Genomic DNA, 56839 nt, shown 5'->3' with positions numbered 1-56839 from the left:
TTCAGAAGTACATTGGAGAGGGAGCAAGGCTTGTCAGAGAGGTTTTCCAGTTAGCCAAGGAAAAAGCCCCATCGATAATATTCATCGACGAACTCGATGCCATAGCCGCAAGGAGAACTTCAAGTGACACAAGTGGAGATAGAGAAGTTCAGAGAACGCTCATGCAACTGCTTTCCGAGATGGATGGCTTTGACAACAGAGGAGATGTTAAGATCGTTGGCGCCACCAACAGAATCGATATCCTTGATCCAGCAATACTCAGACCCGGAAGGTTCGACAGGATCATTGAGGTTCCACTGCCAAACTACGAAGGAAGAGTTCAGATCTTCAAGATCCATACGAGGAAAATGAAGCTCGCAGACGATGTTGACTTCAGAGAGCTTGCAGAAATGACAGAAGGTGCAAGCGGTGCAGATATAAAGGCAATAGCTACTGAAGCTGGAATGTTCGCCATAAGAAACGAGAAAACCATTGTCTCGAGAGAGGACTTCATAAAGGCTATCGAGAAAATAATGAAAAAGGACAAAAAACTGCCAGAGATCAAGGGAGTCATGTTCATCTAAAGGCTGATTGAGAGCGAAGGGGCCTCCCATGCCAACACGATTTCTTGTTATCCCCGCTATTGACTTAAAGGATGGTAGGGTGACCAGGCTTGTCCAGGGAGATTTTAGCAGAATTACTGTTCAGATAGACAACCCTCTGGATGTTGCAAGAAACTGGATCATGCAGGGAGCAAAATGTCTGCATATCATAGATCTCGATGGAGCTTTTGAAGGGGCGCTCAGACACGAAAGAGAGATCAGGGAGATACTATCAGCCTTCGATGTGGAGGTTCAGGTTGGCGGTGGGATCAGGGATCCAGGGGTAATTGAGAGCTTGCTCGATGCAGATGTTGACAGAGTTATTCTGGGAACTCTCGCCCTGACAGAGCCAGATGCCGTGAAAGAGATCGCTGCTTCAAACCCGAGCAGGATAATGATCGCAGTGGACTCAAAAGAAGATAAGGTGGCTATAAAGGGCTGGACAGAGAAAACTTCACTCAGCGCTCTGGATGTCATAGGGATGTTCGAGGATGTGGATGTATCTTTCCTCTACACGAACATCGATGTTGAAGGACTGATTAAAGGAATCGATAGAAAGAAGCTAACCAATGTTCTCAAAGCCTCGGAAAAGTCAGTCTATGTTGCCGGGGGGATTTCAAGCATTGAAGATATTGCATTTATTAGAGATTCTGGCGCTGAAGGTGTGATAATAGGATCAGCTTTATATACTGGAAAACTGAATTACAGAGAGGCCGTAAAGCTCCAAGTATTCTGATGTGGTGAAACGATGAAGCTGGTAAGACAGGCAAAACTATCAAGGGAAACCAGAGAGACAAAAATCTCGGTCGAGATCGATTTAGATGATACCGGTTATGATATAAGAACGCCCATACCCTTTTTCACGCACATGCTCGAAACTTTTGCTAGGCATGCTGAGATTAAGCTTGTTCTAAGTGCAGAGGGGGATGTCGAGGTGGACGAGCATCATACAGTGGAAGATACAGCAATAGTGATTGGTTCAGCCATAGAGAAGGCTCTTGGAGATAAGAGGGGAATCGAGCGTTTTGGAGATGCAATAGTTCCAATGGACGAGAGTGTTACACTGTGTGGCATAGATATTAGCGGAAGGGGCGTGTTCAGGTTTGATGGAGAAATTGACGGAGAGATAAATAACTTCAAAGCCGAGAATTTTCTCCATTTCTTTGAAACACTGTCGAGAGAATCCGGAATAAACATCTACCTTAACACGAGAGGTAGAAACCTGCACCACATGATGGAGTCCGCATTCAAGGCTTTTGCGTTGTCGTTTAAAAGGGCAATAAAGATTAGAGGAGATGAACTCAGGAGCACGAAAGGTGTTTTAAATTAAATTCTAACTAAATTAAATTCTTTATCTCACTGGCTATTGGTTCTGAGACGCTAATTCTACTGACAATCCTCTCAATCGTGTCTGTTGCAATGACTTCCTTAACTCCAGCACTGTAAAGCTTATTCAAAGCGAAGTTGGACATCACCGCATGGACGCAAACTGCTGATACCGATTTTGCACCCATATTCCTGAGTATTCTTGTTGCCTCGACTATCGTTCCGCCTGTACTGATTATATCGTCAACTATGACTACATCTCTTCCCTCCACATCTATGTTCTTCGGGCTTATCTCAACCTCAGTAGCAGATATTCTTCTCTTCTCAAGGTAATCGTAGTCGCAGTTCGCAGCCTCTGCTGAAACCTTTACCCTCTCAAGCGATCCCTTGTCAGGGGAGATCATGACCACATCCTTATCTCTATACATCCCACCTATCATAGGCATCGCATCGATCTCAACCAGATTTTTGAAGTATCGCTTCGCTATCTCGCTGTGCAGGTTGACCGAGATTATCTTATCGGTATAGCTCTCAACTATTCTGGCGATCTCCCTTATGCTAACAGCCTCTCCATCCTGAAACTTTCTGTCCTGCCTTGCATATCCAAAATAGGGGATAACAGCAATTTTCTCGGAATTTTCTATTGCCGAAAGCATTAGTATGAGGTATACCAGATCATCGTTTGAGCATATGCTCTGAACCACCACATCGCTGCTCTCTGCCCTCACATAAAGCTCACCATCAGGAAATCTCTTGAATTCAGCCTGAGCTATTTCTGCTTTAAGCACATCAGCTATTTTCTTGCCAAGAAAAGGAGACGCCGGTCCAGACAGGATTTTCATGAAGTTCAATCTGTTTGAGGGGATAAAAAATTTACCTTTCAGTCAGAGCTTAACTCAAACCTCTCCGTTTCTGATGAGTTCAAGCGGTATTTTTCCGTTGTGGACTGCAGTAGCAACGAGCACACCATCCAGCCCGATATCTTTTGCCTTCATGACATCCTGCAGATCCCTTATCCCCCCTCCTGCAAAAACGGGATTGTCAGATATGCCCAAAATCTTGCCTATTAGATCCCAGTCGAGAGAGGAAGAGGTTCCAACCCTCCTTATGGTCAGGACGATCAGGCCTTTAAGCCTGAAAGAATTCAGGAATTTCACAGCCTCATCTATTTCTTCGAAGCTTCCAGACGCATCAACAAAACTATCCATTATGTCCAGACTTACTACAACCTCCCTCTCCTTGATCTCTTCAAGCCTCTTCAAATCGAATGTCTCACTTCCGAGGACAGGTGTAAATCCAGCACCATGCACCTCTTCAGGAGATTTAAAACCGCAGTCAGCTATAATCTCCGCCTTTTTTCCGAGTTCTTCAATGATTTTGAGATTGTCTCCCATTCCCATTATCCTGTTCAGATCCGCGATGTAAAGATGCTTTGGTTTTACAGCATCGAACACCTGTACCGGGATTGACGATTTCACAACCAAGCTTTCGAGATCTACCGGCTTATATGACTCCCTGTCCCCCTTAACACCCCTAACAACGATGCCATTTTTAATGTCCATCACAAAGTAAAGTTTCATAGCCCAACAAGCTCAACACACATTTAAAATTTTTAGTTTGAGTGTGATTTATAAAAATCATAAACCAACACATATAAATACCCATAAATTTTTGCATCAGTGATGATACGAGTCCTCGTTAGTCCAATGAGTATTGATGAAGCTTATGAATGCTTAAAGGGTGGAGCAGACATTATCGATGTCAAAAATCCCAAAGAAGGTTCACTCGGAGCCAATTTTCCATGGGTAATTAAGGAGATTGGAGAGATAGTGAAAAAGGAGGGAAAAGAGCTCAGTGCAACCACAGGCGACTTAGATTTTAAACCCGGTACAGCAAGCCTCGCCGCACTTGGGGCTGCTGTGGCTGGTGCGGACTACATAAAGGTTGGTCTGTATGGCGTTAAAAACAAAGAGCAGGCTTACGAGATTTTGAAGAATGTCACCAGGTCTGTAAAGGACTTTGATGCAGATAAGAAGGTTGTTGGAGCGGCCTATGCAGACTTCCACAGGATAAATGCGATATCTCCGTTTGATTTACCGGAAGCCGGACAGATGGCAGAAGTTGACGGGATAATGATCGATACAGCCATAAAGGATGGACTGACCCTCTTCGACCACCTCAAAGAACCTCAGCTGCAGGAGTTCGTTGAGACGGCAAGGGAGAACGGCATGTTCTGTGCATTGGCTGGATCGATAAACTGGGAGCATCTGCCAGTTCTCAAGAAAATTTCTCCAGACATCATTGGAGTAAGAACTATCGTCTGCGAGAGCGGGAGGCAATCCAAGATAAAGAGTGAACTGGTAGAGAGACTAATGAAAGAAATGAGTGGATGAAGCTTGAAAGAGTCACAGAAAATGTATATTACATACCAAACCCTGTAAACATTGGCGTCATAGTCGATTCAGGAAAAGCTTTCCTAATCGATACCGGCTTGGATGAAGAAGTCGGAAGAAGGATATTCAAACTCATGAGCAACCATAAACTAAAAATCTCAGGAATTTTTAACACTCATTCTCATGCAGATCACTTTGGAGGAAACAGCTACATCCTGAAAAAAGTTGATGCAAGAGTCTATGCTACAAGTATCGAATCAGGCATAATTCAGAGTCCCTACCTCGAGCCCCTTTACCTGTTCTCAGCCCATCCCGTGAGAGAGCTTACGGTTAAGTTCATCATGGCAAAGCCATCAAGGGTAGATCATATCGTCAGCCATGAAATCGAGTTCGAGAACCTAAAACTGGATGTCATATCGCTTAAAGGTCATTCCCCAAATCAGGCAGGGATTGGTGTAGATGGAGTTCTGTTCTGTGCTGATTCGGTGTTCTCTGAGAGGGTGATTAAAAAATACAAAATCCCTCTCTTCATGGACATAGAATCCCAGAAGGAGAGCTTAAAATTCCTTGAAAACAGCAACTTTGATTGCTATATTCCAGCTCATGCTGAAAAGACAGAAGACATTATCCAGCTTGTTGAAGCCAACAGAAAAGTTATCGAAGAGGTTGAATCGTTTATTATCTCGATCGCAAAAGGAAAGACGACTGAGGAGATATTAAGAGATGTCTGCAAAAACTTCAGGATAGGACTAAAAAGCTTTTCAGAGTACTATCTGATGCTATCCACGATAAAAGCCTATCTCAGCTACCTGCACAACAAAGGTTTAATAAAAGGAGAGTTTAAAGATTTGCTCTACTGGAGTTCCTCTGAGTGAGCTTTGTAACACACATCTTCCTCAGCAAGTCCATTCCCTCTCTAGTGCCTTTTGCGATTATCATATCTCCACTTTCAAGCTTTGTTCCGGCTTTAGGCCTTGATATCCACCTGTTCCGTCTCTTTATAGCCATTATATGCATTCCAGTCCTGGTCTCAACCCTCGCATCCCCGAGCGTTTTGCCGTCAAGCTCACAGTTGTCTCCAACCTCAAACATAACCAGAACCTCATCTGCTTCCTTCATAGCCTGGAAGAACACTGGATGTAGATCCATCTTATCCGAAACTATCTCTGCTATCTCTCTCGCAGAATCGGCTATGTATTCTGAAGCTGTTGCCAGCTCAAGAATTGCTATGAGATCCCTTAGCTTATCATCGCCTACTTTCTTCGAGCTTTTCAGAACCCAGTGCTTGAGTTCGAACTTGAGATTATCCACTTTTTCCTCCAGATAGAACACCTCATTTGCTATGTCCTCATTCTCGTATATTAGCGATGAATAGCTGAGATCTACTGCAAGTTCAGATAGATCTTTCATCTCTATCAGAATATCCACAGCTCTATCAATTTCCTCAAGCTCAAGCTCGGTATCCTCTACCGGAATCTCAATTCTCTCTCCGGTTACGAGTTCGTAGAAGTACGGCTTCCCGGATATATCCCCTCTCGCGAAGAGAACATCACCTTTGAGTATTTTTGTATCCCTATCAGGATTAAATATCCAGTCGAATTCTCTTTTTATTGCAATGACCCTCATTCCCGTTCTTGTGTGAAGCCTCACTTCACCAAGAGTCTTGTTCGCTATCTCGCTGTTTTCAGAGACCACGGCCTTTACAACTGTTTCCTCAGAATATCTCAGTATAAGGTTGATAACATCCTTCGGGAGCTTGAACCCCCTCAAAACCAGCAACGCTATATCTCCAGCAGCAGAGCCTATCTTCTGTGCCGCTCCAGCTATCTTCAGCAAGGTCGAAACCGATTCCGCCTCATCGACCCTCCTCGCTGAAAGAATCGTTACGATCCTTATCTGATTCAGCAGATCTGATAAAACATTTTCAAGATCGAGAACCTCTTCCGCTATGTCCTCGCTGTCGAAAAGAATTGCCGAATAGGCGAGATCGACTACTATCTCCGAGGTATCTTTTATATTTTTCAGAAGGTCTTTTACAGTTCGCATCTCCCCAAAGTTCTTTTCGGTGGAAAATTTATAAAGTTTTTCCAGTGAGGCTTTTGCCATCTCTCCATTATTTAATTTTTATCCGTTTTTTATACTTTTTGGCCTAATAAAAGATTACCACAGAGAACAGAAATTATTATAAGTTAAACCTGTGTTAGACCGACAGATGTTCAGATGCATCACATATAACTGGAACGACATATACAGATCGTGCATAGACCTCGGCGTAAAAATTGCTGAATCGTTTAGCCCTGATGTCATAGTCGCAATTGCAAGAGGTGGCTGGGTTCCAGCAAGAATTTTATGCGATGTTCTCGATGTTAGGGAGCTATACAGCATTAAGGCTGTCCACTGGGGCAGAGTTGCCACAAAAAATGAGGCAAGAATAGTGCAGAAGCTGAATGTAGATCTAACAGGAAAGAAAGTTCTGATCGTTGACGATGTAACAGACACTGGAGAGACCGTTCTTCTGGCAAAAGAGCACATCAAAGAACTGAACGCTGAAGAAGTAAGAATAGCCGTAGTGGATCACAAACGAACATCGAAATTCCAGCCAGACTTCTACGCAAATCTGAACGAGGAGTGGATGTGGATCGTGTATCCATGGAGCTGCTATGAGGATGCAAGAGACCTCATAGAGAAAAATGAACTGCAAAATGAGGATCCTGAAAGAATAAAAGAGATTTTGAAGGAAAGGCACGACTTCAATGTTGATCTGGACATAATCAAATACGTCCTCAAGAAATTTGAATAAATAAATAGCCAAAGTTCAAGATTCCCCATCACACCTCGCCATCATCCGGCACGAACTTCGTTCCGTAGTAGATTATCCCACTCTCTCCATCCTCGTAGTACTTCCTGAAGGCTTTTTTAACCCTCATTCCAATATGCACCTCTTGCGGATCGCAAACAACCTGCGATGTCAGAACCACGCCATCGTCGAGCTCTATCAGAGCAACGATATATGGCTTCGCCAGCTTGTATTCATCCGGAGCGTCATGAACAACGGTGTAGCTCAAAATCCTGCCCTTCGAACTGAAAGTTTGTTCCCTTATCTTCCCCTTCCTCCTGCAAATCGGACAGAAGTTCCTTGGTGGGTAGAACTTCGACCCGCAGTTCTCGCATACTGTGCCAACAATATCATACCTGTACTTTATCTTCCTCCAGAACCTCGGAAGCATTATACCACCTACCCCCTCTCATAGATTGTCACAACTGCTGTCGCTCCCGTCCCGCCTATGTTCAGTGATAACCCCCTCTCGCACTCAACCTGCCTCTTGCCAGCCTCTCCTCTCAGCTGAAGTGTTATCTCTATCGCCTGCCTTATCCCCGTAGCTCCAACCGCATGTCCGCATGCCTTCAATCCCCCTCCAGTGTTGACTGGCAGAGAGCCTTCAAGGGAGGTTACACCTTCCCTTATAAGCTCCGCTCCTTTACCCTTCTCAGCGAATCCGAGGTCTTCATAAGCCATTATCTCGGCAATCGTAAAGGAATCATGCACCTCGACAACATCGATGTCCCTTGGCTCGACCCTGGCCATCCTGTACGCCTTCTCTGAAGCTACTCTCACAGCCCTCATCTCGGTTATATCCCTCCTGTTCTGAATCGCCAGATAATCGCTCGCCTGAGCACTTGCAGATATAAAAACCGGGTTGTCGGTAATCTGCCTCGCAACCTTCTCACTGGCGAGAATTACCGCACAGGCTCCATCGCTCAGCGGCGCACAGTCGAGGAGCTTGAGAGGTTCAGCAACCTTGGGAGAGTTCAGCACATCCTCAACCTTAATCTCCCTCCTGTACTGAGCCTTTGGATTCAACGCTCCATTTCTGTGGTTTTTGACGCTGACCAGTGCTAAATCCTCCTCTGTGGTGCCATATTTTTCAAAGTGCTTTCTCGCCATGATCGCGTACAGTGCGGGAATTGTCGCCCCCACGAATCCCTCCCACTCCCTGTCTGCGGTAGATGACATTATGTCCGCCGTCATCTCAGAGCCGACATCCGTGACCTTCTCAGCTCCAGCAGCCATTACAACATCGTGAACTCCGGATGCTACTGCGAGAAAAGCCTGCCTCAAAGCCAGACCACCGCTCGCATCAGCAGCTTCAACCCTCGTAGCAGGAATTCCAAGCTCAGCCAATCCGGAGTAATCAGCTATCAATGCCGAAATGTGCTCCTGCTCAAGGTACCTCCCACCGCTCATATTGCCCACATATATTGCCTCTATCTCCTTTCCTTCAAGCCCGGCATCGTCCAAAGCCTCACTTCCAGCCTTCAGCACGATGTCCCTGAATCCCCTATCCCACAGCTCTCCGAACTCGCTCTGTCCAACCCCAACAATCGCCACTCTCTGCATGCAACCACCTCACTTCATCTTAATCTTTCTTCTCAGCTTCAGATACCTGCTGTAGTCCACATACACTCCGCTTTCAATCTTGTCCCAGACCTTTGGCTCTCTCGGAAAGCTCTCTATTGCATCGGTCACATTCACTATGAACGCATCGCTTCCCGCTCCAGAGCCAAAAGATACCAGCAATATCTTATCTCCAGCCTTAGCAACATCTAAAACTGCAGAGAATCCCAGAAGCGAGGAGCCTGAATATGTGTTTCCAACCCTCCTCACAACCAGTCCCTGTTCGGTCTGTTCCCTGCTGAAGCCAAGCATCCTCGAAGCCCTCACAGGGAACTTACCATTTGGCATGTGAAAAACAGCGTAGGCGAAGTCTGAGGGTCTGTATCCGTTCCTCTCCATAATCTCTTTCGCTGCTGACACCACATGTCTGAAATAAGCCGGCAATCCGGTAAACCTGCCTCCATGACTTGGATATGGCTGTCCCTCCCTTCTCCAGAAATCCGGTGTGTCGGAAGTGAACGACAGCGTGTCCTCAAACTCCGCTATCAGATTTTCTTTACCTATTATAAATGCCGATCCTCCTGCCGATGCAGAATACTCAAGCGGGTCTCCGGGTGCACTCTGGCTTGTGTCTGCACCTATAGCAAGTCCGTACTCGATCATCCCGGACTTCACCATGGCCATACATGTCTGGATGCCAGCCGTTCCCGCCTTGCATGCGAATTCAAAGTCTGCTGCGTGGAAGAAGTTGCCACAACCAATTGCAGAGCCAACAATCGTTGCTGTAGGCTTGACAACATACGGATGGCTCTCAGACCCCACAAATATGGCTCCAATTTTCTTGGGGTTTATTTTGCCTCTCTCCACCGCCTCTCTGGCACATTCTACGGAGATCGTTGCTGTATCCTCATCAATATCCGGAACACTTTTTTGCTGAACACCAAGCCCGGCTTTTATGTTCTCAGGCACTTCTCCCCAGATCCTTGCTATCTCTTCAACCTTGATCCTGAATTTTGGGATATAGGTTCCATATGATACTATACCGGTACTAACCATTTCCAATCCTCCTCAAACTCTTTATCATATCCTCAACCGATTTTTCTGAAACGATGAGTGGAATCTTTTCAACCTCAGATATTTTCAGGGCTATTTCATCAACATTCTCCGCTTTCAATCCGTGAAGGACGATCAGAGCTGGCTTAAAGGCAGAGACTCTAACGGCAACCATAGGAGACCTGCCAGAAGATACTTTCGTGAAGATCAACGCCCTTTCGGATGTGAACCCATACAGCTTGTAGAAATCATATGAGCTCAGCTTGAGGATTGCACTTATGCTGTCAACTATCGTGTAACCATTGACATTCTTTCTGTAGCTGTTAAGAGGTTGTCCATCTATCGCCTCCACAAAATCATCGAAGTTAATGGTCTGCACGTATTCCATCATATCTATAATCACATCCAGATCGAATCCGCTCAGAAAGTCCTTGTACTTCGAGAGAGTTTTGTATCCTCTCTCTTTGTCTATGCTTATGAGAGCCGAGATTATCTTCCTTATGAATGCTATTCCCGGAGATTTTCTTCTATCACTTTCATAATCACTAATAACAGATGGAGATACTCCAATTTTCTCAGAAATCTCTTTCTGAGAGACCTCAAAAATGTTTCTCCACTTCTTTATGGTTTTGCCGGGATTGCTGGAAAAGATTATATCTCCTGATATTTTGTCTATCAGCAGTCTCTCAGCATCCATAATCTGAAGTATGCAGGAATTTTAAAAACTTTTTGGTAATTATCGATCTGCTATACGACAATCAACAAAATTAACGCAAGATATTTATGCTGAATCGTTTTAGAATAAAAAGAAAGAGGGGTTTAGTAATTCTAAGCCAACAGCAATTTCAGGAGGTGCGATTATGAAGATATGGGTCATCGGTGCATATGGAATAGTATCTACCACGGCCATGGTAGGTGCTAAGAACATCGAGAAGGGCTTTCAAACCAGAGGACTTGTATCAGATCTACCTGTTTTCGATAAATTAATGGAGATAAATAAATTCGAATTTGGCGGTCATGAGATCAGGATCAAGAAAAATGCGTATGATGCTATCCTCGAGCACTGGAATCTCAACAGACATTTCGATTTCAGCCTCATTGAGAATGTAAAAGATGAGCTTGAGAAGATTGAGGCTAAAACAGGAACAGCCCTGAATTGTGGAAGTGGTTTAAAAGAGCTCGGAGAGATAAAGACCTTGGAGGACGAGGGTTACACGCTGAGAGAGATTGTTGATATGGTGACATCAGATATGAAGGAATTTGCAGATGATGAAACCGTTGTTATAAACATAGCTTCAACGGAGCCTTTGCAGAAGTACAGCGAAGAATATCACGGAACGCTTGATGGGTTCGAGAGGGCGATAGATGAGAACAGAACGGAGCATATATCCGCGAGCATGATCTATGCCTACTCGGCATTAAAGTTAGGGTTGCCCTATGCCAACTTTACTCCAAGCATCGGCTCAAACCTGCCAGCGTTGAAGGAGCTTGCAATGAAAACAAAAACACCACATGCTGGAAATGATGGAAAAACTGGTGAAACTCTCGTAAAAACAACGCTCGCACCAATGTTCGCCTACAGGAACCTGAGGGTGCTTGGATGGATGGGATACAACATACTAGGAGACTACGACGGAAAGGTGCTGAGCCACAAGGATAACAAGGAGAGCAAGGTCATAAGCAAGGATAGTGTCCTTGAGAAGATCCTTGGAGAGTCACCATACAGCATCACTGAAATAGAGTACTTCCCGAGCCTGGTTGACAACAAGACGGCATTTGACTTCATACACTTCGAGGGCTTTCTTGGAACCAAGATGAAGATGTACTTCATATGGGATGCGATAGATGCGATAGTTGCCGCTCCACTCATACTCGATCTGGCAAGATTTCTGCTCTTTGCAAAGAGAAAGGGTCAGCATGGAGTGATAAAAGAGCTGGGATTCTTCTTCAAGAGTCCGATGGAGATCGATGTCGTCAACACTCACAAGCAATTCGAGGAACTTGTTAGCTGGTATAAATCCCTTGAATGACTAACAGTTAATTTCTTTTTCTTATTCTTGAATCTTTATTGTTGAATCAATTTGTTGAATCTATCCAGCACTTCAATCTGGTTAAAAACTGTAGCTTAAATTGTAGCTTATTCCTGCTTATCTGCTTATACCTGCAACTACTGTAACTATCGCAATTACATTCCAGACACCGATTCCAGAACCAGAAGTTATTAATACATACAACTCCAACACCAGATCATGCTTCCTACGAATCCCAAACAGATGAAAAAGATGATGAAACAGATGGGTATAGACATGGAGGAAATTGAGGCCGAAGAAGTAATTATAAAAACCAGAGGGGAAGAGATGATTTTCAAAAATCCCTCTGTTATCAAGATTTCTGCAAAAGGGATTGAGACCTTCCAGATTTCCGGAAACTATGAAAGGATTGAGAGAAGGGCAGAGATTAGCGAAGATGATATTAAACTCATAATGGAGCAGGCCAATGTAAGCGAAGAGGATGCCAGAAAAGCCCTTGAAGAGTGTAATGGTGATCTAGCCGAGGCTCTGATGAGGTTGCAGGGATAAATATTATGACTGAAAAAACTGGAGAAGCTACCTCAAAAGTAAGCCTGCCTCTCGTAATCTTTTCAGGCAAAACTAGCTACATTATAAACTCTTTTGAAGGAGAATTCCACACTCATAAAGGAGTTATTGACCTATCCAAGCTGAAAGATTTGAATTATGGTGATGAGGTCGAGACACATCTAGGCTTCAAGTTCAAAGTTCGGCCATTCAGTCTTTCTGACTTTTTTAAGCACTTCAGAAAGGGCCCAACACCGATAATGCCCAAAGATATAGGTGCGATAATAGCTTTTACCGGTTTAAGGCCTGACAGCGCAATCCTCGACTGCGGGACTGGGAGTGGTGTTCTCTCTGCCTACTTGGCTTACTTTTGCAGAGATGGTTTTGTTGTAACTGTAGAAAAAAGAAAGGATTTTGCCAAGATTGCGAGAAAAAACTTCGAACTTGCAGGACTGAAAAATATCCATCAGATAGTGGGAGACATATTCGGCCTAGCAGACAGCATAAAGATAAAGTTTGATCTCATAGTTCTGGATATGAAGGATGATGACAAGTTCATTCCCAAAGCCAGAGAACTCCTCAAAAATTCCGGATATCTTGTGGTTTACAATCCATATATAGATGCTACGAGAGATGCATACTTTGCGATGCTTAACAACAATTTTCAGGACATTGAAAGCTTTGAGATTGTAAAAATAGATTACGAGCACAAGAGAGCTGGTACAAGACCTTCAACGAGAGTCTGGCACTCAGGATTTCTCGTTGTTGGCAGAAAGATCGATTGATTGAGCTAGAGAGATTGAGCTGATTAAGCTTTTCATTTAGCTTTTAATCAAACCTATAAGCAAGATAAGGTTTTAAATGACTTAAAACAGCTAAAAAGCAGAACCAAAAATCTAAACAAATAAATCGAGAAACCATGTAAGGTCCACTTCCAGCATGTACCTGGGACCAGCCAAGCAACACCGGCACGGGCTTTAGTGACCGCGGGCTGAACGGCTCGTTGCCTCACCGCTTACACCCCGGCCCTATCAAACCGCTCTTCTAGCGGCGCCCTTAGGGGAGGCTCTTTTCGGGGGCGGTTTCAGGCTTAGATGCTTTCAGCCTTTAACCGCGTAGCGCGTAGCTGCCCGGCAATGCCCTGCCGAACAACCGGTAAACCAGTGGCGCCGGAGGCTCGTTCCTCTCGTACTAGAGCCTCCTTCCCCTCAGCCTCCCAGACACCCCCGTTAGATAGCAACCGACCTGTCTCACGACGGTCTAAACCCAGCTCACGATCCCCTTTAATAGGCGAACAACCTCACCCTTGGCCGCTGCTGCACGGCCAGGATGGGGAGAGCCGACATCGAGGTAGCAAGCCCCCGGGTCGATATGTACTCTCGCCGGGGACAACTCTGTTATCCCTGGGGTAGCTTTTCTGTCGTCATCCGGCCTCACCAATAGGCCAGGATGGTTCGCTAGGCCCGCCTTTCGGCTCGTGATTCCTTATTGTGCGGAATCACGTCAGGCCGGCTTTTGCCCTTGCACTCTACGGCGGAGTTCTGACCCGCCTGAGCCGACCTTTGGGCTCCCCCGATACCTTTTCGGGGGAGTGGCGCCCCACCCAAACTGCCCACCTACCGATGTCCCGCCGAAGCGGTTAGCGGTACGGTTGGAGGTGGGTGGTGTCTCATCGACGGCTCCACCCCGCCCGGAGACGGGGCTTCGAAGCCTCCCACCTACACTGCGCACCCCCAACCATACCGCAACGGCAGGCTGCAGTAAAGCTCCACAGGGTCTTCGCTTCCCAACGGGGGTCCCCAGACTCTTCACTGGGAAGTCGGGTTCGCCGGATTCTGGCCGGGGACAGTGGGGGAGTCGTTAATCCGTTCATGCAAGCCGCCAATTAAGCGGCAAGGTATTACGCTACCTTAAGAGGGTCATAGTTACCCCCGCCGTTTACGGGCCCTTCGACCCATTGGACTGGGCTTTCAGGTACCCGCACTGGGCAGGACTCAGGGGTCGTACTAGCCGTTACCGGTTAGCGACCCCCTGTGTTTTTATTAAACAGTCGCTCCCCCCTAGGCACTGCGACCTGCGGTCTACTCAACCGCAGGCACCCCTTCTACCGAAGATACAGGGCCAATTTGCCGAATTCCCTCGGCCAGAGTGTTCCGCCACGCCTTGGCTTGCTCAGCCAGGGCACCTGTGTCGGTTCTCGGTACGGTCCAACCGTCCCCCTTTTCACGGGCTCCAGGAGTCGGCCGACTTACGCCATCACGCCTTCACCTCCTTCTCTCCATTACGGACCTCCGGAGGCTTCGACGCTTAGACTGGCTGGCGAACCAGCTCGGCCTATCCCGAAGCGTCGGGATCAGCGGACGGCGGTGCGGGAATATTAACCCGCTTCCCTTTTCGACGGAGTCGAGTTACGACTCGTCTTAGGACCGACTAACCCATGGCTGACGAACATGGCCATGGAACCCTTGCCCTTCCGGCGGTCGGGATTCTCACCCGACTAAGCTGCTACTACCGCCAGGATATTCGTTACCGACGGCTCCACCCGAGCTCACACCCGAGCTTCTGCGCCATCGGTACGCCCCCCTACCGGATCACCTTTCGGTGCCCCGGGGTATCGGCGGTCGGCTTGAGCCCCGTCCATTTTCGGCGCCCTGAGCCTCGGCTGGTGAGCTGTTACGCACTCTTTAAAGGATGGCTGCTTCTAAGCCTACCTCCCAGCTGTCTTAGGCCCAGGACCTCCTTTAGCGTTAACACTTAGCCGACACTTAGGGGCCTTAACCCCGGTCTGGGTTGTCTCCCTCGCGGACTGGGAGCTTACCCCCCAGCCCTGACTCCGCCCTTCTACGGCGGTGACGGATTCGGAGTTTGACAGGAGGGCGAGGGTGTTACCCCCCGGGACCTCCAATCAGTGCTCTACCCCGCCACCTACCTCCGGGCAGGTCATACTGCGGTATGTTTCGGGGGGAACCAGCTATCTCCGGCCTCGATTGGACTTTCACCCCTAGACGTGGGTCAGAGGAACGATTTGCACATCAGCACCCCTTCGGGCCTCCACGAGGCTTTCGCCTCGCTTCACCCTGCCCACGCCTAGATCGACCGGTTTCGGGTCGTAGCCGAGTGACTGAGGGCGAGCACACCCTGCCCCTCGAAATCTGCGGGCATTCGGTTTCCCTCCGGCTTCGGGCATAACCCTTAGCCTCGCCACTCAGCTACACTCCCTGGCCCGTTCTTCAACACGTACGCAGTGACTCTGGCATGCCACTCCTCGTACTCGCACCTCGCGGTGCTTTCCTTCGGAGTGGTTGCCTTTGGAGCCACTACTCACTATCCCCAGCCGATTTCAGGCTCTTTTCACCCCCCTTCTTGGGGTTCTTTTCAGCTTTCGGTCACCCTACTATTGCGCTATCGGATTCGGGACGTATTTAGTCTTGGGAGTAGATGACTCCCAGCTTCCCGCGGGAATTCCAACCCACGGTACTCAGGATACTCGGCCTCGTAGCCTTTGAGGTTACACCTACGGGGCTCTCACCCTCTAAGGCGGGCCGTTCCAGGCCACTTCGGTTTCCCCCAAGAGGCATTGGGCCGAGTCCTACTACACCACATCTTCCTGAGCTTTCGCCCAGGAATTCGGTTTGGACTCTGCCGTGTTCAGTCGCCCATACTAACGGCATCGCGTTTGCTTTCTTTTCCTGCGGGTACTCAGATGCTTCCATTCCCCGCGTTCCCGATCCTTGACGGATCGTCCCCGAAGGGACAGGATATCCCATTCGGGCATCCCCGGTTCAAAGGCACCCTGCGCCTTCCCGGGGCTTTTCGCAGCTTGGCACGCCCTTCGTCGGCGCCCGAACCGAGCCATCCACCGGCTGGGATAATCGCCGGAAAAGCTTAGCCGGTCCCAGTATGTACCTGGGGAAGTGGACCTTTACATGGCTTCACATGCCGTATAGGCATCAACCCTTCCCCGATGACTTTTTCATCACCGGGTGCATCATATAATGGACTCGTCGGGATTTGAACCCGAGGCCTCCGCCTCGCAAAGGCGGCGCTCTCCCAGCTGAGCTACGAGCCCAGCTGATCGAGTTTAATTCGATGAATTTATAAGCGTTACTCTTCCGTGGGCTTGAGTATTTGGACTCCGGTGAGCGGAGGCTGAAACACCTTAGGAGGTGATCCAGCCGCAGATTCCCCTACGGCTACCTTGTTACGACTTAGCCCCCCTCACGGACCCTGGGTTCGAGGGTGCCCGTATGAACACCCCCTCACCCATAGCCCACTCGGGTGGCTTGACGGGCGGTGTGTGCAAGGAGCAGGGACGTATTCACCGCGCCATTTTGAGACGCGATTACTACGGATTCCAGGTTCACGAGGGCGAGTTGCAGCCCTCGATCCCAGGTTAGACCGGGTTTAGGAGATTACCTACTCCTTTCGGAGTCGGTACCCATTGTCCCGGCCATTGTAGCCCGCGTGTAGCCCGGGGGATTCGGGGCATACGGACCTGCCGTTGCCCGCACCTTCCTCCGGCTTAGCGCCGGCAGTCCCCCCAGTGTGCCCGGCATCCCCGAAGGGATCCGCTGGCAACTGAGGGCGCGGGTCTCGCTCGTTGCCTGACTTAACAGGATGCTTCACAGTACGAACTGACGGCGGCCATGCACCACCTCTCAGCTAGTCTGGTAAGGTCTTTAGCCCGACCTTCATCCAGCTGTCTCCCCCGGTGAGCTTCCCGGCGTTGAATCCAATTAAACCGCAGGCTCCACCCGTTGTAGTGCTCCCCCGCCAATTCCTTTAAGTTTCAGCCTTGCGGCCGTACTTCCCAGGCGGCGGGCTTAACGGCTTCCCTCCGGCACCACCAGAGCTCGTAGCTCCAGTGACACCTAGCCCGCATCGTTTACAGCCTGGACTACCCGGGTATCTAATCCGGTTCGCTCCCCAGGCCTTCGTCCCTCACCGTCGGACCCGTTCCAGCCGAGCGCCTTCGCCACAGGTGGTCCTCCCGGGATTACAGGATTTCACCCCTACCCCGGGAATACCCTCGGCCTCTCCCGGTCCCTAGGCTGGCAGTATCCCCCGGCAGTCTGATCGTTGAGCGACCAGATTTCCCGGGGGACTTACCAACCCGGCTACGGACGCTTTAGGCCCAATAATAGTGGCCGCCACTCGGGACGCCGGTATTACCGCGGCGGCTGCCACCGGCCTTGCCCATCCCTTGCTATCGGGTGCTTTTTAGGCACCCGGACAGCCCACGCTATGCGTGGGCACTCTGGCTAGCCCCGTCGCGGTTTCCCGCATTGCGGAGGTTTCGCGCCTGCTGCGCCCCGTAGGGCCTGGACCCTTGTCTCAGTGTCCATCTCCGGGCTCCTGCTCTCACAGCCCGTACGGATCTTAGGCTTGGTGGGCCGTTACCCCACCAACTACCTAATCCGCCGCAGACCCATCCTCGGGCGCCGGAGCTTTCAGTCATGGGACATTCCAGTCACCATGACCTATAGGGGATTAGCCCCAGTTTCCCGGGGTTATCCCCTACCCGAGGGTAGGTTGTCCACGTGTTACTGAGCCGTCCGCCGGTGCTAATTCTCCCGAGGGAGAATTAGCCCCTCGACTAGCATGGCTTAGTCCCAGCCAGATAGCAGCGGCCTCTGGCAGGATCAACCAGAATTGCGGGGGAAGAGCGGTGAATACGCCTCTTCGCCCACCGGATCAATCCTACTCAAGCCCACCTCAGACCACAGAACCACTCTGTGGTCCTCATTCGATTTACCGCAGAGGGGAACCCAGCCCTTCATCTCAGGCTTACGCCCACATCAGGGCACTTGCCGGTTCTGCGGTTCATGGGTTTTTGGTAAATGTTTATTGTGTCTTTGTGATTTATAAGCCTTTTGCTGAGCCACTTCAACTCAACTTTGGCTTACCACTACCTCACCTCTGAGGTGTTTTATATCTCGTACCGGGTGGATATTTAAGGCTTTTGCCCGAGAGTAGATTATATCAAACTGGTTATATCAGGATACCGAAATATATTTATTGACAGATGAAGTAAGTTAGAGGAATGACCATAATTAGCTTTAACGGAGGCTGCAGAGAAGTTGGGAGATCTGCTGTGCTAGTTGACTCTATAATCCTTGATTATGGGTTAAAGCCATCCGATCCGCCAGAGTATCCGATAAATGGCATTGCGCCGAAATCTGTGATAATATCACATGGTCACCTCGACCATGTAGGTGTTGCTCCAAACCTTATGTACTACAACCCAGATGTGTTTATGACCCCTCCAACAAGAGAGATTTCTCACATACTGCTCAAAGACTCAATGAACATAATGGATAACCCACCATACGGCAAAAGAGAATTTATACAGTTTGAGAGCAGCATTACTGAAGTAGATTATAACGACCCGTTTGAGGTTGATGGATGGGAGATCACATTTCTGAACGCCGGACACATTCCAGGTAGTGCGAGCATACACTTATCAAGAGACATAAACATACTATACACTGGGGATATAAAGCTCGAAGACACGAGACTGCTCGTGAAAGCTGATATGGATTTTCCAGAGACAGACATACTAATAGTTGAGAGCACATATTTCGGAACTGAGCATCCAGAGAGGAAAAAGCTTGAGGAGAAATTCGTGGAATCGATTATAGATACCCTTGACAGAGGTGGACACGCAATAGTCCCGGCCTTTGCTGTGGGAAGAAGCCAAGAAGTTCTGATGATTCTCGACAAATACGGCATATCTCCATATCTCGACGGCATGGGCAAGGAGGTCTCCAGAATAATTGAGAGGTATCCAAGCTACATTAGAAACGCTAAAAAATTGAGAAGAGCAATAAAAAATGCAATAACTGTCGAGAGAGGTAAAAGAGAGAAGATACTTGAAGAGCCTTCCGTTGTTGTCACTACTGCAGGTATGCTAAATGGCGGCCCGGCATTGTTCTACATATCGAGGCTATACAATGACGACAAGTCCAAGATAATACTCACAGGATACCAAGTTGAGGGGACAAATGGTGATCTGGCTTTAAATAGAGGAGTCATAAACCTCGGACACAGAATGGTCAAGCTCAAAATGGGTGTGGAGCAGTACGATTTCTCTGCCCATGCAGGAGACTCGCAGTTAAAGGAGTTTGTCAGACTATCAGCAGACAAGGGTGTGGAAATAGTCTTTACAGTACATGGAGAAAACACCGAAGACTTCGCCAACTGGATAAGGGACGAGATTGGAATCGACGCTTTTGCACCCTCAAATGGAGAGGTTTATGTAACAGACTAACCACAAACTGAGAACTTGAATGAGGGTTCTGATACTATCTGACATACATTCCAGATTTGATGTGCTTAAAAGGATTCTTGAGAGTGTTGATGTGGACTGCTGCTTTATCTGTGGAGACCTAAGTGATTTCAGGGCAGAAGATGTATTCGTGATTTCAGAGATTCTATCCGAGGTCGGCCTGAAATGCTACTGTGTGCATGGCAACTGCGATCCTGAGGAGGCAATAGATTACATCGAACAATCCGGAATGATAAACCTGCACTGCAAAAGCTTGCCCTTCGAGAATTACACACTCCATGGAGTTGGAGGGTCGAACTACACACCATTTCTGACCCCTTCAGAGTATTCTAACGAGGAAATGTGGAGCTTCGTTGAAAACTTCATTTATGGAGAGAGAAACATCCTGATATCTCATTGCCCGCCAAAAGGGATACTGGATATGACCTATAGCGGTATTAACGCTGGTTGTGAGGTGATCAGATCGATCATGGAAAAATTCGATTACATTTTCTGCGGGCACATACACGAGGCAAAAGGTATGTACAAGAACGGAACGCTTGTTTTGAATCCTGGGTCAGTAATATCTGGTAGTTTTGCAGTGTGGGACATGAACAGCAATTCTTTCGAGCTTAAAAATGTGAAAGATTTTAAAAATTTTAGGAGTATCTGAGACGATGAGCTTTGCTGAGAAGATCAGGCTGTACTTCATAACCGATGGAAGATCTCATGGTCACGAAAGGGTTGCAGAGATGGCTTTGAAGGCCGGAGTTAAAACGATCCAGCTTAGAGAGAAGAGGCTTCCTGCAAGAGAGATATACGGGATTGCCAAGAGATTGAGAAGGCTAACTTATGATTACGAAGCTTTGTTCATTGTTAACGACAGATTCGATATAGCAATATCTGTTGAAGCTGATGGCATCCATGTCGGACAGGAAGATCTTCCCGCAAAAGCGATTAGAAGCTTGATCGACGAAAAATTTCCCGGAATGATTCTTGGTGTTTCCGCGAGAGATCTGAGCGAGGCTCTTGAAGCTGAGAAATATGCGGACTATCTGGGAGTGGGGCCGGTTTTTCCAACCTCCACAAAGGAGGATGCGAGAGAGGTTATAGGCATAGATGGACTAAAAAAGGTTTGTTCTGCAGTAAAGGTTCCAGTGGTGGCTATTGGCGGGATAAACCACTCAAATGTTTCAGAAGTTTTGAAAGCTGGCTGTACGGGGGTTGCAGTTATCTCGGCCATAGCCTTTTCTGAAAATCCGGAAAAGAGTGCTGAGGAACTTTTGAATCTGATAGAAAATTCGAATAAACCACACAAACCAGTAAATCGGTAAATCAATACCTCTCAGTTAAATACAACCCTGCAATAGTCAGAATTCCTCCCAGTACCGTAAAAGCCCCTAACCTCTCTCCCAGCACGAAGAATGCCATTATTGCTGTAAAGAATGGAACTATGTAAACAAAAACTGCAACCCTTGTTGCATCCATGGCTGTCAATGCAGAGTACCACATCACATAGGCAAAAACCGAGCATAACAGAGCAAGATACAGCAAAGAAATCCAGACCGTTGTGCTGAATGTTATGGGATTTGAGAAACCCTCATAGACCGCAAAAGGAACTAGCAGAATCGACCCTAACGCAAAGGCATAGGCTGTCAAAACCTCGGGATTGTACTTCTCAAGCAAACTCTTACCCAGTATTGTGTATATTGCCCACAAAAACCCGTCGAAAATTATCAGCATATCCCCGATAAAGGTCTTGCTGCTGAAGAACTCCAGTTTTCCATTGGATACTATAAGCACAACACCTATAAACGATAGACATATCCCAAAAGCTTTCAGCTTTGTGAACCTCTCACCCAGAAAGAGAGACATGATTGCTATGAAAATTACTGAGCTGTTGATGAGTATCGATGAATTGGTTGCAGTGGTATATACCAAAGCCACGAACTGAACAGCATAAAGCAGGGTAACTCCTGTAATAGCCAGAACGAGTATCTTCGGAATATCTTTCGCATCCAATAGCTGAAACTTCTTCCTGAAATAAACAACTAGAAGTAAAGCCGGTGATGCCAGAATAAATCTGTAGAATGCCAGATTGAACGGCCCAATTTCCCTGAGGCTGATCTTGATAAACACGAAGGACCCTGCCCAGATTAACATAGTGATGAGTAATGCGAGAACATGCACTCCACGCAGATTTTCAGCCGAACTTTCTGCCACCTTAGCTTAAGACAATTTCATGAAGATAAATCTTTTCTCCAACACAGAACAAGATAATCCATGCCTGACATTTTATAAGGAAAAATAAAAAAGAAAAAAATTAATATTTGCAAAATAACTTTCAAGAGGTGAATTTTCATGAGGGTCGATATCGTTGATCTAACACTGAGAGACGGACATCAGTCTCTTCTCGCTACAAGAATGAGAACGAGAGATATCCTGCCAATCGTGGAGAAATTTGACGAGTCTGGAATAAGCGTTCTCGAAGTCTGGGGTGGAGCTACCTTTGATTCTGCCCACAGATTCCTGAACGAGGATCCCTGGGAAAGGTTGAGGGAGATCAGAAAGAGGGTGAAGAATGCTCGGATATCGATGCTGCTAAGGGGTCAGAATGTTGTTGGCTACCGCCACTATCCGGATGACATTGTAGAGAAATTCGTTTTGAAGACCGCTGAAAACGGTCTGGACTTCTTCAGGATTTTCGATGCCTTGAACGATGTAAGAAACCTCGAAACCGCCATCAAAACAGCAAAAAGAACATCATCCCATGTGCAGGCAACAATATGCTACACAATCTCTCCAGTCCACACGATAGAGAAGTACATAGAAATAGCAAAGGAACTGGCAGTTTTCGAACCAGATTCGATATGCATCAAGGATATGGCTGGACTACTATCTCCAAAGGTTGCGTACGAGCTTGTCAAGGCAATAAAAAAGGAAGTCGGTATTAAAATAAATGTTCACTCTCACTACACCAGCGGAATGGCTTCGATGGCGTTGCTGAAGAGCGTTGAGGCTGGAGCAGACATGGTTGACACATGTATGTCCCCACTGAGCATGGGAACCAGCCATCCACCAACAGAGAGCATGGTCTATGCCCTCGAAGAGATGGGCTACAAGACAGGAGTTGATCTGGAGGTTCTGATGGAAATCAGGGACTACATGATGAAAATCAGGGAAAAGTACTCTGGCTATCTCGACCCGCTCTCAACAATACCAGATACAGGTGTGCTTGTTTATCAGATACCCGGTGGTATGTTCTCCAACATGATAAACCAGCTTAAGGAGCAGAATGCCCTCGACAAACTCCCGGAGGTTCTGAAAGAAGTGCCCAAAGTCAGAGAGGATCTCGGCTATCCACCGCTGGTTACTCCAACGAGCCAGATAGTCGGTGTTCAGGCTGTTGTCAATGTGCTGGTTGGTGAAAGGTACAAGGTTGTTACCAAAGAGACCAAAGACCTAGTTAGAGGAATGTACGGAAGAACTCCCGCTCCGATAAAGGAAGATATAATCAAGAAAATCCTTGGAGATGAAAAGCCCATAGACTGCAGACCGGCTGACTTGCTCGAACCGGAATTTGAAAAGAGGAAAAAAGAGCTGGAAGAGATGGGCATACCAGCTACTGACGAAAATGTGCTGCTGTATGCTCTCTTCCCGCAGACAGGGCTTAAGTTCCTGAAAGGAGAGATCGAGGAAGAGCCATTCCCCTCAACGGGCAAGGTTGAGGGCAAGTTCGAGGTTGAAATCGACGGTAGCAAATACAATGTTGAAGTTAAGCCAGCCTGAAATTATAGCTGTTTTATATTTTTCATTTAAACATCGACAGACTTATATCCTAAAAAATTCTAATCTTTTTTGATGATGGCTGTTCTTGTGAAATCCGGTGAAGATATTTTCAAGAAAGTACTGGATGGAATAACTTACCGAATTAAAGCCAAATCGAGCAACATAGTTGTAATAAAATCTGAACTCGATCCAAAAGCGGAAACAGAAGAATATACGCATGAAGGAGAAGAGGTCAGAATCGTGCTTGAAGGGAAGATAGAGTGTAAGGTTGGGAACATCCATTACACAATGGAAGCTGGAGATGTTATCTGGCATCCGTCCAATATACCACATAAAATGAAGAACATTGGTGACAGAAAAGCTGTGTATATAACGATAGGCACTCCACCAACATTCATATAACTGCAAACAAAGCAGACAAAACAAACAAAAAACAAAATAAATTTTTCAGAATTTAATTATTGGTAAAGCCGTATTATCCGTATTAAAGCTGTTCCCTATATGCTTCAAGAACAGCATTTACAATTTTTTCTCTCGCATCCTTGTTTGCCGGGTGGAATATGTCCTGAAAAGTCCCTTCTTTGGTTCTCCTGCTTGGCATTCCAACCCAAAGCCCATTTTCTCCTTCCAGAATTTTCAAACCCTTCACAACAAACTCATTATCTAGAGAGACTGTCGCATATGCCTTGACAGTCCCCTCCTGTTTCGGCTTATAGATTCTCACTTCTGTTATTTCCACCAAGTTCAACTCCTCCTGTTGCGTTTTAATTCCATAAACCTTTCATTAAATGCTATATAAATGTTGTGGGCTTTGCATGGGCGTATAACCTTAACACTGAATCGATGAAATTTGTTACTCAGCATTAACGGCATTGTTCGAAATATTTTACAGGTTTTAGCAGATTACAAATTTATTGCAATGCATCGCAAAAATGAAAAAATTTAAAATTTTGAGTTCATTTTACCATCATGAACCTGATTCTGTTAGGCGCTCCGGGTGCTGGTAAGGGAACTCAGGCAGAGAGGATAGTTGCAAAGTACGGCATACCACAGATTTCAACTGGAGATATGCTCAGAGAGGCTGTAGCCAAAGGAACAGAGCTCGGAAAGAAAGCTAAAGAATATATGGACAGGGGAGAACTTGTTCCTGATGAGGTCGTGATTGGCATAGTCAAAGAGAGGATTGCCCAGCCAGATTGCGAGAAGGGATTCATCCTTGATGGATTTCCGAGGACGATCAATCAGGCTGAGGCTCTTGACAAAATGCTCGAGGAGATGGGAAAGAAAATCGATGCTGTGATAAATGTATCCGTGCCGGAAGACGAGATCATAAAGAGGATCGTGAACAGAAGAACCTGCAAGAACTGTAAGGCAGTATATCATCTGATATACAACCCGCCGAAAGAGGAAGGCAAGTGCGATAAGTGTGGTGGGGAGCTTTATCAGAGAGATGATGACAAAGAAGAGACAGTAAAGGAGAGGTTGAAGGTTTACAAGAGCCAGACCGAGCCACTCATAGAGTATTACAGCAAGAAGGGACTTGTTTACAATGTCGATGGAACGAAAAGCATAGATGAAGTTTTCAAACAGATTGAGGAAATCCTCGATAAGCTTGGTTAAACCATATTAAACAACGATTTCCTGGATAACCCTGCCATATTTTTCTTTTTTAACGATCCATTCCTTTATCTTGCCCATAACCTCCCTGTGCCTCCTCAGGAAATGCGACCCGTTAACAACCCTCAAAAAGTACTTCGGCTCTTTTGCTTCTGCATACAGCCTCTCCCCATCCTCATAGGGGATGATCTGATCTGAGGTTCCGTGAACTATAAGCTTCGGGCATCTCACCTCTCCAATCCAGTTAACAGGCTGATACAGATCCAGATCTCTCTTAATCCTCGCTTTAAACGATTCAAAGTCTTTCAAACCCCTCAACACACCCTTAAGCTTGTTGTGCTCGAATATCTCAACCAGCATCTCATCAGTTACAGTTTCAGCACAGCACGGGACTCCAACAAGCACGAGATTTTTGATGTTATCAGAATTGGCTGATACATAGGTTGCTACAACCCCACCCATGCTGAAACCCACGAGGCTGACAGACTTGAACTCATGGACTATTGAAAGCAGATCCTCAACCCAGTTCTCGATCTTAAAATCCCCTTTGCTCAAACCTGTACCTGAAAAATCGAAAATTACAGAGTTGAGACCGCTGTATGCGAAGTCTTTTGCAATATCATCATAGCCTTTCTGAGTAACCGATCCAGACTCGTATGGAAGTCCATGGCAGAATACCACAACATCCTCAACATATATCCTCATGTAGTTTCTGAGAAATGTTGTGTCAAGCTTCATGTTTCTGATGTTTCGCTATACAGTAATAAAGCTTTCTGAATTGCTGGGAGTTCGCGAAAGGCCTATCAACCTTAAACACCTCTGTAGAGTTTCCTGAAGTTATGGTAGGCTATTTTTTTCTTCATACTGTTATCCAGATCCAAGCTCAAAAAGAGTTCGAGATTTTCCTTTATCCCCTTAACTCCAGGACTTGGAAAATCACTGCCGTAAATGCTCTTTTCCGCCACTAACTCAAACCTCGGAAAGTACTCAGTCATGAGCTTTTTGGGAGGTATCCCGCTTATATCGAACCACACATTCCCGTGCCTCCTCAGAATGAAGAAAGCCTCCCTCATCCATATTGGCCTTCCACCATGGCTCATTATTATCCTCAATTCCGGAAAGTCAAGTGCCACATCATCAAGGTTTATGGGATTCCCGTACTTCACTCTCGCTCCGGGCAGTATGCTCGTTCCGGTATGGAACAAGATGGGCAGTTCATGATCCACCGCGAATTCATAGCTTGCTGTAAGGCTTTCAAGACTGTAATCATTTGGATAAAAGTACTGATGAACTGGATGAAGCTTTATTCCAGCTATTCCAAGATCGTACTGCTTCTCCAAATGTTCAATTGCATCTTTTCGATCCATGTGGGGATATATGCTACCAAAAGGATACAGCCTGTCCCGATGTTCTCTGCAGTAATCTATAACAGAATAAACCGCCTCCATTCCAAGCCCGTTCGTGTGAGGGGATGGATAGCTCATTATGGCTACGCACTCGATGTTGCTATCATCCAAACATTTTATCAGATTTTCAGGAGATTTAGAGAGATCCATGTTCGAGATTATGGCTTTGGCGAATTTCTCGTTCATTTTTTTCAGTAACTCATACGGAACAATATGTATATGACAGTCATTGAACATGCTAAAAAAGTATAGAAGATTGTATAAAGAACTATCTGCCAGTAACCTAAAATCCACAACCTTCAAAAATCCTCCAGTCGATTCGGTGTAAGATGAAAAAAACGAGAATCATCAAAGTGAACCCGGAGAATCCAGAGGAAGACAGGATAATGGCGGGAGCGGAGATTATCAAGAACGGCGGGCTGGTTGCCTTTCCAACCGAAACCGTTTACGGACTGGGAGCCAATGCCCTTGACAGAAAGGCTGTTCTCGGAATATATAAGGCTAAGGAGAGGCCAGCAGATAACCCGCTCATAGTCCATGTCTGCAATAAGGATATGATAGAAGACATTGCCGAGCTAAACGATGTTGCTGAGAAACTGATCAAAAGATTCTTTCCCGGCCCACTGACGGTGGTTGTTAAAAAGAAGGAATGCATACCGCAAGAGGTTACAGCCGGGCTTGATACGGTTGCAATAAGAATGCCCGACAACAAGGTAGCCTTAAAGCTGATCGAGCTTAGTGAGGTTCCCATTTCTGCTCCTTCAGCAAATCTTGCCGGAAAGCCCAGCCCGACAAAAGCAGAACATGTGATCGAAGACCTATATGGAAGGATAGATGCAATTCTCGATGGTGGACCAACGAACATAGGTCTGGAATCGACGGTTGTGGACACAACCGTCTATCCAGTAGAGCTCCTCCGCCCGGGTGGGCTAAGCGTTGAAGAGCTTGAAAAGGTTGTGGATATTAAAATCCCGGAACTCGATGAGGGAATACCGAGATCCCCGGGAATGAAGTACAGGCATTACGCTCCTTCTGCAGAGCTTATCGTCATCTATGGCAAGAGGGAGGATGTCGTATCCAAAATAATCAAGACTGCCGGACAGCTAATTGATAAATCGAATAAGAAAATTGGGCTTGTCGTTTCAGATTCTGAACCATATAAGGATATAGATGTTGAGATCGTTGAGATCGGCAGGAGTGTTGAGGAGGTTGCCAGAAACCTCTTTTCAGCCTTGAGGGAGCTTGACAGGAGAGGGATTGATTTGATCATTGCAGAAGGGGTAGAGGAGAAAGGGTTGGGTTTAGCTGTCATGAACAGGCTCAAGAAAGCATCAAACTACAGGATTTTCAGAGTTTAGCGAGATGTTCAGCGAAAAGCAAATATATTTTTGATTTGTCAATTAAGTCAGATGTCGAGAAAGCCCGAAACTCCAGAATTTTTACCCCGTGAGGAGAAGTTCAGGAAAATTAGATGGATGGCAGACTACCAGTTCGGCAGAGGGGCTGGCAAAGTCCTTTTTCCGGATACCTGCAAGTTCATAGTCTCACCAAAGACTGGAAGGATCAGACAGATAACAGATAAAGGAATTAGAATAGCAACGCTCAAAGCATCATCCGGATGGTTCAGTCTCAGCATTGAAGGTGCCAAACGCATAAAGGACTTCTTCGAATATCCAAGAAACAGGGTGGTTGTAACGAATGAGGTATCGGAATTCATAGCAGATGGAAAGAATGTGTTTGCCAAGCATGTCGTTGATGTTGATGAAAATTTGAGAGCTGGAGATGAGGTTGTGGTTGTGGATGAGGATGATAACCTGCTGGCTACCGGAAAGGCAGTTTTGTGTGCTTCGGAAATGATGTTATTTAATAGAGGAATAGCCGTTAATGTGAGGGCTGGTGTTAAAAAATACCTCGATCAGGTATGAACGCGAAGGTTATGTATGACCCGAATAAAAACCTCGTAGTTGTAAGGAAGGACGCTTTCATAGACAAAAACATAAAGGTAGATGGGAAAGTTATCGTTGGTGCAAATTCGATCATATGGGGAAAAATAGAGTGCAGAGAATTGATCGTCGGGAAGTCTTCCTTTTTGAATAGTGTAACATGTGAAAAAGCCGTGATCGGTGCAAATACAGAGTTCAAAGACATCACTTCAGATGAGATAATAATCCAGAACAGATGTAAAGGAGATTATGTTAAAGCCAGAAAAGCAATAGTAATGGAGAATTGCGAGATAGAAGTTCTGGAGACAGAGGATGCGTTTCTTGATGGAATCTCCAGGATAGAGAGAATCTTCGCGAAGAAAATAATCGCAACAAAGTCATAAATATGATACTGTATATCACAACCACCACAGGCAAGAACAAAATTTAAAAACCGATGACAACAAAATGCATTACGGAAAAAGATTTATATTCAGTGTATCTCTGCTTAGAGAGCCTTGAAGAGAATGGGCTCGTAGCTCAGCCAGGCAGAGCAACGGGCTTTTAACCCGTTGGTCGCGGGTTCAAATCCCGTCGAGCCCGCTCCTTTCAACTTATCAAGGGAGTGATTAATATGACCAAGATCAGTCTGCAGGATCACATACTCGTTCCAAAACATGAAGTGCTATCAAAAGAAGAGGCAGAAAAGATTCTCAAGATACTGAATATAGAGAAAGAGCAGTTACCGAAAATCAAGGTTACCGATCCGATAGCACAGGAAATTGGGGCAAAAGTTGGGGATATTGTGAGAGTAGAAAGGGAAAGTCCCACGGCGGGCAAGTCAATAGCATACAGGCTTGTGGTCTAGGCTTAAGGCTGAACCAAGATTGGATAATGTTTAAAAAATCCGGATTTCGGAAGTGTGGAAACTCGACTGATTTTTTCATGCTTAGCTGTGCTTGTGGAATTATAAAATTTGAAGAGGTGTTGTGATGTTAGAAAGAAGAGTTCTTGCAAGGGCTTATTTCACCCATGAGAGGCTTGTAAAACATCAGATAGACTCATTCAACCGATTTATCGAAGAGGGTTTGCAGAGAGTGATAGATGAACAGAGGATTATCGAACTTGATATCCCAGATACATATGTAAAACTGGGCAAGATCTGGGTGGATAAACCAATAATAAGGGAAGCTGATGGTTCAGAACCTCCATTAGTTCCATCAACCGCTCGATTGAGGAATTTAACCTATGCAGCGAAAATACAGCTGATAACACAGGTTATCGACGAGGGCAGGGAGCTTGACGAAGAGGTTGTAACAATCGGAATGATGCCGATAATGGTAAAGTCCGAGAAGTGTAATTTACACCCGGACAACATCGACGAGGCTCTTGAGAAGCTGAGATATCCGATTCTATCAACCTATGAGGAGAAATTAACACTTCTTGGTGAGGATACTCTCGATCCCGGTGGCTACTTCATAATCAACGGGAGTGAGAGGGCTTTAATGACCCTCGAAGATCTCGCTCCCAACAAGATTTTGCTTGAAAAAGAGGAGAGATATGGAGAGAGTATTGAGATAGCAAAGGTATTCAGCCAGAGGTCTGGATACAGGGCTCTTGTTGTTGTGGAAAGGAGCAAGGGAGATATTCTGGAGGTTTCCTTCCCTCAGCTTCCAAAGACAATTCCGTTTGTAACTATGATGAGGGCTCTGGGTGTTGAAACAGATCAGGAAATAGTCACGATGGTAAGTGAGGATCCCGAGATAATGAAGTTCTTGCTCGAGAACCTTGAGGATGCCGAAGTTGAAACTCAGGAGCAGGCGATAGAGCTCATTGGAAAGAAGGTAGCTCCAGGACAGAGCAAAGAGTACAAGATAAACAGGGCAAATCAGGTGATAGACCAGTACTTCCTGCCCCATCTGGGCACAACTCCAGAGAGCAGGAGAGCTAAAGCCTTCTTCCTCGCAAGGATGGCTGAAGCTGTGCTTGAGCTGGCATTGGGCTTGAGAAGAGAGGACGACAAAGACCACTACGCCAACAAGAGGCTCAAGCTCGCAGGAGATTTGATGGAAGAGATATTCAGAGTTGCATTTTTGAGGCTAATAAAGGATGTCAAGTATCAGCTTGAGAGGGCTAAAGTCAGGGGGAGACCGCTCAAAATGAGCACTGCAGTGAGAAGTGATGTGCTCACAGACAGGATAATGCATCCAATGGCCACAGGTAACTGGGTTAGAGGAAGGACGGGTGTTTCACAGCTCATAGACCGTCACAACTATCTCTCAATCATCTCACACCTGAGGAGGGTCATATCTCCGCTTTCGAGATCGCAACCCCACTTCGAGGCAAGAGATCTGCATCCAACCCAGTGGGGAAGGATCTGTCCAAGCGAGACACCAGAAGGTCCAAACTGTGGACTGGTTAAGAACTTCGCCCAGTATGCTGAGGTTAGCGTCGGAACCGATGAGAAAGAAGTTATAAGCACGCTGTACGAGCTTGGTGTTGAACCAATAAGGAGGGTTTGATCATAATTTGATCATATCAAGGTGATTTTATGAAATCGAGAGTGTATGTAAATGGAGCCCTGATAGGATTTCATGAGGATGGCAAAAAGCTTGCCGAACATATAAGAAGATTGAGGAGGGCTGGAAAGATATCAACTCAGGTTAATGTCGTATATTATGCCGACTCCAACGAGGTTAGGATAAATACGGATGCTGGAAGAGCGAGAAGACCGCTGATAGTTGTGAGAAATGGCGAACCGGCAGTCAAGGAAGAGCACATCGAACTTCTGAAGAGGGGAGAGATTAGCTTCGAGGATCTTGTCAGCATTGGTGTTATAGAGTATCTGGATGCTGAAGAAGAGGAGAACGCATATATCGCTGTTAACGAAGAAGAGTTAACCCCTGAACACACACATTTGGAGCTCGATCCGGCTTTGATTGTTGGAATCTGTACCGGATCGATCCCATACCCGGAGCACAATGCATCACCAAGAAACACGATGGGTGCTGCGATGATAAAGCAGAGCCTCGGCATACCCTACTCCAATCTTCACTGGAGGGCTGACACCAGAGGTCACCTGCTTCACTACCCGCAGATACCCATAGTCAGAACTGATACACAATCAGAGATAAAGTTCGATGAGAGGCCTGCAGGCCAGAACTTTGTAGTTGCCGTTATCAGCTACGAGGGATACAACATCGAGGATGCTCTGATCTTCAACAAGGCAAGCATAGAGAGGGGACTTGGAAGGAGCCACTTCTTCAGAACCTATGAGACTGAGGAGATGAGGTATCCTGGTGGGCAGGAGGACAAGTTCGAGATTCCCGGAGCAGATATCTCGGGCTTTAGAGGTGCCGAGGCTTATGCTCACCTTGATGAGGATGGACTCGTTTTTCCTGAAACAGAAGTTGGCCCGGATGATGTTCTGATAGGCAAAACCTCACCACCGAGATTCCTGGAGGAGCCAACAGAGCTAGGTATATCTCCTCAGAAGAGAAGGGAGACCTCGATCACGATGAGGAGTAACGAGAAGGGAATCGTTGATAGAGTGTTCCTCGCCCAGTCGGAGAGTGGATCGAAGCTGGCGAAGGTTAGAGTTAGAGACCTCAGAATCCCAGAGCTTGGAGACAAATTCGCTTCACGCCACGGACAGAAGGGAGTTATCGGTTTAATAGTTCCTGAAGAAGATATGCCGTTTACGGAGAGCGGAATAGTTCCTGACATGATAATCAACCCGCATGCTATTCCATCAAGAATGACTGTAGGACATGTGCTTGAGATGATTGGAGGTAAGGTCGGATCCTTAGAGGGTAGGAGGGTTGATGCGACCATATTCTACGGAGAGAAGGAGAAAGATCTGAGAGCAGCACTGAAGAAGTATGGCTTTACACATACATGCAAGGAAGTCATGTACGACGGCATCACAGGCAAGAAGTTCACCGCGGACATATTCGTTGGTGTTATATACTACCAGAAGCTCTACCACATGGCTTCGAGCAAGATACACGCGAGAAGCAGAGGCCCGGTTCAGGTGCTGACGAGACAGCCAACAGAGGGGAGAGCCAGAAAGGGTGGTCTGAGGTTTGGAGAGATGGAAAGGGATGTTCTGATAGGACATGGTGCAGCGATACTGCTGAAAGACAGGCTGCTCGAGGAATCCGACAAGGTTGAGGTCTATGTCTGCGGAAACTGTGGACATGTGGCAACCTACGACTACAGAAAGCGTAGCGCGTACTGCTATGTCTGCGATGATGACAGCAACATACACAAGGTCGAGATGAGCTATGCATTCAAGCTTCTGCTTGATGAGCTCAAGTCAATGATGATTGCTCCAAGGCTTGTTCTGGGAGATAAGGCATAAAGGGAGAATAAGACATAAGATGTGTTAAGAGGTGTGGTTATGATTCCAAAAAGAATAGATTCAATCAGGTTTGAAGTTTTGAGTCCCCAAGAGATCAGAAGGATGAGTGTAACGAAGATCATTTCCTCAGAAACATACGATGATGACGGTTTTCCGATCGAAGCTGGTTTGATGGATCCTAGACTGGGTGTAATCGACCCGGGATTGAGGTGTAAGACCTGTGGAGGAAAAGCAGGAGAATGTCCCGGACATTTCGGGCATGTAGAGCTTGCAGCTCCGGTTATACATGTTGGATATGCAAAGCTGATAGCAAAATTACTAGCCTCAACCTGCAGAGAATGTGGAAGGGTCCTTTTACCCGATTCCAAGAGAGATAAATTTATAGAGGAAATTGAGAGGAGAAAGAGCCTGAATCAGGATTATGAAGATGTTGTCAAGGAGGTTTTCAGGATAACAAAAGCTGCCAAGAAGTGTCCGCACTGCCATGCAGATCAGTTCGACATAAAGTTCGACAAACCAACATTCTTCTATGAAGGAGATCACAGGCTGACGCCAAAGGATGTAAGGGAGAGGCTTGAGCGAATTCCGGATTCCGACCTGCCAGTTTTTGGAATGAATCCCAAGGCGGTAAGGCCGGAATGGATGGTTCTGACTGTTCTCCCCGTCCCACCAGTCACAGTTAGACCATCAATAATCCTCGAAACCGGGCAGAGGAGTGAGGATGATTTAACACACAAGCTCGTTGACATTATCAGGATAAACCAGAGGTTCATCGAGAACAAGGATGCCGGTGCTCCGCAGCTGATACTCGAAGACCTGTGGGAGCTACTGCAGTACCATGTCACCACCTACCTGGATAACGAGGTGAGCGGAATTCCTCCCGCAAGGCACAGAAGCGGGAGGCCGTTAAAGACGATCGCCCAGAGGTTGAAAGAGAAGGAAGGAAGGTTCAGAGGGAGCCTCTCAGGAAAGAGAGTCAACTTCTCAGCAAGAACCGTAATCAGTCCGGATCCCAACCTGAGCATAATGGAGGTTGGAGTGCCAATCTCAATTGCTCAGGAACTGACCGTTCCAATCTTCGTTACGGAGAAGAACATAGATGAGGCGAGAGAGTACATACTGAGAAAGGAGCATCCGAAAGCTAACTATGTCATAAGAAGCGATGGCAGGAGGATAAGGGTTCTAGATTTGAATGCTGAGGAGATTGCCGAGAGGCTCGAGCCGGGATGGATTGTTGAGAGACAGCTCAAGGATGGAGACATAGTTCTGTTCAACAGGCAGCCCTCATTACACAGAATGAGCATCATGGCCCACTATGTCAGAGTCCTGCCCTACAAGACATTCAGGTTGAATCCAGCTGTCTGCCCGCCATACAACGCTGACTTCGATGGAGATGAGATGAACCTCCATGTTCCCCAGAGCCTCGAGGCTCAGGCTGAAGCGAAGGTGCTGATGGCTATTCAGGAGCATATCCTTTCACCGAGGTTTGGAGGGCCGATTATTGGAGGTATCCATGACCATATCAGTGGTCTGTATCTGCTCACCAGAGGAGAAAAGAAGTTCACGAAGGAGGAGGTCATATATCTCACGAGGAGGCTCGATGTTGGGGAAATTCCTGAGCCAAAAGAGGATGGCTACTGGACCGGAAAGCAGATCTTCAGCATGATCCTGCCGAAGGACATATCACTGGAATACAAAGCCGAGATCTGCCAGGGATGTGCAGAGTGCAAGGGAGAGGACTGTGAGCACGATGCCTATGTCATTATAAAGAAGGGAGAACTGATAAAGGGAACCATAGACGAAAAGTCCGTTGGAGCTTTCAAGGGAATAATCATCGACGAAATTATGAGAAAATACGGCCCAGAGGAGACGAGGAAGTTCATAGATAACATGACACAGCTATCCATAAGAGCTATAATGAATGCGGGCTTCTCATTCGGAATCAGCGATGAGGAGATTCCAGAAGAAGCGGTTGCACAGATCAGAGAGGTGCTGGATGAGGCTGAAAAGAAGGTTGATGAGCTGATCGAGCAGTACAAGCAGGGGAATCTCGAACCAATGCCGGGAAGAAGCATTGAAGAAACCTTGGAGATGAAAATCATGCAGGAACTGGGAAGGGCGAGAGACAAGGCTGGAAACATAGCGAGCAAGTATCTTGGTATGGACAACTCGGCCGTGATAATGGCCGTCAGTGGAGCGAGAGGTTCGATGCTCAACCTGACCCAGATGGCTGCGTGCATCGGGCAGCAGTCGGTCAGAGGTGAAAGGATAAAGAGAGGCTACACCTACACCAACAGAACCCTTTCCCACTTCAAACCCGGAGATCTTGGCTCAAGAGCGAGAGGTTTTGTCAGGAGCAGCTACAAAGAGGGGTTGAACCCGATTGAGTTCTTCTTCCACGCCGTTGGAGGTAGAGAGGGTCTGGTAGATACTGCTGTAAGAACATCCCAGTCAGGATACCTGCAGAGGAGGCTTATCAACGCGTTGCAGGATCTGAAAGTTGACTATGATGGGACTGTGAAAGAACAGACATCCAATGTTATTGTTCAGTTCAAGTATGGAGAGGATGGCGTGGATCCAATGAAGAGCTTTAGAGGTAAGGCTGTGGATGTTAAGAGGATAATTAAAGAGGTTCTTGGCGAAGAGGTTGCCGAGGCTAAAGAGGAGTGATCGGTATGAAGTACAAAGATATTCTCGACAAGTATCCCTTCCCTCAGAAAGTTAAGGAGGAAATTAATGCGGAACTTGAGAGGCTGAATGTTAACAAGACCAAGGCCAAAAAGGTTGTTGAGAGATGTTTTGAAGCTTACCTCAAGAACCTTGTTGAACCGGGGGAGGCTGCAGGAATCGTGGCTGCACAGTCAATAGGAGAGCCGGGAACCCAGATGACGATGAGAACCTTCCACTACGCTGGAGTTGCGGAGATAGATGTTACCCTCGGTCTGCCAAGACTCATAGAAATAATGGATGTCAGAAAGAACCCATCAACTCCGATGATGACGATAAGGCTGAAAGATGAATACGCCAAGAACAGGGATAAGGCGAGGGAGGTTGCCAACAGGATTGAGGCAACATATGTGACAGATATCGCCGAGATATTAACAGATATAGTCAACATGAGGATTATCATCAAGCCAGACACGCATGCAATGGAGAGAAAACAGCTTACGCTGGAAGAGATCAAAAAGAAGCTTGAAAAGAATCTGAAGGTTGAGGTTGAGGAGGAGGAAGGAAACCTCGTGATTCAGATCAAGGAGCCATCGTACAAAACGCTGATGAACACTTTCGACAAACTGAAGAAGACCGTATTAGTAGGAATAAAGGAGATCAGGAGAGTCATCATCAGAAAGGAAGATGATGAGTATGTGCTGTATACAGAGGGTTCGAACCTCAAAAAAGTTATGAAGATCAAGGGTGTTGACTTCACGAGAACGACAACAAATAATATATATGAAATATATGAGGTTCTGGGTATAGAGGCAGCAAGAAATGCTGTAATAAATGAGGCTAAATCAACGCTTGAAGAGCAGGGTCTGGAAGTGGATGACAGGCACATAATGCTCGTCGCAGATGCGATGACATCTGATGGCGAGCTGAGACAGGTTGGAAGGCATGGTGTTGCTGGCGAGAAGAGGAGCATACTTGCGAGGGCTGCATTCGAAATGACCGTCAACAACCTCCTCGATGCAGCAGTAAGAGGAGATGTTGATAAACTGAATGGAATAACGGAAAATATAATTGTCGGACAGCCGATCAAACTCGGAACGGGTGATGTGGAATTAATTTCAAAGATTGGAAAAAATTTAATTTGAGTCGGAGGGATGAAAAATGAAGATCGATGTGGATAAGGCTTTGAGAAGAGCTTTAAACACAGGAAAAGTGTATTTGGGATCGAAAAGAACGATCAAGGCTCTGAAAAAGGGTGATGCAAAGCTCGTGATAATGGCAAACAACTGCCCGGAAGAGATTGCTGAGAAATTGAAGCAGTTTGAGATTCCGGTGATCACCTACAACGGCACAAATATTGATCTCGGAGCCACATGTGGAAAGCCGTTCAGCGTTTCAATGCTTGCAATAATAGAGCCAGGAGAATCAGAGATTCTCAACATAATCTAATTTTTGTTTTGTTTGAGATGCTTGAAATTTGATTAACGATTAAAAGAGGATGAGAGAATGGGACTCAAATTATCCACTGAAAGCATAAGGTTTTTAACCCTTTTTGAGAGCTTAACGGGTGCGAGTGTTAAAGATTGTCTGGTTCAGGAAGATAAGGTCGTTTTTGTTGTAAAGAAAGGAGATATGGGCACTGCAATCGGAAAGGGCGGAATAAATATAGAGAGAACAAGAGAAATCATAGGAAAGAAAATAGAAGTTGTAGAGTATTCCGATGATCCAGTTGAATTCATAGTAAACATTTTTAAACCGATCAATATCACGGTGAAGATACAAGAAAAGGATGATAAAAAGATCGCAATAATAAATGTGAACCCCCAGCTCAAGGGGCTTGTGATCGGGAAGGGAGGTAAAAACATAAATAAGGCAAAGGAACTTGCCAAAAGACATCACAATATTGAGAGTATAATTGTGAAGTAGCAGGTGATCGAATATGGGTAGAGGCTTGTTCGCAGGGAAGAAGCTTATTGAGCAAAAGAAGAAGTTCAGGTGGAGCGATAAAAGGTATGTAAGGAGAGTGCTCAGGCTGAATGTGAAATCTGATCCCTTAGAGGGTGCACCGATGGCTAGGGGCATAGTGCTGGAGAAGCTTGGAGTTGAGGCAAGACAGCCAAACTCAGGTATCAGAAAGGCCGTGAGGGTTCAGCTGATAAAGAACGGTAAGCAGATCTCAGCATTCACGCCGGGAGATGGCTCGATAAACTTCATCGATGAGCACGATGAAGTAGTGGTGGAAAAGATAGGCGGACGAATGGGAAGGAGTATGGGTGACATCCCGGGAATCAGATACAAGGTCATCAAGGTGAACAATGTTTCCCTCAAAGAGTTGTGGAAGGGCAGGAAAGAGAAACCACTGAGGTGAAAAAATGACATACGGGTTTACGAAAGAAGAACTGCTCGTTTTCGGAAAGTACGATCCCGAAGAGGTTGAGATCAGTGATCCAGCTCTGAAGAACTACATCTCATTAGAGCCGAGGTATGTCTATCACACCCATGGAAGGCATTCCAAGATCCCGTTCGGAAAGAGGAAAGTCTTCATCGTTGAGAGGCTAATAAACAAAGTCATGAGAAAGGAGAAGAATACAGGTAAGAAGATCCTCGCTTACAATATCGTCAAATCCGCCTTTGAGATTATTGAAAAGAAGACCAAAAAGAATCCTCTTCAAGTGTTGGTTGATGCTTTGATTAATGCTGGCCCGAGAGAGGAGATAGTCAGGCTGAAGTATGGAGGTATCGCTGTTCCAAAGTCAGTTGATACCTCAAGTCTCAGAAGGCTCGACATAGCCCTGAGAAACATAGCTGAGGGAGCCAGAAAAGCGAGCTTCAAATCCAAGAGGAGTATAGAAGCATGCTTAGCTGATGAAATTATTTCTGCAGCAAATAACGACAGTAAGAGTTTTGCTGTAGCAAAGAAGGAAGAAATTGAGAGAGTAGCTAAGAGTGCAAGATAACGGTGGTAGCCATGGCGAGAGCAAAGAAAATGATTGATAAGATTCAGGAATTGATGTACAAGCCTGAGAAGATCAGGAACATGGGTATTGTCGCTCACATCGATCACGGTAAGACGACGCTGAGTGACAACCTCCTTGCTGGAGCAGGGATGATAAGCGAAGAGCTTGCCGGAAGGCAGCTCTACCTTGACTTTGACGAACAGGAGCAGGAGAGAGGTATAACAATCAACGCCGCAAATGTCTCGATGGTTCACAACTACAAGGGTGAGGAATACCTCATCAACCTGATCGACACTCCGGGGCACGTTGACTTCGGAGGAGATGTTACAAGAGCGATGAGGGCTGTTGATGGTGCTATAGTTGTTGTTGATGCTGTTGAGGGTGTGATGCCCCAGACAGAGACCGTCCTGAGACAGGCGTTGAGGGAGAATGTAAAGCCCGTTCTTTTCGTCAACAAGGTTGACAGGCTGATAAAGGAGCTTGAACTCAGCCCGGAGGAGATGCAGAAGAGGCTCATCGATGTAATAAATGAAGTTAACAAGCTGATCAAGGCTATGAAGCCAGAGAGATATGATGAGTGGAGACTGGATGTAACCAAAGGCAGCGTCGCATTCGGTTCAGCCCTGTATAAGTGGGCTGTCAGTGTACCCGCTATGAAAGAAACTGGAATAGGATTTAAAGAAGTCACAGAATACATCAAAGAGGGCAAGGTTAATGAACTGTCCAAAAAATCGCCACTCCATACTGTAGTGCTTGATATGGTCGTAAGACATCTGCCAAATCCATTGCAGGCACAGAAGGACAGAATAAAGGTTATCTGGAAGGGAGACATCGAGAGCGAAGAAGGTAAAGCGATGATTAAATGCGACCCCAAGGGGCCCGTAGCATTAATGATAACCAAGATAATCGCTGATCCGCATGCCGGTGAAATTGCCGTTGGAAGGCTGTTCAGCGGAACGATAAAGAGTGGAATGGAGCTTTTCGTTGTTGATAGAAAGGCCAAGAACAGGATACAGAATGTTGGTCTTTTCATGGGTCCGAAGAGGGTTGATGTCCCAGAGATTCCAGCAGGAAACATAGTTGCTGTTGTTGGATTGAAGGATGCTGTGGCTGGTTCAACCTGCACGAACAAGGAAGGATTCATACCATTCGAGTCAATAAAGCATGTCAGTGAGCCTGTGGTTACGATGGCTATTGAGGCAAAGAACCCGAGAGATCTGCCAAAGCTGATCGAGGTTCTTAGGGCTATAGCCAAGGAAGATCCGACATTACAGGTTACGCTCAATGAGGAGACTGGAGAGCATCTGCTGAGCGGTATGGGTGAGCTGCATCTCGAGGTTACCGTCGAGAAGATAAGGAGAGACAAGAACCTCGAGGTTGTTACATCACCGCCAATAGTAGTTTTCAGAGAGACCGTAACAGCCACATCACCAACAGTCGAGGGGAAGAGCCCCAACAAGCACAACAGGTTCTACATCGTTGTTGAACCGCTCCCACCAGAGATCATTCAGGCGTTTAAGGAAGGCAAAGTGGATATGAAAATGGACAAGAAAGAGAGAAGGAGAATCCTCGAAGAGCTCGGACTCACAAAAGAGGAGGCTGCTGGTATCCAGGAATACTACGAAGGAAACATCTTCACGGACGTGACGAAGGGTATCCAGTATCTGAACGAAACAATGGAGTTAATTCTTGAGGGATTCAGAGAGGCTATGAGGGCTGGCCCACTGGCGAGAGAGCCTGTTATGGGTGTCAAGGTAAAGCTCGTTGACTGTAAACTCCACGAGGATGCTGTGCACAGAGGTCCCGCTCAGGTTATTCCTGCAGTGAGATCGGCAATATTCGCTGCCATACTGCAGGCCCAGCCAACACTGCTTGAACCATACCAGAAGGTGTTCATATCAGTCCCGCAGGACATGCTCGGAAGTGTTTCCAGAGAAATTCAGGGCAGAAGAGGACAGATCATGGAGATGAAGACTGAAGGAGATATGGTTACTGTCGTTGCCAAGGCTCCAGTCAAGGAGATGTTCGGATTTGCTGGAGACATTAGATCTGCTACTGCCGGAAAGGCTATATGGAGCACAGAGCTTTCAGGATTCGAAGAGGTCCCACAGGGAATGGTTGAATCCTTCGTGATGGAAGTCAGGAAAAGAAAGGGTCTGAAGCTCGAAATACCGAAGCCAGAGGATTTCCTATCCTAACCTTTTTTATCGTGCGTGATTAGAAGGGTAGTGAAAGTTTTATATATCCTGTTATCGAAACCGATTGGAAAAGATAGGGAGAAGATTTGTAAAGAATTTAGGAGGAGGATGGTACTATGGCGAAGGAGAAAGAACACATCAATATTGCCATGATCGGGCATGTTGACCATGGAAAGAGCACATTAATTGGCAGATTGCTTTATGAGGCGGGAGAGATTCCGGAGCACATTATAGAGAAGTACAGGAAAGAGGCACAGGAGAAGGGTAAGGCTACATTCGAGTTCGCTTGGGTCATGGACAGGCTCAAGGAAGAGAGGGAGAGAGGTATCACAATCGATGTCGCTCACAGAAAGTTCGAGACGGATAAGTACTACATCACAATCGTCGATTGTCCAGGGCATAGAGACTTCATCAAAAACATGATCACAGGAGCCTCACAGGCTGATGCAGCTATTCTCGTTGTGGATGCCAACGATGGTGTACAGGCTCAGACGAAGGAGCATGTGTTCCTTTCAAGAACGCTCGGTATAAACCAGCTCATCGTTGCGATAAACAAGATGGACAAGGTAAACTACGATCAGAAGAGGTTTGAAGAGGTTAAGGAGCAGGTCTCAAAGCTCATAAGGATGGTAGGTTACAAGCCAGATGAGGTTCCAATGATCCCAACATCCGCATACAACGGAGACAATGTCCTAAAGAAGTCCGATAAGACTCCTTGGTACAACGGTCCAACAATCTTCGAGGCGTTCAACGCCCTCAAGGCCCCAGAGAAGCCAGTTGACAAGCCATTGAGAATCCCGATTCAGGATGTTTACTCAATAAGCGGTGTCGGTACGGTTCCAGTAGGCAGAGTCGAGACAGGTATTCTGAAGGTCGGTGATAAGGTCATATTCCAGCCCGGTGGCTCGAAAGGAGAGGTAAAGAGCATTGAGATGCACCACGAACCGATCCCACAGGCCGAGCCAGGAGATAACATCGGTTTCAATGTCAGGGGTGTTAGCAAGAACGAGATCAGGAGAGGAGATGTCTGCGGACATGTTGACAACCCACCAACAGTCGTCAAGGACTTCACCGCACAGATTGTTGTCCTTCAGCACCCAACAGCAATTACAGTTGGTTACACACCGGTTGTTCACGCCCACACAGCACAGGTAGCATGCAGGTTTGTAGAGTTGCAGAAGAAGATCGATCCAAGGACCGGTCAGGCCAAGGAAGAGTACCCACAGTACCTCAAGACTGGTGATGCAGCAATAGTCAAGCTTGAGCCAACAAGACCAATGGTCATCGAGAAGGTCAAGGAGATTCCACCGCTCGGCAGATTTGCCATCAGAGACATGGGTCAGACCGTTGCTGCTGGAATGGTTCTCGATCTGACTGAGAAGGTCTAATTTTCTATATTTCTTTTTTTGAGGGTCTCTTATGGCAATTAAGGGATACAAGGCAAGGATAAGGCTTTCAGGACTCAATCCAAGTGATCTCGACAGAATATGCAACCAGATCAAGGAGATCGCAGGAAAAACAGGGGTTGAAATTAGTGGGCCTGTGCCGCTACCAACCAAGAGGTTGGTGGTTCCCGTCAGAAAGGCTCCTGACGGCGAGGGTTCAGAGACCTACGACCACTGGGAAATGAGGATTCACAAAAGGCTTATAGACATCGCAGCGGATGAGAGAGCTTTGAGGCAAATAATGAGGATACAGGTTCCAAAGGATGTTAATATCGAGATTGTTCTCGAAACCTGATTTTCTTTTTTAAAGTACTGGACAGTTAAAGCAATTAAAGCAAAGTTATGTTTCTCAAGGTCGTTTTTCTCGGAACTTCTGGTACGATTCCGAGTGTGGATAGAAATCCCTCGTCCATTCTGATAAATTACAATGGCGAGAAAGTACTCTTTGACTGTGGAGAGGGTACGCAAAGGCAGATGATGATAGCAAAGACTGGATTCAGGAGGCTGAACAACATATTCATAACCCATCTCCACACAGACCATTTCGCCGGGATCTTTGGGTTAATAGAGACCCTATCGCTCAACGACAGAAAGGATAAACTGACAATACACTCCCCCAATGCGATTTTTCTCAGGAAACTATTCGAGATGTTCGGCTACAATAACATAGAATATGAAATAGAGGTAAAGGATGTGAAAGACAATTCTGTCTTCGAGTTCGATGGGTTCAGAGTTGTGGCTTTCAGAACTGATCACATCGTTGAGAGCTATGGATATGCGTTTATAGAGAACGACCGGAGGGGGAAGTTTAATCGAAAGAAGGCTGAAGAGCTTGGAATTCCTCCAGGGCCACTGTATTCAAAGCTGGCGAGAGGGGAGAGCGTTGAAGTAGATGGTAAGCTTATAACTCCAGATATGGTACTTGGAAAACCCAGACCGGGGCGAAAGATCATCTATAGCGGAGATACAAGGCCCTGCGAGACCACGCTCGAGATCTCCAGAAATGCTGATTTGCTTATACACGATGCCTCCTTCACCAGCGATTTAATGGAGTGGGCGATCGAGACGAAGCACTCTACCGCAAAGGAGTGTGCTGAAATTGCATCTAAAGCGAATGTTAAAATGCTGATTCTGACACATATAAGTGCAAGATACTCAAAGGATCAATCACCCCTGCTTGAAGAAGCCAGAGAGATTTTTGATGATGTTGTAGTTGCACATGATTTTATGGAAGTTGATGTGCCTTTCAGGGATTGAGGGTTTTGACTGTTTTTGAGAGCTTTTAGAGTATTGATGGCTGAAACGTCGATGGATCTTGACATATCAAAGCAAAAGCGAGACCTTTTCAGTAACAACCTACAGCTTACCAAAATTCAATCACCTTGCACACCTTAAAGCTCAATCTCAATTTTCTTCAGCACCCTTTAAAGGTTGCCGAAATCCATCCCTTTCCATCCCTTGCTTGACACCCTGCCACCGAAAAACTTCTTTAAAAACAGGAACAAGAATGCCCATGGCTCAGAGAAAAACAAGAACGCTCATAAAATGCAGCGATAAAAACTCCCTCAGATACTGGACGAAAGCCAAGAATCCCCTTATCGTGGCGTTAAACTACATCATAATCGCAATTTGCAGAATCCTTCCATCTCTATCACTGAAATGCTGGCTTTTGAGAAGGATTGGTGTAAAGCTTGGAAATAATGTATCCTTCGGTCTTGAGTCCACTCTGGACATATTTTTCCCAGAGCTAATCGAGATAGGAAATAACTCGATAATCGGTTTCAACACAGTCATACTCGCCCACGAATTTCTTATTGACGAGCTGAGAGTTGGAGAAGTCAGGATAGGAAAGAATGTCACGATAGGAGCTAACTGCACAATTCTTCCTGGAGTTGAGATCGGAGATAATTCAATAATCTCAGCTCACAGCCTCGTTAACTCAGACATCCCACCAAATGTACTCGCAGGAGGTGTCCCGGCAAGAGTTATAAAAAAGTTAGGGATGCAAAAAAGCCCGACCAACAAAACGCTTCATCAACAGAATGCTGACAGCTGAAAGAATAACCGTATATGCTGCCACCAGTTCGATACCACTCTCAGGAATGTATGGATGGGTATTCAGAATGTAATCCGAGAAATCGTTCAGGACCATCCACAGAACAGTCAGCATCAGGCCTTTCCTGCTCACATTCTCAGCCAAGCTTATCAACCAGAATGATTCAACAAAGAGCAGGAAGTGAGTTACAAAAATAAACGAATAGAGGATATACCTTCCTCCTGAGAAAAAGTATGCTTTATGATATATCAGAACGCTCATCGTCCATAACCCATACTTGAACAGATTCGCTGAAGAGAAGAAAGAAAAGTCATCACTCTTCCTGCCAATCAGTATTAAAGTTACAGCCACAGCTATGAACAGGCTCGCATTCGGGCAGTCCGTGATCAAAATCCAGAAGTACTCGGGACTTGCCATTAGCTGATATCTGTAGTAATAATATCCATAAACCGCACCCATCAAGTTGGCAATTACGATGAAGAGCATGAGTTTCCTGCTGTACAGCATCTCTTGTATCTCTCGCATCTTTCGAATTTTTTGAACAACCATGGTTGTGAATAAGCAAAGGTATTTATATAGTTTATATAATGCCCTATGTGGGGGAATTGAAATGAAAGATTACAAAATAAAGATAGAGAATGTTGTTGCATCCACTCAGATTGGTGAGAATATAGACCTGAATAAGATAGCACGGGAGATTAAGGATGCAGAATACAAGCCAAAGCAGTTTCCAGGGCTTGTACTCAGAACAAAAGATCCTAAAGCCGCAGCTCTGATTTTTAGGAGTGGTAAGGTAGTTTGCACAGGATCGAAGAGTGTTGAGGATGCCAATAGAGCTGTAAGACAGGTGGTCAAGATAATAAGCAAGCTCGGTATCGATGTGATACTCGAGCCAGAAGTTAAGGTTCAGAATATTGTCGCTTCAGCAGATCTGGGTGTTGACTTGAACCTAAACGCCATCGCCATTGGACTTGGACTTGAGAACATTGAGTATGAGCCAGAGCAGTTTCCGGGACTTGTTTACAGGCTCAACAAGCCAAGAGTCGTTGTGTTGATTTTCGGTTCGGGCAAGATGGTAGTTACCGGTGGAAAGGGTCCAGAAGATGCAAGGCTTGCTGTTGAAAAGATCGCGGATGAACTATCTGCTCTGGGCTTGATGTGATCCTGAGTTGATTCCCTATCCAATAAATTCAACATTCAATCCAGGATTTTCACCTCAATTTCATTTCCATACCTGTCGAAGCACCTCCATGATTTTTTATCATAGGGGTATGCTACGATTATGTGGAACTTTCCGATCCTCGAGAACATGCTGAGATCCGCCTGAGATGGCTCCAGAATTGGCCTTGGGTGGCTGTGAAAGCTTCCAAGAATCTTCATCCCGAGCGGGAGCATATCGGTATGGATTATGGCCATCGTCTCACCGCTTTCAAAGGGCAGGAAGATCAACTCTTCTCCAATCCCTTTTCTCCCTGTGATCAGTGCAACAATCTCATTTGGATGATTCTCTTTCGCCACTGCAAGCATCAGCTCAAGCAACTCCCTCTTTATCTCCATACTGACAGTATCAAACCGAAGGGATAAAAAATTTGGGAATATCCTTGTCTGAGTGCGTGGCAGAGGATGTAATTCATAACCTCCACGCAAAACTTAAATAAAGAATTATCAATTGCTTTGAAGAGGTGTTGATGATGGGAACGGTAAAGCCTGCGTACATCAAGGTTATCGCTCTTGAGCTGTTAAAGAGATATCCGGACATGTTTACGGAGAGTTTTGAGGAAAACAAGAAGCTCGTTGCAGAATATGCCGATATAAAGAGCAAGACTGTCAGAAATAGGGTTGCTGGATATATAACGAGAAGGGTCAGAAGGGGTTATCTAAATGCATGAGTTTAAGGGTGTTATTCCAGCCCTTATAACCCCTTTCAAGGAAGACCTGAGCGTAGATTTCAAGGGAATCGACAGAAACTTAGAGTATCTGGAAAAGCATGTCGATGCTGTCGTTCCTGCTGGCACGACCGGTGAGGCTGCGACACTCAGCTACGAGGAGCATATAGAGGTTGTCAGATATGTCTGCGAGGTTTCAAAGGTGCCGGTGATAGGAGGAGCGGGATCCAACTCAACAAGAGAAGCCCTTTATATCGGGAAGGAAGTTGAGAAGGCTGGCGCGGATGCAGCAATGTTTGTAACACCCTACTACAACAAGCCCAATCCTGATGGACTCTATTTGCATTACAAGGCTTTGAGCGACGAGCTTTCGATCCCGATAATAGTTTACAATGTTCCATCAAGGACCGGCATAAACTTAACGCCAGATGTCGTGAAGAGGCTCGCAGAAATCGAGAATGTTGCAGCCATAAAGGAGGCAAGCGGGAATCTGAAGCAGATTTCAGACATAATAAGAACCGTTCCAGAGATTACCGTGCTGTCAGGAGACGATTTTCTCACGCTGCCAGTCCTGTGCCTCGGGGGAACAGGAGTTATCAGCGTTGCTGCGAATGTAGCCCCGCATCTTATGAAGGAGATGTACAATAAGTTCGTTGAGGGGGATATGACCGCTGCAAGGGAGCTCCACCACAGGCTAACTCCATTGTTCAACGCTCTGTTTATCGACACGAATCCAATACCTGTCAAGAAGGCATTGAACCTTATGGGATTGGCCGCAGGAAAGCCCAGATTGCCTCTCGTAGAACTGAATGAGGAGAAGACCGAGAAGCTGAAGGCTGTTTTGAAATCCCTCGATTTGTTATGATCTCGATAGCAATTGCTGGTTCAGCTGGAAGAATGGGCAAGCTGCTGGTAGCAAATACCGTGAGCGATCCAGAGCTCAAGCTTGTTCAGGCTTTCGATGTTCAGAGAGTTGGTGAAGATGCAGGAGAGGTTGCAGGAGTTGGTAAAACCGGTGTGATTATTTCAGACAATATCGATGAGCTAAATGCAGATGTTCTGATAGATTTCACTGTGGCAGACTCTTCGATTAAGAACATAAAAAAAGCCTGTGAGAAAGGAGTTAAGCTTGTTGTTGGAACTACAGGATTTGACGAAGAACAGTGGCATGAGATCGAGAGCGTTATATCCGTTCCTGCAGTTATATCTCCGAACTTCAGCATTGGGGTGAACATCTTCTGGAAGATCCTCGAATTCGCAACACCTTATCTATCCAGCTACGATATAGAAATAGTCGAGATCCACCACAGGTTTAAAAAGGATTCTCCGAGCGGAACCGCTCTGAAAGCGGGAAGACTGATAAAAGACATTCTGGAGAAAAAAGGAATAAAAAGGGAATTAAAGTTCGAAAGAAGTGGATTGAGTCCGAGAGGAGAGGAAATAGGTATTTTTGGGATAAGAGGCGGAGATGTGGTTGGTGAGCATACGGTGTTCTATTTCGGCAATGGTGAAAGAATTGAGATAACCCATAGAGCATTGAGCAGGCAGGCATTCGCATCCGGAGCTATTCAGGCGGCGAAGTGGATAAGCAGGGTTGAGAAACCGGGAATATATACAATGGATGATGTACTTGGATTTTGAGCTTTTGATCTTTTGCTTTTAAATTGCTTTAAAATAGAAAGAAAAATTAAGCTTTATTTTGACTTTATCTCGCATTTATTATCTCCTGATACTCATCCTCGCTTATCACCTGTGGTTCGTAGGTGACACCATAGTTCTTGAGAACTGATGTGAAAGCCCTCAGATGATTCTCAGAACCTCTCATGAGGTTATCATAGACGAGTTCGATATCCTCATTGTCGTTCTTTGCAAGCCAGTCCTTGAGGTCTTTTATGTCAACTTCTTCAATTAAGGCACCAACCTTCAGGGCATCAACCTCTGACTTGCTTCCCTGCTCCACAAGGTTGTCGTAAAGCTCCTGCAGATGTGGATTGGTGAACTCACCCACATCCTTAGCCGGATCTGTCAGGTTGTACTTTTTGATTAGGGCTAACACGGCATCCATGTGCATTTGCTCGCTTCTGGCAATGTTGCTGAAGATCTGAAGTCCCCACTTGTCATAGAGAGCCAGATAGACATCCCTCGCCAGTTTCTCCTCCTCACGCATGTACATTATTCCATCGATTTCATCCTGGCTGAGGTTCTGCCGTGGAAGGGTTTCAACATTTGCCATTATTGTACTGCCCATGCTACCCATGTTACCGTTTCCCATGCCACTGTTCCCGTGCTGTCCAGCGCCCTGCCCTTGTCCTACTCCATGACCAACCCCAATTCCATTACCCATGCCTGTTTGAACCGGTGTTGGTGTCTGAGTTTCAGCAGGTGCAGTCTCCTGAGTTTTCTGAACGCATCCGCTTGTTAATACAAGAACCATGCCGATTAAGATTAGCCCGATCCAGATGTTTTTTCCAAACTTCTTCATTTTTATCACCATAATCCTTTATCCTATAGAAATTATAGTATTTCTTCAAATTTAAAGCTTTCTGATTTCTGAGTTGAGTGTGTTTTCCCTTGTGACGCAAATCGAAGGTTATTACGCTGTTATTGGCTGCTCCGCGCTGGATACATCAAATCTATCGGACTAAGATATTGTCGATTTAAGAATGATTGAATCAAGGTTTGATGATCCAGAGAAAGTGGCTATCGCATGGATAATTCGTATCCGATTAAACCGAAGTAGATGTCATTGATGTTGGGAATGATGTTATTTATATGGGGAATAACCCAGAGCTGATCTCCGAGTTGAGTTACGCAGCAAATGTTAGTTGTCACGGAAAATGAACAGACAATTCTGTAGGTGAAACTATATAATATAAGTTCACAGAGCATTAAACAAATATATAAATTAAGTAAAAATATTTATGATCCTATGAAAAAATATGACTGTGTATTACAAAATGAATAAAAATCCGTACGAAAACATATTGATAAATCACTAAATAAATTTCATGCGTGAGAGATCTGTAAAAATATCGGAGGGTGTAAAATCCAAACTTCTAAAAACTTGAATATATAGTCAAAAAGAAAAAGAACAAAACCTTTATTTATTAAAGATGCAAAATTGTTATAATGAGCAAACCACCCTGTATGGTTATTGTGAAAAACATACTTCCAGCTTTAAGAGCTAAAATTGCAAAAGAACTTATTGAAAATTATGGGTTGAAGAGGAAGGATGTTGCAAAGCTTCTGGGTTTAACACAATCAGCTGTATCACAGTATATGAGCAGCAAAAGGGGACTGACTGGAATCCAGATGATTGAAAGATCCGAGAGGGCAAGTGAGGTGATCAACGAACTGATTGAAAAGCTCATTAAGGGAGAATTCTCTATAGATGACGAAGTTGACTACATCTGCAGGATTTGCGAAATATTGAGAGACGAGGACATCGTTTAGATTTAGACTCTCAACAAAATGCTTGGGAGTATCACACAACCCATGCAGTTGATCCTTCTCACCCCAAGTTTCGCAGCAAGCAATCCAACAATAGTAGATGTTATCAAAAACAGGATTCCGTAAGTCCCAGTCATGAAATATGTGTAGGCTACAAGAAATACTATGAGCAATTTTGAGAGATTGTGTGTATCAACCTCCCTCAACACCCTGGAAAATATGTACCCGAGCAGAATTGTAACGAAAAATGCTATCACCACAACGATTGCTCCGAGAAGAATTAAATTCCTGATCTCGCCATAATCGAGATCGCTTACGATTCTGCTAAAAGCATCAACCGCTCCACTTCTCTTAAATCCCATAGAGAAAAAGATTGCGTAGCAGAGCAGGGCATTAGATGTGTTGGCTGAGGAAACAGAAGTTATATACTCTTCCTCTTTTCTGTTGCTGAATGACGAAATCACGCTCGCAATCCCGGAACTGACTCCCGGAAACATCGATACCAGAAATCCTCCAGCACATCCATGAAAAACTCTTCTCCCCGGAATTGCCAGCTCTATTCTCTGATCGGGGATAGATGTCTTTCTGCTCTGGATCAGAACCGGAATCGAAAAGAATCCGATCATCATTGGTATGAAGATATTTCCTCCTGCCCTAACCTCAAAGAGGAAGGAGTACTTAAAGGCGATATACCCAATCACTCCAGAAAGCAGAATAATAGCCAGAGCTTCAGACATCCTGAGAACCCTGTTTAGCGATCCGGCAAACCTATCCTCTCTTTCAGATAGAATGAGCAGAATCACTACCAGAATCAAGAATGGAGCTGTTAACTCCATCAAAATTCCCTTAAGACTAAGATTAAGCAGGACAAAAAATACTGGAATCGATAAAACATAGGATATCAGGCTCGAAAAAGCCGAAATGCTTACAGCCTCAAAACCCCTCCCATCGAGCAGCATCGCATGTGCCGGGAGAATGGATACTGCTGTATCTTCATCAGGAGCCCCGATGAACACCGTTGGTAGAATATCTAAAAATGTGTGGGTTATCGAATTCGCGAATATAATTAACGCTATCTCTTCAGGCTCGAAAAATTCTGTCAGAATGAAAATGTTGGAGATCATCAGTGCAGAGAAGGTATTATTGTGAATGCCCGGCAGTAAACCGCTCACAATACCAAGCAGTATGCCTACCGCCAGCGGCAGAAAATCCATGCTAGCTATGGTAAAGAATGGGACATTAAAGCGTGCTAAAGTGTGAGCGTTTACCTCCAAACTTTCAACTCAGCTAAACCTTCAAGTTCCTCAGCCTCTCAAACGGTTCTGATATAATCTCAGAAATCTCTTCTAGGCTTTTCTCGCCAATGTACTTTTCAAATGAGGCTAAAAAGTCCAGCAGATCCTCATCATCCTCTAAATCCCACACTCCTGAGTAGATAGGATTCGTGTCATGAAATACAGCATACAGCCTATCCACATCTTTGATGGATGATATATCCTCCTCAACCTCGAAGAAGATGCTGTCTGCGATAATATCCATGACAGCCTTTCTCAGCCCGGATGCGCTGTAAACACTTCCGGGAGGGGAGTTTCTTTTAACAATCTCATCTATTTCATCCTCATCCAGAGGGAAAATTTGCTGAGAGGAGGATTTATCGGCTGATATCCTCGTAAGGAGATCGTAAGTCCTCTTATCAAGTGGAGATACCCTGACCTTCCTGCCACTCCTGAGCCTAACCGTATGAAAATCCCGATATCTCCGAATATCTTTCTTTGTAATCCCTGCTATCTCAGCGGGAGTTGCCAGTGTGGAGATTATCAGCCTCACTATGCAGTGCTCCACTTCATTTTTCCTTGATGCAACATTAATATAGTTTATATTGAACTCGGTTCTCAGAAGCTTCTCTCCCTGCATTCAGTAGAGTTTTGCTGGAGGTTATAAAAAATTTCATGCTTTTAGAGTAAGACTTTTTAACACCAAAGCCAATTTAAAATCGTGGAAGTAAAGCACCCTGCAATTCTGCAGCTCAGAAACCTGCCCCTCACTAACTTACAGAGGGTTCTTGAAAGGAAGGGATTTGAGTTCGAGATAGAAAAGGCGAAGAAGGGGTATGATGTCTACTTCTCAGATGTAAATGATGCCAGAAAGTTCATTTCGGATTTGAAGAGGAACTACAGATTCAAAATTAAGATGAGTACGAAGTACGCGGGGCTGAGGAAAGGCAGGGTCAGGGTGCTTTTTGTTTACTCGCTGAGAGGAGAAGAAATAGGAGAAGAATAGAGAAAAATAAGATATGAAAAGGTGAGAGATTGGAGATAACACACGAAGAATACCTGAAGCTGAGAAAAAATTTAAGGAATCTATCGGATTTGAGAAATGAGAGATACTACCGAGGTATGCTCTTTTCGATACTATCTCAAAAGAAGGTTGATGAGGTAAAGGTTAATTACGGCAAAATGATCAGCAGAGCAGAAGAACTCGCAGATTTCTGGGAGAGGGAGAAGAGGTTCCCGAGATGGTTCAGGCTCACCCCAACAATGCAAATTAGGATACTCCTGAAAGCTCTCGAGTACTCGAAAAAGGAGATTAGAAACTCATTCTTAAATCCGAATAATATTGATGATGAAGATCTTAGAAGGGAGACCTGGAAGTCAATCTTTACAGATTACATCTACTCTCCTTTCGCAATAAAAAATCAGTATGTGAGGGGAGATCTTGGAGAAAAAATACTTGAGGAGTGGCTCAAATCCAGAGATATCGAGTTCAAAACCGAGAAGGATCTGAGGAAGGAGTTCTCAAAAACCCCAGACTTCTACTTCCCGGATGGTGTTAACATAGCCGGAGAAGAGATCAGATGGATTGAGAGCAAAGCTCTCTTTGGAGATTTCAGGATACACTGGGTTTACTGGAAAAAGCAGTTCTCAAAATACCTCGAGATGTTCGGGAATGGGTTCGTTATCTACTGGTTTGGCAGAGTTAAAGAGATTGACAAGGTAAAATTCCTGAAGGAAGACATGTTCAGAAATGAGTTAGCCAGAAACCTCCTTGAGATGAAAATATACATGACAGGGATTAAAGGCAAAAGTGATCGTGATCTTGAACATATAGTTGAAAGATACCGCATAAAAAACATCTTCGAAGTGGATTCCGATTTCCCAGACATTGGCTTAGAGGTTGCAAGGAATGGCATCGATTTTGAGGAGGTTTACTCCGGAGAGTTCATAAAAGCTGTCACATCTGTCATAGACTCTTTCTCAAAAGGCCCGGTTCTGGTTGTGGGGGATCAGAGAGACTGGAAAAAATGCAGAAGAAGACATATAGGATGGGTATTGAGAAATATGGGTTTTCAGATTGTTAATCTGAGGTAATCGGCCAGATGAAATCACGAAATCATTAAGTTTACAACATAACGGTAATATACTCCCACAGCAATTCGCAAATCATGATCGCCTACGGAAGGTTCCTTTTCAAGGGAGAAATCAACGAAGGGTATTTCGATGTTCAAAACGAGGTAATAATCTTCGATGGGGAGAGAATTCCCATAAAAGCCGTCAGATTTCTTCCTCCGGTTAAACCATCAAAGCTCATTTGCGTCGGGGTTAACTACCGTGACCACGCAGAGGAGTTCGGAAAGGATGTTCCCGACGAGCCGATAATATTCATGAAGCCAGATACAGCAGTCATAGGCGATGGAGATGCGATTATACTCCCGAATATGTCGGAGAGAGTAGACTATGAAGGAGAGCTTGCAGTAGTTCTTGCAAAGAAGTGCAAAAATGTTTCGTATGATGATGCAAAAGATTACATCTTAGGCTACACATGCTTCAACGATGTTACGGCAAGAGACCTGCAGATGAAAGACGGGCAGTGGACAAGGGGCAAGTCTTTCGACACATTCGCCCCTCTCGGGCCATATGTTGTGAGTAACTTGGATCCAAGAAATTTAGAGATAAAAACATACCTCAACGGCAGGGTCGTTCAGGCATCCAATACATCCAACATGGTTTTCGATGCATTCAGACTTTTGGAGTTCGTTTCATCGATAATGACCCTCAAAAGAGGAGATGTTATCGCCACCGGAACTCCTTCAGGCGTTGGCCCGCTGAGAGATGGAGATGTTGTTGAGGTTCACATTGAGGGGATCGGAGTGTTGAGAAATTACGCGATAAATATGAAGTAATGAATGAAGTAATATTTAAAAACTCTCTTTGTAAGGGAATATAGCGAGGTGAGAGCTTGGAAGAAATTGAAAAAGAATACAGGGCTCTTGAAATTGAAAAGAAATGGCTTAATTTGTGGGATGAATCAATGTACTATTTTGACTGGAATTCCAGAAAACCACATTACATAATCGATACGCCTCCTCCCTATCCAACCGGATCATTTCATATTGGAAACACCCTCAACTGGTGTTATATTGATTTTATCGCGAGATACAAGAGGATGAGGGGATATGAAGTCATGTTCCCTCAGGGATGGGACTGTCATGGGCTTCCAACTGAGGTGAAGGTCGAGGAAAAGCATGGAATAAGCAAGAACGATGTTCCGAGAGACGTTTTCAGGAAGATGTGCGTTGAGTTTACCGAGGGAAACATAAAGAAAATGAGAGAGACCATGAAGAGAATGGGTTTCTCCATCGACTGGAGCAACGAGTACATAACAATGTATCCAGAGTACTTCAAGAAAACCCAGATTTCATTCGTGAGGATGTACGACAAAGGACTGATCTACAGAGCTTACCACCCAGTAATTCACTGTCCGAGATGTCAGACAACAATAGCACTGGCTGAGATTGAATACAAGTCTGGGAAGACAATGCTGAACTACATAAAGTTCGATGAAGATGTTGTTATCGCTACTACTCGTCCAGAATTGATTCCTGCATGTGTTGCTCTCGCTGTTCATCCGGATGATGAGAGGTACAAAAATATCGTTGGAAAAGAGGTTACAGTTCCGACAACCGAGTACAAGGTGAGGGTCATTGCCGATGAGGAGGTCGATCCCGAGTTTGGAACCGGGATCGTGATGATCTGTACCTTTGGAGACAGACAGGATGTCAAGTGGTGGAAGAAGCACGATCTGGAGCTCAGAATGATTCTTGACAGGGATGGGAGACTCAATGAGAAGGCCGGAAGATATCAGGGGCTTTCAATTAGAGAAGCCAGACAAAAAATACTTGAGGATCTTGAGAAGGAAGGCAGAGTTCTGAAGAAAGAGGAGATAGACCACAATGTTGGCACATGTTGGAGATGTAAAACTCCTGTGGAGATAATTGCCGAGGAGCAGTGGTTCGTCAGGATAGAGCATGACAGGATCCTAGATGGAGCGAGAAAGATAAAGTGGATCCCAGAGCACATGTTCAGCAGGCTCGTTGGATGGGTAGAGGGCATGGAGTGGGACTGGGTCATAAGCAGGCAGAGGATTTTCGCAACCCCGATTCCAGCTTGGTACTGCAAGAAATGCGGAGAGATTCTGGTTGCAAAGGAGGAATGGCTGCCAGTAGATCCGACAAAGGATTATCCAAAGATTCCATGCCCATCCTGTGGCTCAGTTGAGTTCGTGGGAGAGGACGATGTCCTGGACACATGGATGGATTCGAGCATAACCCCTCTGGCAATTACCGGATGGCCCTATGAGCATAAAGAGTATCCCACCCATCTTAGACCTCAGGGGCATGATATCATAAGAACATGGGCGTTCTATACAATACTCAGATCCCTAGCTCTTGCTGACGAGATACCTTGGTATGAGATCGTCATAAACGGGATGGTGCTGGGAGAAGATGGAAGAAAGATGAGCAAGAGCCTGGGTAACATAATCTCTCCTGAAGAGGTTATCGAGAAGTACGGTGCCGATGCTCTGAGGCAGTGGGCAGCCAGTGGCTCGACAGGTAGCGATGTGATATTCACATGGAAAGAAGTAGTTTCTGCGAGCAGATTCCAGCAGAAGTTCTGGAGCATACTCAGGTTCTCGGTCAACCACCTCAAGGGATATAAGCCAGACAGTAAGGATGCTGAAAAGCTGAGGCTTGCAGACAGGTGGATCCTCTCCAAGCTGAACAGAGTTATCGAGAAGGCAATAAACTCCATGGACTCATACAGGTTCGATGAGACGCTGAAGGCGATAAGGGGTTTTGCGTGGTACGATCTGGCTGACGATTATCTGGAGATCGTGAAGAGCAGGCTGTATTCTGGGAGTGAGGAGGAGAAGGTTGGGGCTAAATACGCACTCTACAAGACGATCTCAGCACTCATAAGAATGCTCGCACCTTTCACACCATTCCTCGCTGAGGAGTGCTGGAACATATTCTGCAAAGCAACAGAATCAGGAAACGAGAGCGTACATAAACAGAGCTACCCGGAGGTTGAGGAGGAGTTCATAGATGACGATGCTGAAGAAAGAGGAGAGCTGATGAGGAGGATAATCTCAGAGATAAGGAAGCTGAAGCACGACAGAAATATGGCTCTAAATGCTCCGCTAAAATCCGTGATGATCTATACGGAAAAGGAAATCGATACAAGAGATATTGCTGGGGCTGTGAACAGCAAAGTGGAAATTCTCAAGGAGTTTCCATCCATTGAGACCAGAATCAAGCAGTTGAAGCCCAAGTATAGCATCATAGGGCCAAAATTCAGGGACAAAGCGAAAGAGATCATCAAAGCTGTTAACAGCTTTGGAGAGAAAGAAATGAGAAAACTTCTGGAAGAGGGCTACGAAATCGAAGTAAATGGAGAAAAGATCTTTCTCGAAAAGGACTGGTTTGATGCTGTTGAGGAGAGAGTTTTCGCCGGGAAGGATGTGCAGGTGTTGGAGGTTGAAGGTGTGATAGTGCTCGTGGAGATCTAATTTTTTATATTTTTGAACTGAAATCATGAGCCCGGCATGAATCAGCTATGAATCCAGCTGTGAACTCAAACAACCTTGCAAACCCAGAACCGCTATCCTTCAAAGGAAGAATTATGGCATTATCTCTCCTGATGCTCCTGATCACGATGTGGGTTCTGGGAATACACGCATACCTCACCCTTCCGGATATGGTTCCAACACACTTCGATGCTCAGGGGAGACCGACATCATACGGCAAAAAAGAGGTATATCTGATTCTGCCACTAGCATTCAGCCCACTTCCTGCAATCTTTCTGGTAATAACGAGGTACCGCTTCACGCTGATAAACAAATACCCATACCTCATAAACCTGCCAGCCTTCTTTGCGAACATCCACAGGATTCCTTCTGAGCAGAGAGGTCTATGGGTTAACAGATACTTCGATGCTCTGCTGGCTCTGGGAGTTACTCTATCAGCATACATGCTACTGCTTGAGTGGGGAATATATGAAGGGGCCTTGCATGGATCTCTACCCTCATGGTTCAATCTGACAGCCGTGATCACGCCCTTTGCAGTTATCCTGATTTTTCTGTACTACATGCGAAAGCTGTCCAGAGAGATCGAGGCTGCTACATAACCGTAGTTCAAAGCACATATTCAGCATC

58 protein-coding genes, 2 tRNA genes and 2 rRNA genes (1 of these 62 only partly in view) are annotated in these 56839 nt (G+C 45.8%); 43 read left to right on the top strand and 19 right to left on the bottom strand.

All coding sequences use genetic code 11. From position 1 onward, the window contains the following. The 3 genes in view from pan to hisB are tightly spaced (at most 28 nt apart) and all read left to right on the top strand, a layout consistent with a single transcriptional unit that may run on beyond the window. Positions 1–563: the end of a proteasome-activating nucleotidase gene (pan, locus tag ASULF_RS03655; RefSeq protein WP_048098302.1), read on the top strand. The gene continues 667 nt to the left of window position 1, outside the view; only the last 563 of its 1230 coding nucleotides appear in the window; its start codon lies beyond the left edge, outside the window; it ends in the stop codon at positions 561–563. A gap of 28 nt (positions 564–591) precedes the next feature. After that, positions 592–1317 carry a 1-(5-phosphoribosyl)-5-[(5-phosphoribosylamino)methylideneamino]imidazole-4-carboxamide isomerase gene (gene hisA, locus ASULF_RS03650; RefSeq protein WP_015590350.1) on the top strand — a complete coding sequence of 242 codons (726 nt, stop codon included), beginning with the start codon at positions 592–594 and terminating at the stop codon, positions 1315–1317. An 18-nt stretch (positions 1318–1335) separates the two neighbouring features. Continuing rightward, entirely contained in the window at positions 1336–1911 is a 576-nt protein-coding gene (gene hisB, locus ASULF_RS03645; protein WP_048098301.1) for an imidazoleglycerol-phosphate dehydratase HisB, read from the top strand. A 7-nt stretch (positions 1912–1918) separates the two neighbouring features. On the opposite strand, the gene ASULF_RS03640 is transcribed toward hisB, so the two are convergent. Together ASULF_RS03640 and ASULF_RS03635 are read right to left on the bottom strand one after the other, a co-directional pair. Further along, positions 1919–2749: a ribose-phosphate diphosphokinase gene (locus ASULF_RS03640; RefSeq protein ID WP_015590348.1), complete on the bottom strand. Its 831-nt coding sequence runs from the start codon at positions 2747–2749 to the stop codon at positions 1919–1921. A 54-nt stretch (positions 2750–2803) separates the two neighbouring features. Beyond that, entirely contained in the window at positions 2804–3487 is a 684-nt protein-coding gene (locus ASULF_RS03635; protein WP_015590347.1) for a HisA/HisF family protein, read from the bottom strand. 102 nt (positions 3488–3589) lie between these two features. Between ASULF_RS03635 and ASULF_RS03630 the strand changes: the two genes are divergently transcribed. Both ASULF_RS03630 and ASULF_RS03625 read left to right on the top strand, forming a co-directional pair. Beyond that, entirely contained in the window at positions 3590–4300 is a 711-nt protein-coding gene (locus ASULF_RS03630; RefSeq protein WP_015590346.1) for a (5-formylfuran-3-yl)methyl phosphate synthase, read from the top strand. Next, on the top strand, positions 4297–5175 hold the full coding sequence (locus tag ASULF_RS03625; RefSeq protein WP_015590345.1) for an MBL fold metallo-hydrolase: 879 nt from the start codon (positions 4297–4299) through the stop codon (positions 5173–5175). The genes ASULF_RS03630 and ASULF_RS03625 overlap by 4 nt, the downstream gene beginning before the upstream one ends. Here the strand turns inward: ASULF_RS03625 and ASULF_RS03620 are convergent. Continuing rightward, positions 5141–6346, bottom strand: a complete 1206-nt coding sequence (locus ASULF_RS03620) for a potassium channel family protein (protein WP_048098299.1) — start codon at positions 6344–6346, stop codon at positions 5141–5143. The genes ASULF_RS03625 and ASULF_RS03620 overlap by 35 nt on opposite strands. Before the next feature lie 166 nt (positions 6347–6512). Between ASULF_RS03620 and ASULF_RS03615 the strand changes: the two genes are divergently transcribed. After that, positions 6513–7100: a phosphoribosyltransferase gene (locus ASULF_RS03615; RefSeq protein ID WP_015590343.1), complete on the top strand. Its 588-nt coding sequence runs from the start codon at positions 6513–6515 to the stop codon at positions 7098–7100. A 28-nt stretch (positions 7101–7128) separates the two neighbouring features. Here the strand turns inward: ASULF_RS03615 and ASULF_RS03610 are convergent, their stop codons facing one another. The 4 genes from ASULF_RS03610 to ASULF_RS03595 are packed head-to-tail and all read right to left on the bottom strand — an operon-like array spanning position 7129 to position 10446. Next, positions 7129–7527 (bottom strand): Zn-ribbon domain-containing OB-fold protein, encoded by a 399-nt coding sequence (locus tag ASULF_RS03610; protein ID WP_015590342.1) that lies wholly within the window; start codon positions 7525–7527, stop codon positions 7129–7131. An 8-nt stretch (positions 7528–7535) separates the two neighbouring features. Beyond that, positions 7536–8699 carry a thiolase domain-containing protein gene (locus ASULF_RS03605; RefSeq protein ID WP_015590341.1) on the bottom strand — a complete coding sequence of 388 codons (1164 nt, stop codon included), beginning with the start codon at positions 8697–8699 and terminating at the stop codon, positions 7536–7538. 9 nt (positions 8700–8708) lie between these two features. Beyond that, complete coding sequence (locus ASULF_RS03600; protein ID WP_015590340.1) at positions 8709–9752, bottom strand: hydroxymethylglutaryl-CoA synthase; 1044 nt, start codon at positions 9750–9752, stop codon at positions 8709–8711. Then, positions 9745–10446 carry a helix-turn-helix domain-containing protein gene (locus tag ASULF_RS03595; protein WP_015590339.1) on the bottom strand — a complete coding sequence of 234 codons (702 nt, stop codon included), beginning with the start codon at positions 10444–10446 and terminating at the stop codon, positions 9745–9747. Before ASULF_RS03595 ends, ASULF_RS03600 begins: the two co-directional genes overlap by 8 nt. Before the next feature lie 163 nt (positions 10447–10609). Here ASULF_RS03595 and ASULF_RS03590 point away from each other — a divergent pair, with 163 nt between their 5' ends. The 3 genes from ASULF_RS03590 (at position 10610) to ASULF_RS03580 (ending at position 13110) form a co-directional block, all read left to right on the top strand. Beyond that, positions 10610–11779 carry an inositol-3-phosphate synthase gene (locus ASULF_RS03590; RefSeq protein WP_015590338.1) on the top strand — a complete coding sequence of 390 codons (1170 nt, stop codon included), beginning with the start codon at positions 10610–10612 and terminating at the stop codon, positions 11777–11779. 219 nt (positions 11780–11998) lie between these two features. Continuing rightward, positions 11999–12328 (top strand): nascent polypeptide-associated complex protein, encoded by a 330-nt coding sequence (locus ASULF_RS03585; RefSeq protein ID WP_015590337.1) that lies wholly within the window; start codon positions 11999–12001, stop codon positions 12326–12328. 5 nt (positions 12329–12333) lie between these two features. After that, positions 12334–13110, top strand: coding sequence for a tRNA (adenine-N1)-methyltransferase (locus tag ASULF_RS03580; RefSeq protein ID WP_015590336.1), 777 nt, complete (start codon positions 12334–12336; stop codon positions 13108–13110). 175 nt (positions 13111–13285) lie between these two features. Here the strand turns inward: ASULF_RS03580 and ASULF_RS03575 are convergent. From ASULF_RS03575 to ASULF_RS03565, 3 genes are all read right to left on the bottom strand, one after another. Continuing rightward, positions 13286–16209 (bottom strand): 23S ribosomal RNA (locus tag ASULF_RS03575). Positions 16210–16321: 112 nt separating this feature from the next. Continuing rightward, positions 16322–16394, bottom strand: a tRNA-Ala gene (locus tag ASULF_RS03570). A gap of 92 nt (positions 16395–16486) precedes the next feature. Further along, a 16S ribosomal RNA gene (locus ASULF_RS03565) occupies positions 16487–17978 on the bottom strand. The 16S and 23S rRNA genes sit together here with 1 tRNA gene alongside, the layout of an rRNA operon. A gap of 390 nt (positions 17979–18368) precedes the next feature. Between ASULF_RS03565 and ASULF_RS03560 the strand changes: the two genes are divergently transcribed. The 3 genes from ASULF_RS03560 to thiE are packed head-to-tail and all read left to right on the top strand — an operon-like array spanning position 18369 to position 20926. Beyond that, positions 18369–19595: an MBL fold metallo-hydrolase gene (locus tag ASULF_RS03560; protein WP_015590335.1), complete on the top strand. Its 1227-nt coding sequence runs from the start codon at positions 18369–18371 to the stop codon at positions 19593–19595. A 19-nt stretch (positions 19596–19614) separates the two neighbouring features. Beyond that, positions 19615–20265: a metallophosphoesterase family protein gene (locus ASULF_RS03555; RefSeq protein ID WP_015590334.1), complete on the top strand. Its 651-nt coding sequence runs from the start codon at positions 19615–19617 to the stop codon at positions 20263–20265. A gap of 4 nt (positions 20266–20269) precedes the next feature. Continuing rightward, positions 20270–20926, top strand: a complete 657-nt coding sequence (thiE, locus tag ASULF_RS03550; protein ID WP_015590333.1) for a thiamine phosphate synthase — start codon at positions 20270–20272, stop codon at positions 20924–20926. Position 20927: 1 nt separating this feature from the next. On the opposite strand, the gene ASULF_RS03545 is transcribed toward thiE, so the two are convergent. Then, a complete protein-coding gene (locus ASULF_RS03545; protein ID WP_015590332.1) occupies positions 20928–21815 on the bottom strand; it encodes a DMT family transporter in 888 nt (295 codons plus the stop codon). 138 nt (positions 21816–21953) lie between these two features. On the opposite strand from ASULF_RS03545, the gene ASULF_RS03540 reads away from it, so the two are divergent. Together ASULF_RS03540 and ASULF_RS03535 are read left to right on the top strand one after the other, a co-directional pair. Further along, entirely contained in the window at positions 21954–23381 is a 1428-nt protein-coding gene (locus ASULF_RS03540) for a pyruvate carboxylase subunit B (RefSeq protein WP_015590331.1), read from the top strand. Between the two features lie 72 nt (positions 23382–23453). Further along, a complete protein-coding gene (locus tag ASULF_RS03535; protein ID WP_015590330.1) occupies positions 23454–23783 on the top strand; it encodes a cupin domain-containing protein in 330 nt (109 codons plus the stop codon). Between the two features lie 82 nt (positions 23784–23865). On the opposite strand, the gene ASULF_RS03530 is transcribed toward ASULF_RS03535, so the two are convergent. Then, positions 23866–24123 carry a SpoVG family protein gene (locus tag ASULF_RS03530; protein WP_015590329.1) on the bottom strand — a complete coding sequence of 86 codons (258 nt, stop codon included), beginning with the start codon at positions 24121–24123 and terminating at the stop codon, positions 23866–23868. Between the two features lie 227 nt (positions 24124–24350). Between ASULF_RS03530 and ASULF_RS03525 the strand changes: the two genes are divergently transcribed. Beyond that, positions 24351–25001 (top strand): adenylate kinase, encoded by a 651-nt coding sequence (locus tag ASULF_RS03525; RefSeq protein WP_015590328.1) that lies wholly within the window; start codon positions 24351–24353, stop codon positions 24999–25001. 6 nt (positions 25002–25007) lie between these two features. On the opposite strand, the gene ASULF_RS03520 is transcribed toward ASULF_RS03525, so the two are convergent. Next, positions 25008–25736 (bottom strand): alpha/beta hydrolase, encoded by a 729-nt coding sequence (locus ASULF_RS03520; protein WP_015590327.1) that lies wholly within the window; start codon positions 25734–25736, stop codon positions 25008–25010. A 71-nt stretch (positions 25737–25807) separates the two neighbouring features. After that, positions 25808–26641 (bottom strand): amidohydrolase family protein, encoded by an 834-nt coding sequence (locus ASULF_RS03515; protein ID WP_015590326.1) that lies wholly within the window; start codon positions 26639–26641, stop codon positions 25808–25810. 92 nt (positions 26642–26733) lie between these two features. Here ASULF_RS03515 and ASULF_RS03510 point away from each other — a divergent pair, with 92 nt between their 5' ends. The 18 genes from ASULF_RS03510 (at position 26734) to ASULF_RS03425 (ending at position 44012) form a co-directional block, all read left to right on the top strand. Further along, on the top strand, positions 26734–27762 hold the full coding sequence (locus ASULF_RS03510; protein ID WP_015590325.1) for an L-threonylcarbamoyladenylate synthase: 1029 nt from the start codon (positions 26734–26736) through the stop codon (positions 27760–27762). A gap of 51 nt (positions 27763–27813) precedes the next feature. Next, positions 27814–28329, top strand: a complete 516-nt coding sequence (locus tag ASULF_RS03505) for a PUA domain-containing protein (protein ID WP_015590324.1) — start codon at positions 27814–27816, stop codon at positions 28327–28329. Further along, a complete protein-coding gene (locus tag ASULF_RS03500) occupies positions 28326–28730 on the top strand; it encodes a hypothetical protein (protein WP_015590323.1) in 405 nt (134 codons plus the stop codon). The genes ASULF_RS03505 and ASULF_RS03500 overlap by 4 nt, the downstream gene beginning before the upstream one ends. Before the next feature lie 125 nt (positions 28731–28855). Then, a tRNA-Lys gene (locus ASULF_RS03495) sits at positions 28856–28929 on the top strand. A 31-nt stretch (positions 28930–28960) separates the two neighbouring features. Further along, positions 28961–29194, top strand: coding sequence for a DNA-directed RNA polymerase subunit H (locus ASULF_RS03490; protein ID WP_015590322.1), 234 nt, complete (start codon positions 28961–28963; stop codon positions 29192–29194). A gap of 124 nt (positions 29195–29318) precedes the next feature. Beyond that, positions 29319–30848, top strand: coding sequence for a DNA-directed RNA polymerase subunit B'' (locus ASULF_RS03485; RefSeq protein WP_015590321.1), 1530 nt, complete (start codon positions 29319–29321; stop codon positions 30846–30848). Positions 30849–30877: 29 nt separating this feature from the next. Beyond that, the gene (rpoB, locus tag ASULF_RS03480; protein ID WP_015590320.1) at positions 30878–32689 is read left to right on the top strand and encodes a DNA-directed RNA polymerase subunit B; all 1812 of its coding nucleotides are present in this window, start codon (positions 30878–30880) and stop codon (positions 32687–32689) included. A gap of 39 nt (positions 32690–32728) precedes the next feature. Then, positions 32729–35359, top strand: a complete 2631-nt coding sequence (locus tag ASULF_RS03475) for a DNA-directed RNA polymerase subunit A' (RefSeq protein WP_015590319.1) — start codon at positions 32729–32731, stop codon at positions 35357–35359. 5 nt (positions 35360–35364) lie between these two features. Beyond that, positions 35365–36501 (top strand): DNA-directed RNA polymerase subunit A'', encoded by a 1137-nt coding sequence (gene rpoA2, locus ASULF_RS03470; RefSeq protein WP_015590318.1) that lies wholly within the window; start codon positions 35365–35367, stop codon positions 36499–36501. A gap of 16 nt (positions 36502–36517) precedes the next feature. Then, on the top strand, positions 36518–36805 hold the full coding sequence (locus ASULF_RS03465; RefSeq protein ID WP_015590317.1) for a 50S ribosomal protein L30e: 288 nt from the start codon (positions 36518–36520) through the stop codon (positions 36803–36805). A 57-nt stretch (positions 36806–36862) separates the two neighbouring features. Continuing rightward, entirely contained in the window at positions 36863–37282 is a 420-nt protein-coding gene (locus ASULF_RS03460) for a NusA-like transcription termination signal-binding factor (protein WP_015590316.1), read from the top strand. Positions 37283–37295: 13 nt separating this feature from the next. Beyond that, positions 37296–37724, top strand: coding sequence for a 30S ribosomal protein S12 (locus tag ASULF_RS03455; protein WP_015590315.1), 429 nt, complete (start codon positions 37296–37298; stop codon positions 37722–37724). Positions 37725–37728: 4 nt separating this feature from the next. After that, positions 37729–38313 carry a 30S ribosomal protein S7 gene (locus ASULF_RS03450; RefSeq protein WP_015590314.1) on the top strand — a complete coding sequence of 195 codons (585 nt, stop codon included), beginning with the start codon at positions 37729–37731 and terminating at the stop codon, positions 38311–38313. An 11-nt stretch (positions 38314–38324) separates the two neighbouring features. Further along, on the top strand, positions 38325–40511 hold the full coding sequence (locus ASULF_RS03445; RefSeq protein ID WP_015590313.1) for an elongation factor EF-2: 2187 nt from the start codon (positions 38325–38327) through the stop codon (positions 40509–40511). A gap of 116 nt (positions 40512–40627) precedes the next feature. Then, a complete protein-coding gene (gene tuf, locus ASULF_RS03440; RefSeq protein ID WP_015590312.1) occupies positions 40628–41899 on the top strand; it encodes a translation elongation factor EF-1 subunit alpha in 1272 nt (423 codons plus the stop codon). A gap of 31 nt (positions 41900–41930) precedes the next feature. Beyond that, complete coding sequence (gene rpsJ, locus ASULF_RS03435) at positions 41931–42251, top strand: 30S ribosomal protein S10 (protein WP_015590311.1); 321 nt, start codon at positions 41931–41933, stop codon at positions 42249–42251. Positions 42252–42298: 47 nt separating this feature from the next. Beyond that, complete coding sequence (gene rnz, locus ASULF_RS03430; RefSeq protein WP_015590310.1) at positions 42299–43213, top strand: ribonuclease Z; 915 nt, start codon at positions 42299–42301, stop codon at positions 43211–43213. A gap of 256 nt (positions 43214–43469) precedes the next feature. Continuing rightward, complete coding sequence (locus tag ASULF_RS03425; RefSeq protein WP_015590309.1) at positions 43470–44012, top strand: acyltransferase; 543 nt, start codon at positions 43470–43472, stop codon at positions 44010–44012. Here ASULF_RS03425 and ASULF_RS03420 read toward each other — a convergent pair. Beyond that, complete coding sequence (locus tag ASULF_RS03420) at positions 43953–44561, bottom strand: DUF1405 domain-containing protein (protein WP_015590308.1); 609 nt, start codon at positions 44559–44561, stop codon at positions 43953–43955. The genes ASULF_RS03425 and ASULF_RS03420 overlap by 60 nt on opposite strands. Positions 44562–44622: 61 nt before the next feature. Between ASULF_RS03420 and ASULF_RS03415 the strand changes: the two genes are divergently transcribed. Beyond that, complete coding sequence (locus ASULF_RS03415; protein WP_015590307.1) at positions 44623–45174, top strand: TATA-box-binding protein; 552 nt, start codon at positions 44623–44625, stop codon at positions 45172–45174. A gap of 35 nt (positions 45175–45209) precedes the next feature. Here ASULF_RS03415 and ASULF_RS03410 read toward each other — a convergent pair whose 3' ends face one another. Beyond that, a complete protein-coding gene (locus tag ASULF_RS03410; protein ID WP_015590306.1) occupies positions 45210–45569 on the bottom strand; it encodes a Mov34/MPN/PAD-1 family protein in 360 nt (119 codons plus the stop codon). 134 nt (positions 45570–45703) lie between these two features. Here ASULF_RS03410 and ASULF_RS03405 point away from each other — a divergent pair, with 134 nt between their 5' ends. The 3 genes from ASULF_RS03405 to dapB are packed head-to-tail and all read left to right on the top strand — an operon-like array spanning position 45704 to position 47539. Then, positions 45704–45901 (top strand): 30S ribosomal protein S17e, encoded by a 198-nt coding sequence (locus ASULF_RS03405; protein ID WP_015590305.1) that lies wholly within the window; start codon positions 45704–45706, stop codon positions 45899–45901. Further along, the gene (gene dapA, locus ASULF_RS03400) at positions 45894–46763 is read left to right on the top strand and encodes a 4-hydroxy-tetrahydrodipicolinate synthase (RefSeq protein WP_015590304.1); all 870 of its coding nucleotides are present in this window, start codon (positions 45894–45896) and stop codon (positions 46761–46763) included. The genes ASULF_RS03405 and dapA overlap by 8 nt, the downstream gene beginning before the upstream one ends. After that, positions 46760–47539, top strand: coding sequence for a 4-hydroxy-tetrahydrodipicolinate reductase (gene dapB / locus ASULF_RS03395; RefSeq protein WP_015590303.1), 780 nt, complete (start codon positions 46760–46762; stop codon positions 47537–47539). The genes dapA and dapB overlap by 4 nt, the downstream gene beginning before the upstream one ends. Positions 47540–47603: 64 nt before the next feature. On the opposite strand, the gene ASULF_RS03390 is transcribed toward dapB, so the two are convergent. Continuing rightward, positions 47604–48380, bottom strand: a complete 777-nt coding sequence (locus ASULF_RS03390) for a DUF2202 domain-containing protein (RefSeq protein WP_015590302.1) — start codon at positions 48378–48380, stop codon at positions 47604–47606. Positions 48381–49027: 647 nt separating this feature from the next. Between ASULF_RS03390 and ASULF_RS03385 the strand changes: the two genes are divergently transcribed. After that, positions 49028–49351 carry a transcriptional regulator gene (locus ASULF_RS03385; RefSeq protein ID WP_015590301.1) on the top strand — a complete coding sequence of 108 codons (324 nt, stop codon included), beginning with the start codon at positions 49028–49030 and terminating at the stop codon, positions 49349–49351. Between the two features lie 2 nt (positions 49352–49353). Here ASULF_RS03385 and ASULF_RS03380 read toward each other — a convergent pair whose 3' ends face one another. Further along, positions 49354–50562 (bottom strand): tripartite tricarboxylate transporter permease, encoded by a 1209-nt coding sequence (locus ASULF_RS03380; protein ID WP_048098103.1) that lies wholly within the window; start codon positions 50560–50562, stop codon positions 49354–49356. A gap of 73 nt (positions 50563–50635) precedes the next feature. Further along, positions 50636–51262, bottom strand: a complete 627-nt coding sequence (locus tag ASULF_RS03375) for a hypothetical protein (RefSeq protein WP_015590299.1) — start codon at positions 51260–51262, stop codon at positions 50636–50638. 81 nt (positions 51263–51343) lie between these two features. On the opposite strand from ASULF_RS03375, the gene ASULF_RS03370 reads away from it, so the two are divergent. From ASULF_RS03370 to ASULF_RS03350, 5 genes are all read left to right on the top strand, one after another. Continuing rightward, positions 51344–51628 carry an NMD3-related protein gene (locus ASULF_RS03370; protein ID WP_015590298.1) on the top strand — a complete coding sequence of 95 codons (285 nt, stop codon included), beginning with the start codon at positions 51344–51346 and terminating at the stop codon, positions 51626–51628. A gap of 29 nt (positions 51629–51657) precedes the next feature. Next, the gene (locus ASULF_RS03365; protein WP_015590297.1) at positions 51658–52716 is read left to right on the top strand and encodes a TPD domain-containing protein; all 1059 of its coding nucleotides are present in this window, start codon (positions 51658–51660) and stop codon (positions 52714–52716) included. Positions 52717–52790: 74 nt separating this feature from the next. After that, the gene (locus tag ASULF_RS03360) at positions 52791–53528 is read left to right on the top strand and encodes a fumarylacetoacetate hydrolase family protein (RefSeq protein WP_015590296.1); all 738 of its coding nucleotides are present in this window, start codon (positions 52791–52793) and stop codon (positions 53526–53528) included. 56 nt (positions 53529–53584) lie between these two features. Further along, complete coding sequence (locus ASULF_RS03355) at positions 53585–56194, top strand: valine--tRNA ligase (protein WP_015590295.1); 2610 nt, start codon at positions 53585–53587, stop codon at positions 56192–56194. 47 nt (positions 56195–56241) lie between these two features. Next, positions 56242–56811, top strand: a complete 570-nt coding sequence (locus ASULF_RS03350; RefSeq protein ID WP_015590294.1) for a DUF1648 domain-containing protein — start codon at positions 56242–56244, stop codon at positions 56809–56811. Positions 56812–56839: the final 28 nt, after the last annotated feature.

The organism is Archaeoglobus sulfaticallidus PM70-1 (assembly GCF_000385565.1).
Taxonomy (GTDB): domain Archaea; phylum Halobacteriota; class Archaeoglobi; order Archaeoglobales; family Archaeoglobaceae; genus Archaeoglobus_A; species Archaeoglobus_A sulfaticallidus.
The sequence above is the reverse complement of the archived record's forward strand: the minus strand, read 5'-3'. Positions and strand labels throughout refer to the sequence as shown.

Excerpts from the sequence above, each read along its gene's own strand:
- ASULF_RS03360 (WP_015590296.1), top strand. The coding sequence starts at position 52,791 with ATGATCGCCTACGGAAGGTTCCTTTTCAAGGGAGAAATCAACGAAGGG.
- ASULF_RS03520 (WP_015590327.1), bottom strand. The coding sequence starts at position 25,736 with ATGAAGCTTGACACAACATTTCTCAGAAACTACATGAGGATATATGTT.
- tuf (WP_015590312.1), top strand. The coding sequence starts at position 40,628 with ATGGCGAAGGAGAAAGAACACATCAATATTGCCATGATCGGGCATGTT.
- ASULF_RS03465 (WP_015590317.1), top strand. The coding sequence starts at position 36,518 with ATGAAGATCGATGTGGATAAGGCTTTGAGAAGAGCTTTAAACACAGGA.
- ASULF_RS03605 (WP_015590341.1), bottom strand. The coding sequence starts at position 8,699 with ATGCAGAGAGTGGCGATTGTTGGGGTTGGACAGAGCGAGTTCGGAGAG.
- ASULF_RS03475 (WP_015590319.1), top strand. The coding sequence starts at position 32,729 with ATGATTCCAAAAAGAATAGATTCAATCAGGTTTGAAGTTTTGAGTCCC.
- ASULF_RS03515 (WP_015590326.1), bottom strand. The coding sequence starts at position 26,641 with ATGTTCAATGACTGTCATATACATATTGTTCCGTATGAGTTACTGAAA.
- ASULF_RS03635 (WP_015590347.1), bottom strand. The coding sequence starts at position 3,487 with ATGAAACTTTACTTTGTGATGGACATTAAAAATGGCATCGTTGTTAGG.
- ASULF_RS03500 (WP_015590323.1), top strand. The coding sequence starts at position 28,326 with ATGAACGCGAAGGTTATGTATGACCCGAATAAAAACCTCGTAGTTGTA.
- ASULF_RS03535 (WP_015590330.1), top strand. The coding sequence starts at position 23,454 with ATGATGGCTGTTCTTGTGAAATCCGGTGAAGATATTTTCAAGAAAGTA.
- ASULF_RS03600 (WP_015590340.1), bottom strand. The coding sequence starts at position 9,752 with ATGGTTAGTACCGGTATAGTATCATATGGAACCTATATCCCAAAATTC.
- rnz (WP_015590310.1), top strand. The coding sequence starts at position 42,299 with ATGTTTCTCAAGGTCGTTTTTCTCGGAACTTCTGGTACGATTCCGAGT.
- ASULF_RS03615 (WP_015590343.1), top strand. The coding sequence starts at position 6,513 with ATGTTCAGATGCATCACATATAACTGGAACGACATATACAGATCGTGC.
- rpoB (WP_015590320.1), top strand. The coding sequence starts at position 30,878 with ATGAAATCGAGAGTGTATGTAAATGGAGCCCTGATAGGATTTCATGAG.
- ASULF_RS03620 (WP_048098299.1), bottom strand. The coding sequence starts at position 6,346 with ATGCGAACTGTAAAAGACCTTCTGAAAAATATAAAAGATACCTCGGAG.
- ASULF_RS03410 (WP_015590306.1), bottom strand. The coding sequence starts at position 45,569 with ATGGAGATAAAGAGGGAGTTGCTTGAGCTGATGCTTGCAGTGGCGAAA.
- ASULF_RS03595 (WP_015590339.1), bottom strand. The coding sequence starts at position 10,446 with ATGGATGCTGAGAGACTGCTGATAGACAAAATATCAGGAGATATAATC.
- ASULF_RS03490 (WP_015590322.1), top strand. The coding sequence starts at position 28,961 with ATGACCAAGATCAGTCTGCAGGATCACATACTCGTTCCAAAACATGAA.
- ASULF_RS03590 (WP_015590338.1), top strand. The coding sequence starts at position 10,610 with ATGAAGATATGGGTCATCGGTGCATATGGAATAGTATCTACCACGGCC.
- thiE (WP_015590333.1), top strand. The coding sequence starts at position 20,270 with ATGAGCTTTGCTGAGAAGATCAGGCTGTACTTCATAACCGATGGAAGA.
- ASULF_RS03510 (WP_015590325.1), top strand. The coding sequence starts at position 26,734 with ATGAAAAAAACGAGAATCATCAAAGTGAACCCGGAGAATCCAGAGGAA.
- ASULF_RS03585 (WP_015590337.1), top strand. The coding sequence starts at position 11,999 with ATGCTTCCTACGAATCCCAAACAGATGAAAAAGATGATGAAACAGATG.
- dapB (WP_015590303.1), top strand. The coding sequence starts at position 46,760 with ATGATCTCGATAGCAATTGCTGGTTCAGCTGGAAGAATGGGCAAGCTG.
- ASULF_RS03375 (WP_015590299.1), bottom strand. The coding sequence starts at position 51,262 with ATGCAGGGAGAGAAGCTTCTGAGAACCGAGTTCAATATAAACTATATT.
- ASULF_RS03350 (WP_015590294.1), top strand. The coding sequence starts at position 56,242 with ATGAATCCAGCTGTGAACTCAAACAACCTTGCAAACCCAGAACCGCTA.
- ASULF_RS03540 (WP_015590331.1), top strand. The coding sequence starts at position 21,954 with ATGAGGGTCGATATCGTTGATCTAACACTGAGAGACGGACATCAGTCT.
- ASULF_RS03485 (WP_015590321.1), top strand. The coding sequence starts at position 29,319 with ATGTTAGAAAGAAGAGTTCTTGCAAGGGCTTATTTCACCCATGAGAGG.
- ASULF_RS03380 (WP_048098103.1), bottom strand. The coding sequence starts at position 50,562 with ATGGATTTTCTGCCGCTGGCGGTAGGCATACTGCTTGGTATTGTGAGC.
- ASULF_RS03580 (WP_015590336.1), top strand. The coding sequence starts at position 12,334 with ATGACTGAAAAAACTGGAGAAGCTACCTCAAAAGTAAGCCTGCCTCTC.
- ASULF_RS03405 (WP_015590305.1), top strand. The coding sequence starts at position 45,704 with ATGGGAACGGTAAAGCCTGCGTACATCAAGGTTATCGCTCTTGAGCTG.
- ASULF_RS03420 (WP_015590308.1), bottom strand. The coding sequence starts at position 44,561 with ATGGTTGTTCAAAAAATTCGAAAGATGCGAGAGATACAAGAGATGCTG.
- ASULF_RS03390 (WP_015590302.1), bottom strand. The coding sequence starts at position 48,380 with ATGAAGAAGTTTGGAAAAAACATCTGGATCGGGCTAATCTTAATCGGC.
- ASULF_RS03450 (WP_015590314.1), top strand. The coding sequence starts at position 37,729 with ATGACATACGGGTTTACGAAAGAAGAACTGCTCGTTTTCGGAAAGTAC.
- ASULF_RS03385 (WP_015590301.1), top strand. The coding sequence starts at position 49,028 with ATGAGCAAACCACCCTGTATGGTTATTGTGAAAAACATACTTCCAGCT.
- ASULF_RS03525 (WP_015590328.1), top strand. The coding sequence starts at position 24,351 with ATGAACCTGATTCTGTTAGGCGCTCCGGGTGCTGGTAAGGGAACTCAG.
- ASULF_RS03425 (WP_015590309.1), top strand. The coding sequence starts at position 43,470 with ATGGCTCAGAGAAAAACAAGAACGCTCATAAAATGCAGCGATAAAAAC.
- ASULF_RS03445 (WP_015590313.1), top strand. The coding sequence starts at position 38,325 with ATGGCGAGAGCAAAGAAAATGATTGATAAGATTCAGGAATTGATGTAC.
- ASULF_RS03415 (WP_015590307.1), top strand. The coding sequence starts at position 44,623 with ATGAAAGATTACAAAATAAAGATAGAGAATGTTGTTGCATCCACTCAG.
- ASULF_RS03640 (WP_015590348.1), bottom strand. The coding sequence starts at position 2,749 with ATGAAAATCCTGTCTGGACCGGCGTCTCCTTTTCTTGGCAAGAAAATA.
- dapA (WP_015590304.1), top strand. The coding sequence starts at position 45,894 with ATGCATGAGTTTAAGGGTGTTATTCCAGCCCTTATAACCCCTTTCAAG.
- ASULF_RS03610 (WP_015590342.1), bottom strand. The coding sequence starts at position 7,527 with ATGCTTCCGAGGTTCTGGAGGAAGATAAAGTACAGGTATGATATTGTT.
- ASULF_RS03455 (WP_015590315.1), top strand. The coding sequence starts at position 37,296 with ATGGGTAGAGGCTTGTTCGCAGGGAAGAAGCTTATTGAGCAAAAGAAG.
- rpoA2 (WP_015590318.1), top strand. The coding sequence starts at position 35,365 with ATGAAGTACAAAGATATTCTCGACAAGTATCCCTTCCCTCAGAAAGTT.
- ASULF_RS03560 (WP_015590335.1), top strand. The coding sequence starts at position 18,369 with ATGACCATAATTAGCTTTAACGGAGGCTGCAGAGAAGTTGGGAGATCT.
- rpsJ (WP_015590311.1), top strand. The coding sequence starts at position 41,931 with ATGGCAATTAAGGGATACAAGGCAAGGATAAGGCTTTCAGGACTCAAT.
- hisA (WP_015590350.1), top strand. The coding sequence starts at position 592 with ATGCCAACACGATTTCTTGTTATCCCCGCTATTGACTTAAAGGATGGT.
- ASULF_RS03630 (WP_015590346.1), top strand. The coding sequence starts at position 3,590 with ATGATACGAGTCCTCGTTAGTCCAATGAGTATTGATGAAGCTTATGAA.
- ASULF_RS03460 (WP_015590316.1), top strand. The coding sequence starts at position 36,863 with ATGGGACTCAAATTATCCACTGAAAGCATAAGGTTTTTAACCCTTTTT.
- ASULF_RS03505 (WP_015590324.1), top strand. The coding sequence starts at position 27,814 with ATGTCGAGAAAGCCCGAAACTCCAGAATTTTTACCCCGTGAGGAGAAG.
- ASULF_RS03555 (WP_015590334.1), top strand. The coding sequence starts at position 19,615 with ATGAGGGTTCTGATACTATCTGACATACATTCCAGATTTGATGTGCTT.
- ASULF_RS03625 (WP_015590345.1), top strand. The coding sequence starts at position 4,297 with ATGAAGCTTGAAAGAGTCACAGAAAATGTATATTACATACCAAACCCT.